Source organism: Blautia sp. AF34-10 (assembly GCF_003477865.1).
In the GTDB taxonomy this organism is placed as follows: Bacteria; Bacillota; Clostridia; order Lachnospirales; family Lachnospiraceae; genus Fusicatenibacter; species Fusicatenibacter saccharivorans.
In genome coordinates, this window is record NZ_QUED01000014.1 from 57,672 (window position 1) to 99,861 (window position 42,190).

General features: G+C 50.3%; 29 protein-coding genes and 8 pseudogenes (1 of these 37 running past the window's edge). 26 read left to right on the plus strand and 11 right to left on the minus strand.

What is annotated here, in order from left to right; genetic code table 11:
• The 4 genes and pseudogenes from DWZ60_RS10175 to DWZ60_RS10190 all read left to right on the plus strand — a co-directional run.
• Positions 1-570, plus strand: the 3' portion of a protein-coding gene (locus DWZ60_RS10175) for a phosphatase PAP2 family protein (RefSeq protein WP_242991174.1). It extends 105 nt beyond the left edge of the window; 570 of the gene's 675 nt are visible here — the last part of the coding sequence; the start codon falls outside the window, past its left edge; its stop codon occupies positions 568-570.
• Positions 560-1,621 (plus strand): lysylphosphatidylglycerol synthase transmembrane domain-containing protein, encoded by a 1,062-nt coding sequence (locus DWZ60_RS10180; protein ID WP_117510195.1) that lies wholly within the window; start codon positions 560-562, stop codon positions 1,619-1,621. The genes DWZ60_RS10175 and DWZ60_RS10180 overlap by 11 nt, the downstream gene beginning before the upstream one ends.
• Positions 1,605-2,240 (plus strand): CDP-alcohol phosphatidyltransferase family protein, encoded by a 636-nt coding sequence (locus DWZ60_RS10185; RefSeq protein WP_117510194.1) that lies wholly within the window; start codon positions 1,605-1,607, stop codon positions 2,238-2,240. The genes DWZ60_RS10180 and DWZ60_RS10185 overlap by 17 nt, the downstream gene beginning before the upstream one ends.
• A gap of 367 nt (positions 2,241-2,607) precedes the next feature.
• Positions 2,608-3,147 (plus strand): annotated as a pseudogene (locus DWZ60_RS10190) (phosphatidylserine decarboxylase); the annotation flags it as partial.
• 61 nt (positions 3,148-3,208) lie between these two features.
• Here the strand turns inward: DWZ60_RS10190 and aroA are convergent.
• Both aroA and DWZ60_RS10200 read right to left on the minus strand, forming a co-directional pair.
• Complete coding sequence (gene aroA, locus DWZ60_RS10195; RefSeq protein ID WP_119221613.1) at positions 3,209-4,492, minus strand: 3-phosphoshikimate 1-carboxyvinyltransferase; 1,284 nt, start codon at positions 4,490-4,492, stop codon at positions 3,209-3,211.
• A 34-nt stretch (positions 4,493-4,526) separates the two neighbouring features.
• Entirely contained in the window at positions 4,527-5,639 is a 1,113-nt protein-coding gene (locus DWZ60_RS10200; RefSeq protein ID WP_055228240.1) for a prephenate dehydrogenase, read from the minus strand.
• Positions 5,640-6,037: 398 nt separating this feature from the next.
• Here DWZ60_RS10200 and DWZ60_RS10205 point away from each other — a divergent pair.
• The 3 genes and pseudogenes from DWZ60_RS10205 (at position 6,038) to DWZ60_RS10215 (ending at position 11,422) form a co-directional block, all read left to right on the plus strand.
• Positions 6,038-8,127, plus strand: a pseudogene (locus DWZ60_RS10205) (elongation factor G).
• Positions 8,128-8,360: 233 nt separating this feature from the next.
• Positions 8,361-10,764 (plus strand): annotated as a pseudogene (gene leuS, locus DWZ60_RS20800) (leucine--tRNA ligase).
• 94 nt (positions 10,765-10,858) lie between these two features.
• Positions 10,859-11,422: a TIGR01440 family protein gene (locus tag DWZ60_RS10215; protein WP_117812816.1), complete on the plus strand. Its 564-nt coding sequence runs from the start codon at positions 10,859-10,861 to the stop codon at positions 11,420-11,422.
• Between the two features lie 89 nt (positions 11,423-11,511).
• Here the strand turns inward: DWZ60_RS10215 and DWZ60_RS20805 are convergent.
• Positions 11,512-13,979, minus strand: a pseudogene (locus DWZ60_RS20805) (cation-translocating P-type ATPase).
• A gap of 215 nt (positions 13,980-14,194) precedes the next feature.
• A pseudogene (locus DWZ60_RS20810) lies at positions 14,195-15,935 on the minus strand (Rqc2 family fibronectin-binding protein).
• A gap of 151 nt (positions 15,936-16,086) precedes the next feature.
• Between DWZ60_RS20810 and DWZ60_RS10230 the strand changes: the two are divergent.
• The 5 genes and pseudogenes from DWZ60_RS10230 (at position 16,087) to pgsA (ending at position 19,125) form a co-directional block, all read left to right on the plus strand.
• Complete coding sequence (locus tag DWZ60_RS10230; RefSeq protein ID WP_055218332.1) at positions 16,087-16,365, plus strand: DUF370 domain-containing protein; 279 nt, start codon at positions 16,087-16,089, stop codon at positions 16,363-16,365.
• Complete coding sequence (gene gmk / locus DWZ60_RS10235) at positions 16,358-16,972, plus strand: guanylate kinase (RefSeq protein ID WP_022461423.1); 615 nt, start codon at positions 16,358-16,360, stop codon at positions 16,970-16,972. The genes DWZ60_RS10230 and gmk overlap by 8 nt, the downstream gene beginning before the upstream one ends.
• A gap of 15 nt (positions 16,973-16,987) precedes the next feature.
• Positions 16,988-17,266, plus strand: coding sequence for a DNA-directed RNA polymerase subunit omega (gene rpoZ, locus DWZ60_RS10240; protein ID WP_022461424.1), 279 nt, complete (start codon positions 16,988-16,990; stop codon positions 17,264-17,266).
• 1 nt (position 17,267) lies between these two features.
• Positions 17,268-18,592, plus strand: a pseudogene (gene rimO, locus DWZ60_RS10245) (30S ribosomal protein S12 methylthiotransferase RimO).
• Positions 18,589-19,125, plus strand: a complete 537-nt coding sequence (gene pgsA, locus DWZ60_RS10250; protein ID WP_055228244.1) for a CDP-diacylglycerol--glycerol-3-phosphate 3-phosphatidyltransferase — start codon at positions 18,589-18,591, stop codon at positions 19,123-19,125. Before rimO ends, pgsA begins: the two are co-directional and overlap by 4 nt.
• Positions 19,126-19,201: 76 nt before the next feature.
• Here pgsA and DWZ60_RS10255 read toward each other — a convergent pair whose 3' ends face one another.
• The 7 genes and pseudogenes from DWZ60_RS10255 to purF form a co-directional block, all read right to left on the minus strand.
• Positions 19,202-19,501, minus strand: a complete 300-nt coding sequence (locus DWZ60_RS10255) for a hypothetical protein (protein WP_022461427.1) — start codon at positions 19,499-19,501, stop codon at positions 19,202-19,204.
• Positions 19,498-19,860 carry a hypothetical protein gene (locus tag DWZ60_RS10260; RefSeq protein WP_055217741.1) on the minus strand — a complete coding sequence of 121 codons (363 nt, stop codon included), beginning with the start codon at positions 19,858-19,860 and terminating at the stop codon, positions 19,498-19,500. Before DWZ60_RS10260 ends, DWZ60_RS10255 begins: the two co-directional genes overlap by 4 nt.
• 54 nt (positions 19,861-19,914) lie before the next feature.
• Complete coding sequence (locus DWZ60_RS17290; protein WP_158576382.1) at positions 19,915-20,277, minus strand: hypothetical protein; 363 nt, start codon at positions 20,275-20,277, stop codon at positions 19,915-19,917.
• Positions 20,237-20,521 carry a hypothetical protein gene (locus DWZ60_RS10270; RefSeq protein WP_055228247.1) on the minus strand — a complete coding sequence of 95 codons (285 nt, stop codon included), beginning with the start codon at positions 20,519-20,521 and terminating at the stop codon, positions 20,237-20,239. Before DWZ60_RS10270 ends, DWZ60_RS17290 begins: the two co-directional genes overlap by 41 nt.
• 92 nt (positions 20,522-20,613) lie before the next feature.
• On the minus strand, positions 20,614-20,856 hold the full coding sequence (locus DWZ60_RS10275) for a helix-turn-helix transcriptional regulator (RefSeq protein WP_022462361.1): 243 nt from the start codon (positions 20,854-20,856) through the stop codon (positions 20,614-20,616).
• A 146-nt stretch (positions 20,857-21,002) separates the two neighbouring features.
• Positions 21,003-22,703 (minus strand): S8 family peptidase, encoded by a 1,701-nt coding sequence (locus tag DWZ60_RS10280; RefSeq protein ID WP_118640094.1) that lies wholly within the window; start codon positions 22,701-22,703, stop codon positions 21,003-21,005.
• Between the two features lie 118 nt (positions 22,704-22,821).
• Positions 22,822-24,257: pseudogene (gene purF, locus DWZ60_RS10285) on the minus strand (amidophosphoribosyltransferase).
• A 461-nt stretch (positions 24,258-24,718) separates the two neighbouring features.
• Here purF and DWZ60_RS10290 point away from each other — a divergent pair.
• From DWZ60_RS10290 to tnpA, 14 genes and pseudogenes are all read left to right on the plus strand, one after another.
• The gene (locus tag DWZ60_RS10290; protein WP_119221614.1) at positions 24,719-26,329 is read left to right on the plus strand and encodes a CTP synthase; all 1,611 of its coding nucleotides are present in this window, start codon (positions 24,719-24,721) and stop codon (positions 26,327-26,329) included.
• Positions 26,330-26,558: 229 nt separating this feature from the next.
• Positions 26,559-31,094, plus strand: a pseudogene (gene gltB / locus DWZ60_RS10295) (glutamate synthase large subunit).
• A gap of 14 nt (positions 31,095-31,108) precedes the next feature.
• Complete coding sequence (locus tag DWZ60_RS10300) at positions 31,109-32,593, plus strand: glutamate synthase subunit beta (RefSeq protein ID WP_022462356.1); 1,485 nt, start codon at positions 31,109-31,111, stop codon at positions 32,591-32,593.
• Positions 32,594-32,732: 139 nt separating this feature from the next.
• Entirely contained in the window at positions 32,733-34,064 is a 1,332-nt protein-coding gene (gene glnA, locus DWZ60_RS10305) for a type I glutamate--ammonia ligase (RefSeq protein WP_117761554.1), read from the plus strand.
• Between the two features lie 23 nt (positions 34,065-34,087).
• Positions 34,088-34,636, plus strand: coding sequence for an ANTAR domain-containing response regulator (locus DWZ60_RS10310; protein WP_022462354.1), 549 nt, complete (start codon positions 34,088-34,090; stop codon positions 34,634-34,636).
• A gap of 27 nt (positions 34,637-34,663) precedes the next feature.
• Positions 34,664-35,878: an LL-diaminopimelate aminotransferase gene (locus DWZ60_RS10315; RefSeq protein ID WP_022462353.1), complete on the plus strand. Its 1,215-nt coding sequence runs from the start codon at positions 34,664-34,666 to the stop codon at positions 35,876-35,878.
• A gap of 166 nt (positions 35,879-36,044) precedes the next feature.
• Positions 36,045-36,194 (plus strand): hypothetical protein, encoded by a 150-nt coding sequence (locus DWZ60_RS17295; protein WP_158555021.1) that lies wholly within the window; start codon positions 36,045-36,047, stop codon positions 36,192-36,194.
• A 196-nt stretch (positions 36,195-36,390) separates the two neighbouring features.
• Positions 36,391-37,719 (plus strand): aspartate--tRNA(Asn) ligase, encoded by a 1,329-nt coding sequence (gene aspS, locus DWZ60_RS10320; RefSeq protein WP_117802399.1) that lies wholly within the window; start codon positions 36,391-36,393, stop codon positions 37,717-37,719.
• A 39-nt stretch (positions 37,720-37,758) separates the two neighbouring features.
• Positions 37,759-38,052 carry an Asp-tRNA(Asn)/Glu-tRNA(Gln) amidotransferase subunit GatC gene (gene gatC / locus DWZ60_RS10325; RefSeq protein WP_022462350.1) on the plus strand — a complete coding sequence of 98 codons (294 nt, stop codon included), beginning with the start codon at positions 37,759-37,761 and terminating at the stop codon, positions 38,050-38,052.
• Between the two features lie 15 nt (positions 38,053-38,067).
• Positions 38,068-39,528: an Asp-tRNA(Asn)/Glu-tRNA(Gln) amidotransferase subunit GatA gene (gene gatA, locus DWZ60_RS10330; RefSeq protein WP_117510182.1), complete on the plus strand. Its 1,461-nt coding sequence runs from the start codon at positions 38,068-38,070 to the stop codon at positions 39,526-39,528.
• 15 nt (positions 39,529-39,543) lie between these two features.
• Positions 39,544-40,980 (plus strand): Asp-tRNA(Asn)/Glu-tRNA(Gln) amidotransferase subunit GatB, encoded by a 1,437-nt coding sequence (gene gatB, locus DWZ60_RS10335; protein WP_055217758.1) that lies wholly within the window; start codon positions 39,544-39,546, stop codon positions 40,978-40,980.
• Between the two features lie 163 nt (positions 40,981-41,143).
• Positions 41,144-41,356: a DUF378 domain-containing protein gene (locus tag DWZ60_RS10340; protein WP_118750547.1), complete on the plus strand. Its 213-nt coding sequence runs from the start codon at positions 41,144-41,146 to the stop codon at positions 41,354-41,356.
• A gap of 114 nt (positions 41,357-41,470) precedes the next feature.
• Complete coding sequence (locus DWZ60_RS17300) at positions 41,471-41,620, plus strand: hypothetical protein (RefSeq protein WP_158576384.1); 150 nt, start codon at positions 41,471-41,473, stop codon at positions 41,618-41,620.
• A gap of 174 nt (positions 41,621-41,794) precedes the next feature.
• On the plus strand, positions 41,795-42,190 hold a 396-nt coding region (tnpA, locus tag DWZ60_RS10345), incomplete at its 3' end, for an IS200/IS605 family transposase (protein WP_119221617.1).

Consider the following 42,190-nt stretch of genomic DNA (forward strand, 5'->3'; position numbering starts at 1 on the left):
AGTTCGTGGAAACATTACAATATAGAAACGGTGCTGGACCAGCAGATCCCGGTGATCCCGTGGACGATCGTGATTTATTTTGGCTGTTATCTGGTCTGGATTGTAAATTATCTGATTGCCGCAAGCAGAGAGAAAGAGTTTGTCTGGCGGTTCTTTGCAGCAGATGTTCTGGCGCGGCTTGTCTGTATGGCATTTTATCTGCTGCTGCCGACAACGAACGTAAGGCCGTCGATCCCGGAACAGGGATTCTGGAATCAGATGCTTGCCTTGCTCTACCAGATGGATGCGGCGGACAATTTGTTCCCATCGATTCACTGCCTGAACAGCTGGTTCTGCTATATCGCAGTCCGCAGCAGACGGGAGATTCCGCGCTGGTATCAGCGGTTCTCTTTCTGGGCGGCACTTGCCGTGTTTGTCTCTACGCTGACAACAAAGCAGCATGTGATTGCAGATGTGATTGGCGGAGCGCTTCTGGCAGAAGTGACGTGGCAGATCGCGGGACGCACGCATCTTGGTGCATGGTATGGCATGATATTGGAACGAAGGAGGTGGAAACGCCGTGCAGAGTAAGAAAAAAATGATCGTGAATACTGTTTTTCTCGTTGTGATTTTTGCGTTGACGATATACGGTGTTTTCCACGGCGAAGACCTTGGCGCAATGATGGAAGCAATGCGGCGGGCAGATGTGCGGTGGCTGCTGCCGGGACTGCTCTGTGTCGTGTTTTTTATCTGGGGAGAATCGATCATCATCTGGTACATGATGCATTCCTTCCAGATTCCGGTGAAGAGGCGGACATGTTTTCTGTTTTCTTCCGTCGGATTCTTTTTCAGCTGTATCACACCGTCCGCAAGCGGCGGCCAGCCGATGCAGCTCTACTATATGAAAAAGGAGAAAATATCTCTTCCGGTATCAACGGTGATTCTGATGATCGTCACGATCACCTACAAAGCGGTGCTGGTCGTGGTGGGACTTGGGCTTGTTCTGTTCGGACAGGGCTTCCTGCACCGGTATCTGACGGAAATCCTTCCGGTTTTCTATCTTGGAATCGGTCTGAATGTCTTCTGTGTCACAGCCATGCTTATTCTGGTTTTTCATCCGGCGCTTGCGCGGACAATTCTGGTTTTGGGACTGAAAATCGTGGAAAAACTGCATTTGATGAAACGAAAAGAAAGCCGCCTGAAAAAACTGGAAGCTTCCATGGAAGTCTACCAGAATACGGCAGCGTATCTTGGCACCCACAAAATGGTGCTGGTCAATGTCCTTGCGATTACATTTGTACAGAGGTTTGCTTTATTTGCAGCAACATGGTTTGTATACCGCGCCTTCCATTTATCAGGCATTTCCTTTATTGCCATTGTGCTGCTGCAGGCGGTCATTTCCGTATCGGTTGACATGCTGCCGCTTCCGGGAGGAATGGGAATCAGCGAGACACTGTTCCTGAAAATTTTCCCGCCGGTCTTTGGAAGCACGCTGCTTCTTCCGGCAATGGTGCTTTCCAGAGGGCTCGGCTACTACGGGGAACTGCTGGTGAGTGCAGTCTTTACCATCGTCGCACAGCTTACGATCGGGAATACGAAAAGAGAAAAAAGAGGGGGAACTACATATGATAGGGTTCTATGATTATACCGTAATATTAACATATATCAGCTTTGCATCGTCCATCAGCGGCATTTTTCTTGCAACGCGGGGACACTTTAACTGGGCGATTTTTTGTCTTGCTTTTTCCGGACTGTGCGATATGTTCGATGGAAAAATTGCGCGGACGAAGAAAAACAGGACCGAAGATGAAAAGCGGTTCGGCATTCAGATCGATTCGCTCTGCGATGTGGTTTGTTTCGGCGTCTTTCCGATCGTGCTCTGCTATGAGCTTGGCATGACACATTTTTACAGCATTCCGATTCTTATTTTCTACGGTCTTGCGGGCGTGATCCGTCTGGGATATTTTAACGTGATGGAAGAGAAGCGTCAGAATGAAACTTCGGAGAACCGGAAATATTACCAGGGACTGCCGATTACCTCGATGTCAGTAGCTTTGCCGCTGCTGTTCGTCTTTGCACCGCTCTGCCGCGGATACTTTCTGATCTGGCTGCATCTGCTGGTGCTGGCGGTCGGCGTTCTGTTTATCACGGATTTCCGCTTCCGCAAGCCGACGAATAAAGAGCTTGCTGTGCTGGTAGCGGTCGTTGGAGTGGCTGTGCTCCGCGGACTTCTGATCTGGAAGGGAGGAAGAACGGTTTGAGACTCTGCGCTTATCCTTACCGAAAACAGGGGAAAAATTATCCAAAGCTTGATCTGATCCGCGAGGAAAATGATCTGCAGGACCGTTTTCTACACATGATGTACAGCCATGCCGCCGGAAGAGCCGCGATGCAGCCGCTGGTTCAGTCATTTGTATCTCGTGCGGCAGGCTGCTTTCTGGACAGCCGCTTATCGGTGCCGCTGATTGCACCGTTTGTAAAGAAAAATCATATTTCACTGAAGGAATGTACCGCAAAGCAGTTTATCTCGTTCAATGATTTCTTTGTGCGGAAGCTGAAAATGGATGCACGTCCGTTTTCCAATGCGCCGCAGGATTTTATCAGCCGTGTGATGCGCGGCTTACGGTTTATCCGATTCATGAGAATGGGAAGTTTGAGATCAAGAACACAGAATATACGCTGGAACAGCTTCTGCGCGACCGGAAGCTGGCAAAACGGTATGAGGGCGGAACGTTATTTCTGTTTCGGCTTTCCGTGGACGATTATCACCGGTATCTCTTTGTTGATGACGGCGTCTGCTCGACGGAACGGCGGATTGAGGGTGTGCTCCACACGGTCAATCCGGCGGCGAATGATTTTTGCCCGATCTATAAAGAAAATACGAGAACCTACACGCTGTTGCAGTCCGCAAATTTCGGCACACTGCTGCAGATGGAGGTCGGCGCGATGATGGTCGGAAAGATTGTCAATGAAAATGCCGGAGCGGCGAGAAGTGTACAGCGCGGCGAAGAGAAAGGCTATTTTGCCTTCGGTGGTTCGACAGTGATCGTTCTGGCACAGAAGGGAAGCGCAGTGCCGGAAAAACGGATCTGGAATTATTCGCGGCTTGGAATCGAAACGCGGGTACGGCAGGGAGAAACGGTTGGAACGGCCGGAAGAACAGGGTAAAAGCAAAAAAATGGATTGTGAGGAAATGATCTTCACAATCCATTTTTTGTTTAAACGTTTTTTATGCCTGCAGCCGTGCCAGATCCTGGTAGAATGTCGGATACGAGATATCCACACAGCCGGCGCGCAGGATTTCCGTCGGTGTCTCTGCGGCAAGCGAAGCGATTGCAAACGACATCGCAATGCGGTGGTCGAGGCGGCTGTCGATTTGGGCGCCGTGGAACGGTTTTCCGCCCTCAATGATCATGCCGTCGTCCGTGCCTTCCAGGGAAACACCCATCGCGGTGAGTTCGTTTACCATGATATCAAGACGGTTCGATTCTTTGACTTTCAGCTCCTCCGCATTCCGGATCACGGTTGTACCGTTCGCTGTGGCGGCAAGAACCGCGATGATCGGGATTTCATCGATCAGGGTCGGGATCAGTTCGCCCTCGATGACGGTGCCGGAAAGAGACGGCGTATAGCGCACGAGAAGGTCTGCAACCGGTTCTCCGCCGGAGTTCTGCTCATTCAGAAGTGTGATGTCAGCACCCATGGCGCGGCAGACGCGGAGCATACCGTCGCGGGTCGGGTTGATGCCGACATTTTTCAAGAGCACCTCAGAGCCTGGAACTATCAGCGCGGCGGCGATGAAGTAGGCGGCGGAGGAAATATCTCCCGGCACACGGACGAGATTTCCATGGAGATCCGGGTCCGGCAGAACCGATGCGGTCAGCCCTTCGGAGGCAACGTCGGCGCCGAAGAATTTCAGCATCAGCTCCGTATGGTTTCTGGAAAGAGCCGGTTCGGTAACGCTTGTTTTTCCGTCAGCATACAGTCCGGCAAGCAGGACACACGATTTGACCTGTGCGGATGCGACCGGCGAAAGATAGGAGATGGCGTGGAGCGGATGGCCGTTGATCGCAAGCGGCGCACAGCCGTTTTCCGGAATACTGCGGATGGAAGCGCCCATCTGGGTCAGCGGATTGATGATGCGTCCCATCGGCCGTTTCTGAATGGAGGCGTCACCGGTCAGTGTACTGGAAAAGTTCTGGCCGGCAAGAATGCCGGAGATCAGGCGTGTCGTTGTTCCGCTGTTTCCGCAGTCGAGAACGGCGGACGGAGCCGAAAGCCCGTGCAGACCTTTTCCATGAATGAGGATGCGCTCCGGCGTGTTCTCGATCTCAATGCCCATACTGCGGAAGCAGGAGATGGTGGAGAGACAGTCGGCACCCTGTAAAAAGTTTGTGACTTCTGTGGTTCCCTCTGAAATGGCACCGAACATGACGGCGCGGTGGGAAATGGATTTATCGCCCGGCACGGAGATTTCTCCGCGCAGAGGACGTACTGCTTTCTGGAACTGCATAACGTAACTTCCTCCTGTCAAGATATACGCGCTTTTAATTGCGGATATGAATGGTATAGCCATGGTCTTTTAAGACCTTCCGGGCAAGAATGCCTGCCTGCTCTTCATAAAATTCAATGCGGAGAGCACCCTCTTCGAACTCGCGGTTATGCGTAATGCCGATATTTTTAATACTGATCTGGTTGATGGCAAGAATTGTTGTAACGGCTGCGATTCCGCCGGCTTCATCGAGCAGGTCGCAGTAAACGACGTATTCTTTCTTTGTCGGTCCATAGGAAGAATCTTCCATGGAATTCCGGTATTCGCGGGAACTCTCAAACATATTGTAGAGCTCGTGGCCTTTTTTGTTGTCAACCAGGTATTTTGCCTGGACGAGAAGGCGGATATAGGAATCCAGCACATTCGAGAGCTGCTTCTGGTTTGAGAGACAGATCTGCTGCCATACCTCCGGGGAGGAGGAAGCGATGCGGGTGATGTCCTTGAAGCCGCCTGCAGCAACGGTTTTCATCTGCTCTTCCGGTGTGTCCAGGGATGCGAGTGCATTGACCAGGGTAGCGGCAACGATATGCGGCAGATGACTGACACCTGCGGTGATGTAGTCGTGCTCTTCGTATGTTAAAACCATCGGGATCGCCTTTAAGGACTGGACAAGATCAACGAAAGCGGAAACTGTCGCGATCTCAACATCTGGTCCGGGTGTAATCATATAGTAAGCATTTTCCAGCAGGTAATCGGTGGCGCTGGAATATCCCGTCTTTTCGGAGCCTGCCATCGGATGGCCGCCGATAAACTGGTGCGTCATGCCGAGGGTCTCAACCGCCTGATGGATTTCTCCTTTTACACTTCCGACGTCTGTGATGATACAGCCCGGTTTTGCGATGCCTTTCACGAACGGAAGATAGGAGATGTTGGTGCTGACAGGAGCACATAAGAAGATATAGTCACAGTCGGCAAAGCGGTCGTCCCGTTCTTCCAGCGCGATATCAATCACGCCTTCCTGAATTGCCTCTTCGATTGTCGCTTTGGTGCGGCAGTAGGCCATCAGTTTATACTCCGGGTGAACCTTTCTGAGGGTTTTTGCAATGGAGCCGCCGATGAGGCCAAGGCCGATAAAGCCGATACAGATTCTTTCGGATGTATCACACATAATTCAAGTAGTCCTTTCTGACAATTTTCGTAGGTAAATCGTATAAAAGACATTGTAAAGCATCTGAAATCAAATGTCAAAGATTTCTTGCTTTAAAGTGACAAAGCATTTTTGAAAGGCAGCAATTTTGCTTGTTTTGCAAAATCCGGCAGATTCCACAGAAAAGCCAGACAGAAAAGCGGAAGAAAGGCAGAATAACCAGCTAAAATACATATAAAATTTAAAAATTCAGAAATATATTGTGAAATATGAATAATATACTTGCAAAAAAGCAAAAACTTTAGTAGAATAGTGACTATGATAAGAGGAACGGAAGACGTGAATCTTGATAAAAAGCAGAAAGGCGAATAAGAGCGGCCTTGCAATCTGCAAATTTACTTACATGGGAGGTATTACATATGGACGTTTTTAGAACTGACCGAATCAGAAATGTGGTGCTGCTGGGGCACAGCGGCTCCGGAAAGACAAGTCTGACCGAAGCTATGGCTTATCTTTCCGGTATGACAAACCGTCTCGGAAAAGTGACAGACGGAAATACCGTCAGCGATTTTGACAAAGAAGAAATCAAGCGCAAATGCTCTATTTCCACAACGCTTGTCCCGGTCGTATGGGGAAAAAATAAGATCAATGTTCTGGATACTCCTGGAATGTTTGATTTCGTAGGAGAAGCACAGGAAGCCGCTTCCGCAGCAGATGCCGCTGTAATCGTGGTATCCGGAAAGGCCGGCGTGCAGGTCGGAACCCAGAAAGCATGGGAACTCTGCGAGAAATACAATCTTCCGCGTATGATCTTCGTAACGGAAATGGATCAGGACGATGTCAGCTACCGAGAAGTCGTTGAGCAGCTCACCGAACTGTACGGAAAACGAATCGCACCGCTTCATATGCCTCTGCGTGAAAACGGTAAATTTGTAGGATATATCAATATTGTAAAGAACAAAGGCCGCAGATATATCGAAAAAGATAAAAAAGAAGAATGCCCGATTCCGGATTACTCCGTAGAATATCTGGAGAAGTACCGTGAAACCCTGATGGAATCTGTGGCAGAAACAAGTGAAGAGTTTATGGACCGCTACTTTGGCGGAGAAGAGTTCTCGGTAGCAGAGATTTCCGCAGCGCTTGCCATGAACGTAGGAGACGGCACCATCGTTCCGGTATGCATGGGCTCCCCGGTCAATCTGCAGGGCGTATCGAACCTTCTGGATGATATCTGCGGATACTTCCCGGATCCGTCCACCCGTCCGTGTGCCGGCATCAATCTCAATACGAACGAAATTTTCGAGGCAAATTACGACTTCGCGAAACCGAAGAGCGCGACCATTTTCAAGACGATCGTGGATCCGTTCCTTGGAAAATATTCAATGATTAAGGTTTGCTCCGGCGTTATTAAAAGCGATGATGTGCTCTATAATGTAGATCAGGAATCCGAAGAAAAACTGAGCAAGCTGTACGTGCTCGAAGGCTCCAAGCCGATCGAAGTACCGGAGCTTCATGCAGGAGATATCGGTGCCATCGCAAAACTCGGCGATGCAAGAACCGGCGATTCCCTTGCGACAAAGAACAATCAGGTCCGCTACGGAAAACCGGATGTTTCGACTCCGTACACCGCAAAACGATATAAACCGAAGAACAAAGCCGATGTAGATAAGATCTCCCAGGCCTTTGCCAAGATGATGCAGGAAGACCTGACTATGAAGGCAGTCAATGATTCTGCAAACCATCAGACATTGCTGTACGGCATGGGCGATCAGCACATCGATATTATCGTCAGCAAGCTGCTGGAGCGCTACAAAGTAGAAGTAGAGCTGTCCCGTCCGAGGTAGCCTTCCGCGAGACGATCCGCAAAAATTCGGATGTAGAAGCAAAATACAAAAAACAGTCCGGCGGCCACGGCCAGTACGGTCATGTAAAAATGCGCTTCTCCGCTTCCGGAGATCTCGAGAAACCATACGTTTTCGAGCAGGAAGTTGTCGGCGGCGCCGTTCCGAAGAACTACTTCCCGGCTGTTGAAAAAGGTATCCAGGAAGCCGTACAGAAAGGCCCTCTGGCTGCTTATCCGGTAGTCGGCGTCAAAGCCGTTCTGTATGATGGTTCTTATCATCCGGTAGACTCCTCCGAGATGGCATTCAAGACCGCAGCGATCCAGGCGTTCAAGAAAGGCTTTATGGAAGCATCCCCGGTTCTCCTTGAGCCGATCGTTTCGATGAAGATCACGGTAGACGATAAATACACCGGCGATATCATGGGCGATCTCAACAAACGCCGTGGCCGTGTGCTCGGCATGAACCCGGATCACAAGGGTCATACGATTATCGAGGCTGATGTTCCGGAACTTGAGATCTACGGATACGGCACAACACTCCGCTCCATGACAGGCGGAAGCGGTGATTTCTCCTATGAGTTTGCGAGATATGAGCAGGCTCCGTCCGATATCCAGGCAAAAGAGATTGAGGCAAGAGCTTCGAAGGTTGAAAAAGCAGAAGAATAAAGCTTTATAAAATAGTGTGATAAAACAGAGAAAATCCGGTTTCGGGAGCAGAATTCGCCCGGAAACCGGATTTTTCTGCGGTTTTTGAAGAAAAACGGAGGATATAGGAAAAAATAAATTGTAAAAACAGGGAAAGAGTGATAGAATACAGCTATATGTTCAAATGCGCATGCTGTCCTATGCGGCGGTGTGAGAAAAAAGAACTTTGAACTTGAACATGCAGGAGGTTACCTATGAGTAAAAGATATGAGCCACAGGACATTGAAAAAAAGTGGCAGAAGATCTGGCAGGATGAAAAAGCCTTTGCCGCCACAGATGATTATACAAAACCGAAATACTACGCACTCGTTGAGTTTCCGTATCCGTCAGGACAGGGACTTCACGTAGGCCATCCGCGTCCGTACACTGCACTGGACATCGTAGCCAGAAAGCGCAGAATGCAGGGTTACAACGTTCTGTATCCGATGGGATGGGATGCATTTGGTCTTCCGACTGAGAACTATGCGATCAAGAACCACATCCATCCGAAGATCGTTACCAAAAACAACGTACATCACTTCAAAGACCAGCTTCAGTCTCTTGGATATTCCTTCGACTGGGACAGAGAGATCAACACGACGGATCCGGAATACTATCACTGGACCCAGTGGATTTTCCTGAAACTTTTCAAAGCCGGACTGGCATATAAAAAAGAGATGCCGATCAACTGGTGTACTTCCTGTAAGGTAGGTCTTGCAAACGAGGAAGTTGTAAACGGCGTGTGCGAGCGCTGCGGAAGCCCGGTTGTCCGCAAAGTAAAGAGCGAGTGGATGCTGAAGATCACCGAGTATGCAGACAAGCTGATCGACGGTCTGGACGGCGTTGACTATATTGAGCGTGTCAAAACTTCCCAGAAAAACTGGATCGGACGTTCCCACGGAGCAGAGGTTGATTTCTCTCTGAAAGATAAACCGGAGAAGCTGACCATCTACACCACACGCCCGGATACCCTGTTCGGTGTTACGTACATGGTACTCTCCCCGGAGCATCCGTACATCGACCAGTACAAAGATGAGATCAAGAACTGGGATGAGGTCTGCGCATACCGTGAGATGGCAGCCAGAAAATCCGATTTCGAGCGTTCCGAGCTTGCAAAAGACAAGACCGGTGTCATGATCGACGGACTTTCCGCAGTCAACCCGGTTAATGGAAAGGAGATCCCGATCTGGATTTCCGATTATGTACTGATGAGCTACGGCACCGGCGCCATCATGGCAGTACCGGCACACGATGAGCGTGACTGGGAGTTCGCAAAGAAATTCAACATGCCGATCATCGAGGTTGTTGCAGGCGGCGACGTACAGAACGAAGTTTACACCGACGTTGCAGAGGGAACTCTTGTCAACTCCGGTTCCTGAACGGACTTTCCGTTGCGGAAGCAAAAAAGAAAATTCTTGAGTGGCTCGAAGAGAACCACGTTGGAAAAGCAAAAACAAACTATAAGCTGCGTGACTGGGTATTCTCCCGTCAGCGTTACTGGGGTGAGCCGATTCCGATCGTACACTGCGACAAATGCGGTTACGTTCCGGTTCCGGAAGAATCTCTTCCGCTGGAGCTGCCGGATGTAGAGAGCTACATGCCGACCGATAACGGCGAGTCTCCGCTGGCTGCCATGACAGACTGGGTCAACACCACCTGCCCGTGCTGCGGAGGACCTGCAAAACGTGAGACCGATACCATGCCGCAGTGGGCTGGTTCTTCCTGGTATTACATCCGCTATACCGATCCGAAGAACAAAGAGGCTCTGGCAAGCAAAGAAGCTATGAAATACTGGCTGCCGGTTGACTGGTACAACGGAGGAATGGAGCACACCACCCTTCACCTTCTGTATTCCCGTTTCTGGCATAAATTCCTGTACGATCAGGGCGTAGTTACCTGCCCGGAACCGTATCAGAAACGTACTTCCCACGGAATGATCCTCGGCGAGAACGGCGAGAAGATGAGTAAATCCCGTGGAAACGTTGTCAACCCGGATGATATCGTAGCTGAGTTCGGTGCAGATACCCTGCGTACGTACGAGATGTTCATCGGTGCCTTCGACTTAAGTGCATCCTGGTCTCAGGAAGGCGTAAAAGGATGCCGTCGTTTCCTCGAACGTGTATGGAAACTGCAGGACAGCCTGGTAGACGGAGATCCTACTCCAAAGAGCTGGAGTCCAAAATGCACCAGACCATCAAGAAAGTATCCAGCGACTATGAGTCCCTGAAATACAACACAGCGATCGCAGCCATGATGACCCTGGTCAACGAGTTCTACAAAGCCGGAAAAGTAACGAGAAAAGAGTTCGAAACCCTTCTGATCCTGCTGAATCCGGTTGCACCGCATATGACCGAGGAGCTGTGGGCAGACCTTGGATACGAAGGCCGTTTGTATCAGACCGCATGGCCGGAGTTTGACGAGGAGAAGACCGTAGAGGCAGTAGCCGAGATCGCTGTTCAGATCAACGGCAAAATGCGCGGAACGATCAAAATCGCCAAAGACGCAGATAAAGAGACCGCAATCGCCGCTGCAAAAGAGGCAGTTGCAGACAAACTGACCGGAAACATCGTAAAAGAAATTTACGTACCGGGAAGAATTGTGAATATCGTTCAGAAATAATAATTATGTAAGCTGAAGAAAGGAGGCTGATTCTTGGAAAAAGAGTCAGTCTCCTTTTGCACAAATATTGCTGTTTAGCAAGGAGGGATACAAAATGGATCTTGAAACAATCAGACAGGAAGCGCGTGCCGTCGCAGAGGAGCTGATTACGACAGCGCAGATGAAACCGGGACAGATTCTGGTAGTGGGATGTTCTTCGAGTGAAATTCACAACAGTAAGCTCGGAACGGATTCCAGCCAGGAGATCGGGCAGGCGGTGTTTGAGGCGCTGTGTGCGTGTACGAAGGAGCACGGGCTGTATCTGGCGGCGCAGTGCTGTGAGCATCTGAACCGTGCGGTTGTTCTGGAGCGTGCGGCGGCAGAAAAATATGGTTACGAGCCGGTCTGCGCGGTACCGTGGCTGCATGGCGGCGGATCGTTTGCGATGGCGGCATACTATGGATTGGAGGACGCTGTCACCGTAGAGCGTGTGCAGGCGCATGCAGGTATTGATATCGGTGATGTGCTGATCGGCATGCAGCTGAAGGCAGTAGCCGTTCCGGTCCGGGTATCGCAGAAAATGATCGGAGATGCGCACGTTGTCTGCGCGCGGACAAGACCGAAATACATCGGCGGCGAGCGGACGCATTACGCGGAAGATCCGGAGATGAGAAAGTAAGAAACTGTGATTGGTAAATCAAAAAATGCCGTACAGGCGGAGAAAAATTTCCAACGCTGTACGGCATTTTTGATGTTTGGTTTTACGTTTTATTTCGCTTTTCTCGCTTCCCGTTTTCGCAGGAAGAAAATTTTCTGCTTCCGGTAAAAAGAGGAAATGGAATCCACGAGGATGCTCAAATATCGCAGAACCGGCTCTGTTGCGACAGAGAATACGACCAGCAGCATGATACATTTTCTGGACATATCAGAAATGGCGAACAGCTGGTTCAGATAGGTACTGCAGAAAATGAAGGCAATAATCGAGCCGATCAGGATCGTCCAGCGCATCCAGTTGAGCGGCTTGCTGATCCGGTAGAGAATCATAAAACCGACAATGGCGAGCAGTACGGTGGCAGCGGTCGAAATATCTTCCGAGCCGACCGCAAATTCCTGGCCGAAGACGACGAGTGTTGCGACCATCAAAAAGTCGGTCAGCGCCGCAGGCAGGGCCCGTGTCAGAATGTTCGTGATAAAGTGGCCCTCGATCCGGTTTTTGTTCGGCATTAGCGAGAGCAGGAAGCCTGGAATACCGATCGTAAACATACTGATCAGCGAGATCTGGGACGGCTCCAGCGGATACGTCACCATCGAGATCAGTGAGAAGATGGACAGCAGGAACGAGAAAATGTTCTTTACCAGGAACAGCGTTCCCGAGCGCTGCAGGTTGTTGACAACGCGGCGGCCTTCCAGTACGACAGAAGGCATCTTCGAAAAGTCGTTGTCCAGCAGAACGAGCTGTGCAGCCTGTGCGGCAGCGTCACTTCCGGATGCCATCGCAACGGAGCAGTCGGCATCCTTTAATGCGAGCACATCGTTGACACCATCGCCGGTCATCGCAACGGTCTTGCCGTTTTTCTTTAAAGCCTGGACAAACTGGCGTTTTTGGTCTGGTGTGACACGGCCGAACACGGTGTATTTCAGGATTGCTTCTTCGAGCTCTTCCGGTGTCTTTAGAGTGGAAGCATCAATATAATCCTCTGCGTGTGCAATCCCTGCCTGGCGGGCAACCTCAGATACCGTTACCGGAGTATCACCGGAGATGACCTTGACATGGACACCCTGATCTTCAAAGTAGCGGAACGTTTCCGGTGCTTCTTTTCGGATCGGATTGGAGAGAAGCACGTAGCCAAGCGGCGTGACACGGCTGGAGAGTGCTTTTCCATCCGGTACAGTTTCGGATGTGCCGAAGACGAGGAGACGGAATCCCTTTGAGGTATACGCTTCAATTTCACTCTGATAGCGTGCAAAATCATCGCGGAGAACGAACTCCGGGGCACCGAGCACGTAGGAGACATCCGAAAATGTCACACTGGAATACTTGAATTCCGAGGAGAACGAAGTCATCGAACGGCAGTTCTGCCGTTGTTGTCTTTAAAATATTCTTTCAGTGCCGCCATAGTAATGTTGTCGTTTGACATGGCAGATGCGAAATCACCGACCGCAAGGGAAAGCTCTTCTTTCTGCGGTGCGGGAGCATTTTCGCCGGATTCTGTATCAGGGACTGAACTGGAGCCGACCAGAATCAGGTCATGTACTTTCATATTTGTCTCGGTGATGGTTCCCGTCTTATCGACACAGAGCACGTTGACGCGAGCCAGCGTCTCGATACATTTCATATCATGCACGAGAACCTTCTGCGAAGCCAGACGCATAACGCTGACGGCAAGGGCAACGCTCGCAAGCAGGTAAAGACCTTCTGGGATCATGCCGAGCACGGCGGCCACCATCGAGGTAATGCTCTCACGGAACGCTTCGTGGGAGACGAAAAACTGCTGGCCGAAGAGCAGAAGACCGATCGGAATGATCAGAATGCCGACAACCTTTACCAGCTTGTTGAGGGAGCGGATCATCTCGGACTGTTCGCCCTCTTTCATGGCCTTTGCCTCGAGGGTCAGACGGGAAATGTAGGAATCTTCACCGACCTGGGTCAGACGGCTCTTGCAGCTTCCGGAGACGATAAAACTTCCGGACATTAGCTCGTCGCCCGGGCGCTTGGTAATCTCATCGGATTCACCGGTAAGCAGCGATTCGTTGACCTGTACCTCACCTTCAAGCACGACAGCATCAGCGCAGATCTGTTTTCCTGCGGTAAATACAACAATATCATCGAGTACGAGATCCTCCGCGGCGAGTGTTACCTCAGCACCGTCACGGATCGCAGTAGCCTTCGGCGCGTTTAAAACAGACAGCTTTTCCAGCGTCTTTTTCGCCTTGATTTCCTGTACAATGCCGATCAGCGTGTTCGCGATGATGACCGGCAGAAACGTAAGATCCCGGAACGAACCGGCAAGGATCAGAAAGATGGCAATAATCAGAAAAATCAGGTTGAAATACGTACAGACATTGCTCTTTACGATCTCGGCCGTTGTCTTGGACGGAGGTTCCACCGCGCAGTTGGTCCAGCCGTTCTCGCGGTACTCGGCAACCTGCTCGGCGGAAAGGCCTTTGGAAGGGTCTGCCTCATAGCGCGTCGTTGGAACACGGCGGTGAATGATTTCGGGAATTGTTTTGTTCATAACAGTTATATTCCTCTCCGGCTGTCCTGATAAAGAAGAGACAGCCTCACTGTGGTTTGGTTGAAAAAGATCACGTCTGGAATCTTTTTCCATACTAAGAAGTATACCATAGAGCATCGAAAAAGAAATGAAGGAAGTATTAAATTTTACGAAAAAAAGACTTTTCGCAAAGAGGAACAGATAGGAATGTGCGAAAAGTCTTTTGTATTCTGAATTCAGTCCTGTATTTCCTGAAGATTGCGGATGTTCGGCTCCGCCATCATGGAGTAATTGGTGTAATAAACAACGAAACCCGGTTTGCTTCCGTTTGGTTTGCGCAGGTTTTTCTTTAAGGTGTAGTCGATTTCCACCTTCGGTGCCTGTCTGCCTTTCGAGTAATAGGCGGCGAGAGCAGCGGCCTCTTCGTAGACGGAATCCGGCAGCTCTTTACCGTTCGTCTTTACGATGACATGGCTGCCCGGCTGGCCTTTCGCGTGGAACCACCAGTCGTTGCCGGAGGCGAATTTAAACGAAAGTTCCTCGTTCTGGAAGTTGTTCTTGCCGACATAAATGTCAAAGCCCTCGGAAGAGCGGTAGTGGAACGGATGGGAGGTGATTTTCTGCTTTTTCCCTGTCGGTCCCTTGCGGCGGATGTAGCCGTACTCGATCAGCTCTTCTTTTAACTGCACCAGATCCGCCTCATCGAGCGCAATATCAAGCGCCGTGCTGATGGATTCGAGATGGTCGATTTCCTCTTTCGTCTCGACAAGAAGTTCTTCGAGTGCCTCACGGGTCCGCTTCAGCTTTCCGTAGCGGTCGAAGTATTTTTCGCATTTTCGCCGGCAGAGAGCGTTCCGTCGAGCGGAATCGTGATTTCCTCGCCGTTATAGTAATTGACGGCTTTCAGCGAAGTATCGCCCGGCTGGCAGCTGTAGCCGTACGTATTTAAAAGCTCACCGTAAATCCGGTATTTTTCCCGCTTGTCGGTGTCTTTTAACTGTTTCTGCTGCAGGTCGTATTTTTTGACATTCCGTTCGAGTGCGGTATTGACGACACGGCGCAGATCGGAAGATTTCTGACGGATGCGGGTGATGCGGTTTTTCATGGCATAGTATGTTTCCAGTACACCGGAGATCGAATCGTATGTTTCCTCCCGCAAATCCTGATACTGCGTCAGTTTCAGTGCGGAAAATTCTTTCGGCTCATCGCCTGGTATACGATGTTCGGCGTAAATGCGCCGTTTTTGATATCCTCAATCAGATAAGAGAAGGTGCGGAACAGATGAAGCTTCGCATTTTCTTCGAGTGCATTGACCGCAAATCCGCCGTCGATGCCGGCGCGGCAGCAGACTTCCTCCGCCATCAGCGGGCTGAAGCCGGTAAGGGAAGTGTAGATTGCCTTTGCGGCAGCCATCGGTTTCGTGCAGACGAAATCGAAAAATTCTTCTTCTGTGATCGTGAGCGGATCTTTCTTATCCTGCGTGTGCGGAATGAACCAGGTGCGGCCCGGAAGAACCTCACGGACAGAACTCATGTTGGCGGAAATATGTTTGATACTGTCAAGGATCGTATTGTCCTCCTGACAGAAGATCAGGTTGCTGTGTTTTCCCATGATCTCCACAATCAGCTTCTTGCGGCAGATATCGCCGAGTTCGTTCAAATGCTCGAGCTCAAAAATAAGAATACGCTCGAGTCCCGGCTGGGTAACGGAGAGAATGCGGGCGCTGCCGATGTGTTTGCGGAGCAGCATACAGAAATTCGGTGCGGTCATCGGGCCGGGCTTATTGTTGTCCGTCAGGTAGATCAGCGGAAGCGAAGCACTTGCCGAGAGGAGAAGACGGTAAACGGTACGGTTGTTTTTTATTGTAATCATCAGCTCGTCGTTTTCCGGCTGTGCGATCTTGTTGATCTTTCCGCCGACGATGGTCTGATTCAGTTCCTGTGCAATATTTGCAATGGTAATTCCATCAAAAGCCATAGAAAATATCTCCTTTGTTTGAAATTCTGGTATTTTCATTATAATACAGAAAAAAAGATTTGACTAGGCTTTCTGAATGAATTATAATAAATCTGTATGGGTAGATGTATTTTCTGAAAAAGACTTCAGAAGGTACAGGAAAGGACGGATTGTGGCAAAACTGATCAACATCGGATTCGGCAATGTCGTAAATTCGGATAAAATAATAGCAGTGGTGAGTCCCGAGGCGGCACCCGTCAAGCGTATGGTGCAGCGTGCAAAGGAAAGCAACCGCATCATCGATGCGACGCAGGGAAGACGCACGAAAGCAGTGCTCATCACCGGAGAAGAATTTATCATCCTTTCGGCTTTGCAGCCGGAAACGATCAGCCGCAGATTCAACGGCGGCTGGGAAACAGAAAAAGAGCGAGGGGAATCTGAAAATGAGTAGAGGAATACTTACTGTAGTATCCGGTTTTTCCGGAGCAGGAAAAGGAACACTGATGAAACGCCTGATGGAGGAGTACGACAACTATGCGCTGTCCATCTCCGTCACCACAAGAGACCCGCGTCCGGGCGAGGAAGACGGCGTATCGTACTTTTTCCGTACAGAAGAAGAGTTTGACCGCATGGTAGAAGAGGATGCCTTCCTCGAGTATGCGCGTTACGTAAAACATTCCTACGGAACGCCGAAGGCATACGTAGAGGAGCAGCTGGATGCCGGAAAAGATGTTCTGCTTGAGATTGAAATCCAGGGAGCACTTCAGGTCAAGGAAAAACGTCCGGACACCCTTCTTGTGTTCATCACACCGCCGACCGCCGAGGAGCTGGAACGACGCCTCCGGGGACGCGGAACGGAAACAGAAGAAGTCATCAAAGGCAGAATGGAGCGTGCAAAAGAGGAAGCACAGGGCATGGACCAGTACGATTATGTCCTGATCAACGACGACCTCGAAACCTGCGTAAAACAGATGCATGAGACCATTCAGAGCCAGCATTTCATGAGCAGCAACCAGAAAGACTTTATCGAACAGATGAAAAAAAGTCTGGAAAAATAGAAAGGAGCATTTATTATGATTCATCCATCTTATCAGGAACTGATTGCAACTATTAACGAGGGCCAGGATCTGGACGAGGCACCGGTTGTCAGCAGCCGTTACTCTCTGGTACTTGCAACAAGCAAACGTGCAAGACAGATCATCGGCGGAGCTGAACCGCTTGTAAAAGTGAAAAAAGGCATGAAACCGCTTTCCATCGCCGTAGAGGAGATGTACAAAGGAGAGGTTACAATCCTTCCGGAATCTGAAGTTGAAGCGGAAGAGGAAACAAAAGAGGAGCCAGTAATTGAATAATATGAAAATTCTGTTTATTTCCCTTGGATGCGATAAAAACCTGGTAGATTCCGAGCATATGCTGGGTCTTCTGGTAGAGCATGGCTTCGAGATCACCGATTCCGAGGAAGATGCAGAGGTTATCGTGATAAACACATGCTGCTTTATCCACGACGCCAAAGAAGAAAGCATTCAAAATATTCTTGAAATGGCGAAGTACCGTACAGCGGGAAGCTGTAAGGTTCTTCTGGTAACGGGCTGTATGGCAGAGCGCTACCGCGATGAAATCATTGAGGAGATTCCGGAGGTTGACGCCGTACTTGGAACGAACAGCTATGACAAAATCCTGGATGCCATTCAGGATGTCCTCGGCGGCGACCGCTTCCAGGAGTATGCCGATCTGAAAGGACTGCCGAAAATTGACGCACAGCGCGTTGTAACGACAGGCGGCCATTACGAATATCTGAAAATTGCAGAGGGCTGTGACAAGCACTGTACCTACTGCATCATTCCGAAGCTGCGCGGACCGTACCGCTCCGTTCCGATGGAGGAACTGATAGCAGAAGCGAAGACGATGGCAGAACAGGGTGTCAAAGAGCTCGTTCTCGTTGCGCAGGAGACAACCATTTATGGTATCGATCTGTACGGAAAGCCGTCTCTCCACCTTCTGTTAAAAGAGCTCTGCAAAATTCAGGAGCTCTACTGGATTCGGATTCTGTACTGCTATCCGGAGGACATCTATCCGGAACTCGTTCAGACGATGAAGGAAGAGCCGAAAGTCTGTCACTACCTGGATCTGCCGATTCAGCATGCCAACGATGAGATCCTGCGCCGCATGGGTCGCAGAACATCCAAACAGGAGCTGATCGACAAAATTGATTTCCTGAGAAGCGAGATGCCGGATATCACACTGCGCACCACGCTGATCACAGGATTCCCGGGAGAGACAAAAGAGCAGCACAAAGAACTCCTCGAGTTTATCAACGACATGGAGTTCGACCGTCTCGGCGTATTCACCTACTCTCCGGAGGAGGGAACACCGGCTGCTGCGATGGAGCATCAGATCGACGAGGAGGTAAAACTGGACCGTCAGGCAGAACTGATGGAGCTGCAGCAGGATATCTCTGCAGAACTCGGCGAGCGCAGGATCGGCCAGGAGCTTCTTGTTATGATCGAGGGCAAAGTGGCGGATGAGGATGCCTATGTGGCAGAAGCCAGGCGGACGCACCGGGTGTAGACGGCTATGTATTTGTCAATACACCGGAAACACTCGTATCCGGCGACTTCGTAAGAGTGAAAATTACCGGTGCTCTGGAATATGATCTGATAGGAGAGATAAGCCAATGAATTTACCAAACAAATTAACGATTCTGCGGGTAATTATGATTCCGTTTTTCGTGTTCTTCCTGCTGTCTGGCGTGGGCGGAAGCGCGTCCAAATGGATTGCACTGGTAATCTTTGCCGCTGCCAGCATCACGGATACTCTGGACGGCTACATTGCAAGACGTGACAATCTGATTACCGATTTCGGAAAGTTTATGGATCCGCTGGCAGATAAGCTGCTGGTATGCTCTGCACTGATCTGCTTTGTAGAGCTGGACAAGCTTCCGGCGTGGATGGTTATTATTATCATCGCAAGAGAATTTATCATCAGCGGTTTCCGCCTGGTTGCTTCGGACAATGGAATTGTCATCGCAGCAAGCTGGTGGGGAAAATCGAAAACAATCAGCCAGATGATTATGATCATTCTTCTGATCGCCGACATTCCGGCACTTTCCGTGCTGAATACCGTGCTGATCTGGGTTGCATTGATTCTGACCGTTGTTTCTCTGATTGATTACCTGGTAAAAAATAAAAACGTGCTTTCCATGCAGAACTAGGCAGGAAAAAGCACAGAATAAAAACGCTGACCGGTTTGGGATTCCAGACCGGCAGCGTTTTTTGGTTTGTAGTTTTTCAGCGTTTTTTCCCGGAAGCAGCGGAGCGGAAGAGGCGTACCATCTGGTCAATTTTTGCCGCTTCCTGTTTGGATTTTCCGGCTTTGATGGCAGAGATGATCAGGTCCGCCTCGGAGGCGGAAAACTGTGCGCCGCCCTGATTTCCCTGCATCAGGGAGAGAAGAAACGGCATCATTTCCGCCTGGGATTTTCCGCGGCTCTGAGAGGCCATCTGCTGCAGTGCCTGAAGCCGGGCGAAGTCAATTCCGGAAAGAGAGGGGTCCTGCGACCAGTCGTTTTGCTTATCATCTGAACTCATAGCAGATCCTCCTCATTTCCGGGATTTATATTCTGAAGCATCTGGACCATCTGCATGGTCTGAAACATCTGGGAGAGAAGATCCCGCTGCGGACCGGCGGCAAAACGGGAAATATCCTGCAGCATCTCAAGCGGAGAGACGTGCGGGGCATCAACAGACATCATGGAAAGGTCGGCCGGACGGGAAAAAAGCTGAATGGTCCGCTGGAGCTCGAGCCATTTGCTCAAAATCGCAAGGGAGGGCTGCAGGCCGAAGGAGGCGTAGGGAATGGCAGCCTTCAGCATCTGAAGCTGATCCTGTGCGATCATCTGGTCCAGCGGTGTCATCTGTTCCACATTTTGTTCCTGTTCCTGATTCAAATTAAGATCCTTCCTGGCAGCATTCCTGCATTTGTCTTTTTATTTCTCTTTATCTTATGTTCCAGGCCGGAAAAAATGACAGAAGGCGGGAAAAAACATATGATAAGAGGAAGAAAGAAAAAGGAGACCGCCGGAAAATGGATGGAAAAGAAACAGCAAAAAGAAAACAGGTACTCGAAGGGAATGCCTTTTATGAAATAGATCTGGAATGTATGAGAAAAAAAGAAAAAAGAGAAGAGATGGAAAAGCGGGAAAGAGAAGCACGGAAACCGAAACGGTTTCGCTGAAAGAGAATTCTGGTGAAAAAAAGCCCCGGGGCGGTTGATCCGCACCCGGGGCTTTTTCTGCCCGAACATCTGGGAAGACTGAAAAAAGGTCAGCAGCCGCATCCACAGTTATTGCTGTTGCCGCATCCACAGCCGTTGTTGTTCCATCCGCCGCAGCAGAACAGAAGAATCAGAACGAGCCAGCAGTCGGAATTGCAGCCATTGTTGTTGTTTCCACATCCACATCCGCCGCAGCAGGAGAGGAGAAGCAGAATCCAGATAATACTGCAGCCATTGTTTCCGAACAGGTTGTTGTTGGAAACACCGCATCCATTATCGCAGCCACAGCCGTTGTCACATCCGCATCCACAGTTTGTAGCAGCTAAATCACTCATGTTTGTTCCTCCAAAGGAATCATTTTGCTTACAATTCATGATATGAAAAACTGCCGGGCGGGGTTACTCTTAAAGAGAAAAATTCAAAGACCCTACAGACTGCGTCCCTGAAAATCAAAAAGCTCTTTCACCGGAATGTCAAGTGCCTCAGCGATATCGAACAGAAGATTCAACGAAATAGAGGTTTTTGTATTTGGCGCTTCGATGTTGCTCATATGGGTACGACTGATATGTACCGCCTCGGCAAGTTCGGCCTGCGTCATTCCTTTTGCTCTTCGGTAGTAGGCAATCGTAAGTCCAAGAAGGCGAAGATCGTTCAAGCGTTCGTAATTCATAGTCAGGAATCCCCCTTTTAGTTTTATAAATATAATGATAATACGTAATGATACAACGGAAAACAATCAAAAACAAGGCACTTGCACATTAAAAGTTTGCATCAACAAACGGATATACCATAGAAGCAAACCTGTGAGCGGGAAAATCAGTTTGTCATAAGGCTTGTGAAGCTTTGATATAACTGTAATCGGCCATATCCCCATTCTCTGCTCGGATACGTAATAGTATCAGTTCGGTCTGCACCGCGGATCAGGTAGTTTTTTACCTCCTGTGCCGTGAAATAGCGGGCGGGAGTGCGCTGGATGCCCCATTGCAGAAAAAGAGCAGCGGCGCCGGATGTAATGGCGGCGGACGCACTCGAACCGCTGAAGCTTACATAGGAGCCGGCCGGTCCCGGTCCGGTAACGGAGACGCCGGGAGCGGCAAAGTCGGGCTTGATTTCACCAAGCCGGGTAAAGCCGCGGCCGGATTCCGGGGAAAAACTGTTGTTTGCTGCCTGATACGTGGAGGGAGAAAGAACAGGAACCGTGGCAGAAGGTGTCGTCAGTGTCGTGTACGGATCCGGTTCCAGAAATGTCACATCGGAGGTGGAAAATCCGGTGATCGGGAGCCAGATGTGGAAATCCGGCGGCGATGGAAAAGCGCGGTAAACCTGAAGCGTCCAGATACCGGGGGTCGGATCCAGCATGCGGATCAGAATGAGCTGGCTGCCGGTCGTGGCCTGGACCACTTCGTAGTTGACGTAGATCACGGTGCGCTCCAGAACGAAGGTGATCCGCTGTTCCTGATTCAAAGAGACGGGAATCCGCGGAATCGTCTCGCCGCCGGGAGAGCGGAAACCGACAGAAAAAAGCTGTGGAGCCTGTCCCCAGAGTTCCAGGGTGAAACCGCGGTTTCCTTCAGAAACGAGAAACTCTACATTTTTCGGGGTGTAAGTTTCGGATACAGAGCCATAATAATGGTGTGCTGCATTTCCTTCGTTGCCGGTCGCGCAGACGGGGATCACACCAGGCGTGTTGCCGTAGCGCGCCAAGGTCAGAGAAACGGGGAGCGTGCCGGAGTGGCTGCCCTGATTCGTCCCGAGTGCCAGACAGAGGACGAGCGGTTTTCCTTCCGCAGCTGCGGTTTCATTCAGAAAGTGCATGGCGGAGAGCAGGTCATCTTCCTCGAAGACGGGAGCATTGGAGGACACAAGATAAAAATCTTTCAGATTCTGTTTGGCGGGTTTTAATTTAACAACGGCAAAATCTGCCTCCGGTGCGGCGCCGAGAAATCCGGCGGAGGCATCCGGAGTACCGCCGGCCACGCCTGCGACATACGTGCCGTGCCCGTCGGGATCGGTGACGGGAACAAGGGAGAGTGGATTGCCGCTTTCAAGTGCCGCGTCGAGATTGGACTTGGTATAGAGACTGCCGTAAGGAAACTGCGCCGGCGGCGTTCCCGTCCGGTCCGTCTGATCCCAGACGGCGAGAATCCGGCTCTGTCCGTTGGCATGCAGAAATGCGGGGTGGCGGTAATCAATGCCGGTGTCCAGAAAACCGAAGATTACATTTTTGCCTGTATATCCGCCACCGTAGAGATTCTGCGTCTGGACAATCCCGGAGACTTCCAGTGAGAGCGTGGAGAGCGGCGTAAAAAGTTTTGGAAGCCCGGTAAAGGGAACTGCGCCGAAGAGATTTTCCGGCAGCAGACTCCGCTCGAGAAAGAGAACGGAATACTGTGGGTTCAGCGTAAGAAGAGCACTTGACTCCGGAAACAGCATCTGGTACCGCTCGGACTGTGCCACGTAATTCTGGATCAGAATGTTGATGTAATCGTTGGAATAAATGATGTCTGTAAGATCCATAAAGAGATCCTTTGTTTTTGATGCTATTGTATGCAAACATTACGTCAAAGTATGCATGAAACAAAAAAGCCCCCCTTACCTGACGCAGTGTCTGCGCGGTAAAGGGGACGAAATAGAATCAGCTTTCGAGAAGAGCGCTGATATCCTGTTTCGGTACTTCCATTGGGTAATGGCTGTCGAAGCATGCACGGCAGATCGGCAGATCGCCGACCATGTTCTGGAGTTCATCGATCGGCATGTAGCCAAGAGAGTCGGCTCCGATCTGCTGACGGATCTCCTCCGTGGAGTGAGAGCTTGCGATCAGCTGTTTGTTCGAAGGAACATCGGTGCCGAAATAGCACGGATACAGGAACGGCGGAGAGCTGATACGGACATGGACTTCGGTCGCGCCGGCTTTGCGAAGCATCGTGATCAGGTTGGAAATCGTTGTTCCACGGACAATGGAGTCGTCGACGAGCACGATCCGTTTTCCTTTTACAACAGATTCGAGAACGCTCAGCTTGATTTTGACGCTGGATTCCCGTTCCTTCTGGGTCGGCTTGATGAAGGTACGGCCGACATAGCTGTTTTTGTGGAACGCAAGACCGAACGGGATGCCGGATTCTTCGGAATAGCCCTTTGCGGAGGCAAGTCCGGAGTCCGGGACACCACAGACGAGGTCTGCATCAACCGGGTAGGTCTTTGCGAGAGTTGCACCGCCGCGGATTCTGGCTTCGTAGACACTGATATTGTCTATTTTGCTGTCGAGGCGGGCAAAATAAATATATTCAAAAATACAATGCGCTTTTTTTACGTCAACCGGCATAAATTCGGATTTCAGATTTCCGGTTTTGTCAAACGTTACAATTTCTCCCGGAGCGACATCGCGGACGAATTCGGCGCCGATCGAAGTGAGGGCGCAGCTTTCCGAGGCGAGAACCCAGGCGTTGTCCCGCTTTCCGATGCAGAGCGGTTTTAAGCCATATGGGTCGCGCACGCCGATGAGTTTTCTCGGGCTCATGATGACAAGGGCATAGGCGCCGCGGATTTCTTTTACCGTGCGCAGAATCGCTTCTTCTACCGTTTTGGAATGAACGCGTTCCCGCGCAATACCGTAGGCGATGATTTCAGAGTCAATCGAAGTGTGAAAAATTGCGCCGGTGTTTTCCATCTGCTCGCGCAGTTCCATAGCGTTGACCAGATTTCCGTTGTGCGAAAGGGAAAGGGAGCCTTTCAGATAATTCAGAACGAGCGGCTGTGCATTCTCTACGGTAGTGGAACCGGTGGTAGAGTACCGGACATGGCCGATGCCGATATTGCCGGACAGCTCTTCTAATTTGGATTCTTTGAAACTTCGTTGACAAGGCCAAGGCCTTTGTAGGATTTCACATGGCCCTTTGGACCGCTGGTGTCAGAGACGGCAATTCCGCAGGACTCCTGTCCTCTGTGCTGCAGGGCGGAAAGGCCATAGTAGATCGAAGGACTGACGTCGGCACCATCCAGATCGTAAATGCCGAAAACACCACATTCCTCCCGGAGACCGGTATCATAACAATTGTTTGACGATGGCTGCATAGGTATTCTCCTTTTTTCAGTTGTAGACCTGCATGTTTTAAAAACATTGATTATCATACTCATTTTTGCGGATGATGTCAAGAAAATCGTGATATGTATAAAATATGGTGCAGAAATTTAGGATTTCGTGGAAAATGTCGAAAATAATAAAAAATAGTAAAAAAAAGTTGCAGGAAATTCGAGATGTGTTATAATCGTTTTTGATTTTGAATGAAAGCCCCGGATAGCAGCTATGGATGAGCCATGCTTGCATGAGCGAATTCATAGATATTGGCCGGGCAAGACGACATGAGTAAGTAGGCGATAGCCCGGATTACGAATGTTGTCAGCAGTTACGGAAGCGACGCAGGCGCGGAGTAACTGGCTTCATCATAGAGATGTCGCCGGCAGGCGACATTTCCTTTTAGAGAAACTTGTGACGGAAAAGAAAATATCAGAAGAGAAAACAGGAGGAAATCAATATGGCAGTAAAATATGTCTTTGTGACAGGCGGAGTAGTCTCCGGCCTTGGAAAGGGAATCACGGCGGCGTCCCTTGGACGGCTTTTAAAAGCCAGAGGCTATCAGGTGACGATGCAGAAGTTTGACCCGTACATCAACGTTGACCCGGGCACCATGAACCCGATTCAGCACGGCGAGGTTTTCGTTACTGACGACGGCACAGAAACGGACCTGGATCTTGGCCACTACGAGCGTTTTATTGATGAGAGCCTGGATAAAAATTCCAATGTGACGACTGGAAAGGTATACTGGTCCGTGCTGCAGAAAGAGCGCCACGGTGATTTCGGCGGAGGCACGGTGCAGGTGATCCCACATATCACAAACGAAATCAAGAGCCGTTTCTACCGCGGAAAAGAAGTGGATGAGGACCGTATTGCCATCATTGAGGTCGGCGGAACCGTCGGCGATATCGAGAGCCAGCCGTTTTTGGAGGCAATCCGCCAGTTCCAGCACGATGTCGGACATGAGAACGCTATCCTGATCCACGTTACCCTGATTCCATATTTGAAAGCTTCCGGCGAAATGAAGACGAAACCGACGCAGGCGAGCGTAAAAGAGCTGCAGGGAATCGGTATTCAGCCGGATGTCATTGTATGTCGGTCCGAGCATCCGCTGACCACCGAGATCAAAGATAAAATTGCTCTGTTCTGCAACGTTCCGTCAAGCCATGTTCTGCAGAACCTGGACGTGGAGTATCTGTATGAAGCTCCGCTTGCCATGGAGAAAGAGAACCTGGCGCAGGTTGTCTGCGAGAGCCTTCACCTTCCATGCCCGGAACCGGATCTGTCCGACTGGACCCATATGGTAGAAGCACTCCGCCATCCGAACAAAGAGGTGACGATTGCGCTCGTCGGAAAGTATATCCAGCTGCATGATGCATACCTGAGCGTTGTTGAGGCATTAAAACACGGCGGAATTGCAAGCCATGCAAACGTACACCTGAAATGGGTGGATTCCGAGCTGGTAACCGAGGAGAACGTGGCAGAGTATCTGAGCGATGTGGACGGTGTTCTGGTACCGGGCGGATTCGGAAACCGCGGTATCGAAGGCATGATCACAGCGATTCGATATGCAAGAGAGAACAAGATTCCGTTCCTCGGCCTCTGCCTCGGCATGCAGCTGACGATTGTTGAATATGCAAGAAACGTTCTCGGTTACCACGACGCACACAGCATCGAGATGAACCCGAACACCATGCACCCGGTGATCGCACTGATGCCGGATCAGGATGGAATCGAGGATATCGGCGGTACGTTACGTCTCGGCGCATATCCATGCGTCCTGGCAGACGGATCGAAGGCACAGGAGCTGTACGGCAAGAAAGAGATCTCTGAGCGGCATCGTCACCGCTATGAGGTCAACAACGATTTCCGGAAAGCACTGACCGAAAACGGCATGGTTCTCTCCGGTGTATCACCAGATGGAAGAATTGTCGAGATGGTCGAGCTTTCGGATCATCCGTTCTACATTGCAACCCAGGCGCATCCGGAATTCAAATCCCGTCCGAACCGTCCGCATCCGCTGTTCCGCGGCCTGATTGCAGCAGCAGCCGAGTACCATGCAGCGAAATAATGGATCGAAAGTGTAGAAAATTATGTAAAATGCAGCAATAACCTAAGAAAGTAAAGAAAAATTGTAAAAAATTATATAAAAATTAAATTTGCTCTTTACAGGATGAAAAAAATAGAGTATAGTAAGGGCAATCCAAAAAGAACGGCGGGGAATGAAATGTTCCCCTCCATTCTTTTCTGGAAAACAAAAGAGAACCGAAAATAAGAAAAGGTAAAGGAAGGGAAGCCGTATGACACAGAGTAAAGAGCGTGTCATGGGAGAAGAAGGGCTGTACCGTTCTTCCTTTGAACACGACAACTGCGGTATCGGAGCAGTCGTGAACATCAAAGGTGAAAAATCCCATGCGACCGTAGAAAACGCATTAAAAATCGTAGAAAATCTTGAACATAGAGCCGGCAAAGACGCCGAGGGTAAAACAGGAGACGGAGTAGGAATCTTGTTGCAGATATCGCACAAATTCTTTTCCAAAGCCTGTTTGACCCTCGGTTTTTCATTAGGCGGAGAACGGGAATACGGCGTCGGCGTATTCTTCTTCCCACAAAATGAGCTGAAACGGAACCAGGCAAAAAAGATGTTTGAGATCATCGTGGAAAAAGAGGGACTGGAACTCCTTGGATGGAGAACCGTGCCGACCGTTCCGGAAGTTCTCGGCCATAAGGCAAGAGAGTGTATGCCTTACATCATGCAGGCATTCATCAAAAAACCGGAGGATGTGGAAAAGGGAATCGCTTTCGACCGTCGTCTGTACGTCGTACGCCGTGTTTTCGAACAGAGCAACGACAACACCTATGTGCCATCCCTTTCCAGCCGTACCATCGTATACAAAGGTATGTTCCTCGTAGGACAGCTCCGCACTTTCTTCCGTGATCTGCAGGATACAGATTATGAATCTGCCATCGCCATGGTGCATTCACGGTTCAGTACAAACACCAACCCGAGCTGGGAAAGAGCACATCCGAACCGTTTCATCGTACACAACGGTGAGATCAACACCATCCGCGGAAATGCTGACAAGATGCTGGCCCGTGAGGAGACGATGTCTTCCCCGATGCTGCAGGATGAACTTCATAAAGTGCTGCCGGTTGTCAACACACAGGGTTCTGACTCCGCGATGCTCGACAATACACTCGAGTTCCTGACCATGAGCGGTATGGATCTTCCGCTGGCTGTCATGATCACGATCCCGGAGCCATGGGCAAACAACGATACGATTTCCCAGGAGAAACGTGATTTCTATCAGTATTATGCAACGATGATGGAGCCGTGGGACGGACCGGCATCGATCCTGTTCTCCGACGGAGATGTGATGGGAGCAGTGCTCGACCGCAACGGTCTTCGTCCTTCCCGTTACTACATCACTAACGATGGATTTCTGATCCTCTCCTCTGAGGTCGGTGTTCTGGAAGTTCCGGAAGAAAAAATCGTCTTAAAAGAGCGTCTCCATCCGGGCAAGATGCTTCTCGTCAACACCGTACAGGGAAAAGTCTTAAACGATGAGGAAGTCAAAGAATATTACGCAAAGAAACAGCCGTACGGCGAATGGCTCGACAGTTATCTGGTACAGTTAAAGGATATCAAAATCCCGAATCTGCCGGTCGAAGAGTACACGAAAGAAGAGCGGATGCGCCTGCAGAAAGCGTTCGGCTACACCTACGAGGAGTACCGTTCCTCCATCGGAAAGATGGCATTAAACGGTGTCGAGGCAACCGCTTCGATGGGTATCGATACCCCGCTTGCCGTTCTCTCCCATGAGCATCAGCCGCTGTTCAACTATTTCAAACAGCTCTTCGCACAGGTAACGAACCCGCCGATCGACTGCATCCGTGAGGAGATCGTAACTTCCACAAGCGTTTACGTCGGACGTGACGGAAACCTGCTTGAGGAGGAGCCGAAGAACTGCCAGGTATTAAAGATCAACAATCCGATCCTGACCAATACCGATATGCTGAAGATCAAGAACATGAAAGTCGAAGGCTTCAAGGCAGTGACCGTTCCGATCACCTACTACAAGAGCGCACCGCTTGACCGTGCGATGGACCGCCTTTTCGTCGAGGTTGACCGTGCACACCGGGCAGGAGCCAACATCCTGATTCTCTCTGACCGCGGTGTCGATGAGAACCATGTGGCGATTCCATCCCTCCTGGCTGTATCTGCGGTTCATCAGCATCTGGTAAAAACGAAAAAGAGAACTTCTCTTGCGATTATTCTGGAGTCCGGCGAGCCGCGCGAGGTGCACCATTTCGCAACACTGCTCGGCTACGGTGCCTGCGCAATCAACCCGTATCTGGCACTCGACACGATCCATGAGCTGATCGAAGAGGGCATGATTAAGAAAGATTACTATGCAGCCGTTGAAGATTACAACCATGCTGTCATTTCCGGCATCGTAAAAATCGCGGCGAAGATGGGTATCTCGACGATTCAGTCGTATCAGGGTTCCCAGATCTTCGAAGCTATCGGTATCTCTGAGGATGTAATCGACAAATACTTCACTGGTACGGTCAGCCGTGTCGGCGGTATTACACTGGAAGACATTGCAAAAGACGTTGATGAGCGTCATTCTCAGGCATTTGATCCGCTGGAACTGACGACGGATCTGACGCTGGACAGTCTCGGACGTCATAAAGCAAGAAGTCAGGGTGAGGAGCACCGCTACAATCCCCGTACCATCCATACCCTGCAGGAGTCTACAAGACGCGGTGTCTACAGGATGTTCAAAGAGTACACTGCCATGGTTGACAGCGAGGAGAGCGGTTATCTGCGAAGTCTGATGGACTTCGATTACCCGGAACAGGGCGTTCCGCTCGAAGAGGTTGAGAGTGTAGATTCCATTGTAAAGCGGTTCAAAACCGGTGCGATGTCCTACGGTTCCATTTCCCAGGAGGCACATGAGACACTGGCGGTTGCCATGAACCGTCTGCACGGAAAATCCAACACCGGTGAGGGCGGCGAGAGTGATGACCGCCTGGAGTCTCCGGAGAGATGTTCCGCAATCAAACAGGTAGCATCTGGCCGGTTCGGTGTTACCAGCAAATATCTGGTCAGCGCAAAAGAGATTCAGATCAAGATGGCGCAGGGTGCAAAACCGGGCGAGGGCGGCCACTTACCGGCCGGAAAGGTTTACCCGTGGATTGCGAAAACACGTCACTCCACACCGGGTGTATCCCTGATTTCCCCGCCGCCGCATCACGACATCTATTCCATCGAGGACCTTGCACAGCTGATTTATGATCTGAAAAACTCGAATGTGAATGCAAGAATCTCTGTCAAACTCGTATCGGAGGCCGGCGTTGGTACCGTTGCAGCTGGTGTTGCAAAAGCCGGAGCACAGGTCATCCTAATTTCCGGGTACGATGGAGGAACCGGAGCAGCACCGAGAAGTTCCATCCACAATGCAGGACTTCCATGGGAGTTAGGCCTTGCCGAGACCCATCAGACGCTGATTAAGAACGGCCTCCGCAACCGTGTCATGATTGAGACGGACGGAAAGCTGATGAGCGGCCGCGACGTTGTGATCGCAGCACTTCTTGGCGCCGAGGAATTTGGTTTTGCGACGGCGCCGCTTGTAACCATGGGATGTGTCATGATGCGTGTCTGCAACCTGGATACCTGCCCGATGGGTATCGCAACGCAGAACCCGGAGCTGCGCAAACGTTTCCGCGGCAAACCGGAGTACGTCATCAACTTCATGCGCTTCATCGCAGAGAGATGCGGGAATACATGGCAAAACTTGGCTTCCGCACCGTTGACGAGATGGTCGGCCGTTCCGACTCTTAAAGAGAAATGATAAAGTGACGAACGAGCACGCAGACCGCGTAGACTTAAGCCAGATCCTGAACAATCCGTTTGCAAAAGCAGGCGAGAAGGTAACGTTCGATCCGAAAGATGTTTACGACTTCAAACTTGGCGCAACCCTGGATGAGAAGGTACTCTTAAAGAAATTCGGTCCGGCAATGGATAAGAAAGAGAAGAAGACCGTCAAAGTCGAGATCACCAACACCGATCGTACCGTGGGAACGATTCTTGGTGCCGAGATCACCAGAAAATTCGGCACCTCTCTGGAGCCGGATACGTACACCGTACAGTGCAAGGGTGCCGGCGGACAGAGCTTCGGAGCATTTATTCCAAAAGGACTGACCCTGGAACTTGAGGGCGATTCGAACGATTACTTCGGAAAAGGCCTCTCCGGCGGAAAACTGGTTGTCTACCCGCCGAAAGCAAGAAAGTATAAACCGGAAGAAAACATCATCGTCGGAAACGTTGCCCTCTACGGCGCAACGAGCGGTGAGGCGTACATCAACGGTATCGCAGGAGAGCGTTTCTGTGTCAGAAACTCCGGTGCTTACGCCGTTGTCGAGGGTGTCGGTGAGCATGGATGCGAGTATATGACCGGCGGCCGTGTCGTTGTCCTCGGCGCAACCGGAAAGAACTTTGCAGCCGGCATGAGCGGCGGTATCGCTTATGTCCTGGATGAAAAGAGCAACCTGTACCGCAATTTGAACAAGGAAATGATTTCGATTGAACTGGTAGAAAGCAAATACGATATTGCAGAGCTGAAAAACATGATTGAAAAACACGTCGCACACACCGGCTCTGAAAAAGGTAAAGAAATTCTCACACACTTTGACGAATATCTGCCGAAATTCAAGAAGATCATTCCGAATGACTATAAGCGCATGATGATGCTGAGTGCCAGATGGAAGACAAGGGCCTTAGCAGCGAACAGGCACAGATTGAAGCATTTTATGAAAGCATGCGTAAGTAGGAGGAAGAAGAATTATGGGTAAGCCAACTGGATTTATGGAATATCAGCGCAAGACGGGAAACACCGTTGCCCCGCTTGAGCGTATCAAAAACTTTAAGGAATTTCATCTGCAGCTCCCGAAAAAGGAACAGCAGATGCAGGCTGCCCGCTGTATGGCATGCGGTGTACCGTTCTGCCAGGCGGGAACCATGATTGCGGGAATGGCCTCCGGCTGTCCGCTGCAGAACCTCGTTCCGGAGTGGAATGACCTTGTGTATCTTGGAAACTATGAGCAGGCATACCGCCGCCTCACCAAGACAAACTGTTTTCCGGAATTTACCTCCCGTGTCTGCCCGGCACTCTGCGAAGCAGCCTGTACATGCAACGTAAACGGAGACCCGGTCTGCACGAAGGAAAATGAACGCGCGATCATCGAAAACGCATGGGCAACCGGCCTGATTACGCCGCAGCCGCCGAAAGTGCGCACCGGAAAACGCGTTGCCGTTGTAGGAAGCGGTCCTTCCGGCCTTGCAGCAGCGATGCAGCTCAACCGCCGCGGCCATTCTGTTACGGTCTTTGAACGCCGCGACCGCGTGGGCGGACTTTTACGCTACGGTATTCCGAACATGAAACTCGATAAGAGCGTCATCGACCGCCGTGTGGATCTGATGAAGGCCGAGGGCATCGAGTTTGTGACGAATGCTGATATCGGAAAAGATGTAAAAGCTGACAAACTCTTAAAAGAATTTGACCGTGTCCTGCTCTGCTGCGGTGCGGCAAATCCAAGAGATATCAAGGCAGAGGGAAGAGATGCAAAGGGCATCTACTTTGCTGTCGATTTCCTGACTTCCGTAACGAAGAGTCTTCTGGATTCCAATTTTGAGGATCATGCCTACATCGATGCCAAGGGCAAACACGTTGTTGTCATCGGAGGCGGCGACACCGGTAATGACTGTGTCGGAACTTCCATCCGTCTCGGTGCCAAATCTGTGACACAGCTTGAGATGATGCCGAAAGCACCGGATCAGCGTGCCGAGAACAATCCGTGGCCGGAGTGGCCGAAGATCTGCAAGACGGATTACGGCCAGGAAGAGGCAATCGCCGTATTCGGCCATGATCCGCGGATTTACCAGACAACCGTAACGGAATTTATCAAAAACAAAAAAGGTGAAGTCTGCCAGATCAAGACCGTAAAACTGACACCGAAAAAAGATGAGAAATCCGGCCGCATGATGATGGTTCCGGTTGAGGGAACCGAAGAGATTCTCCCGGCAGATCTCGTTCTTATTGCAGCAGGCTTTTTAGGATCCCAGAAATATGTGACCGATGCATTTAAAGTGGAAGTCAACCAGCGCACCAACGTGAAGACAGATGACGGAAAATACCAGACAACAAAAGAAAATGTCTTCACCGCAGGCGATATGCACCGCGGCCAGTCCCTGGTCGTATGGGCGATCCGCGAGGGACGCGAGGCAGCAAAGGCAGTCGATGAATCCCTGATGGGATACACGAATCTCTAAGTTTTTCTTGACAAAACACGCGAAAAACTGCTATAATATGCCCAAAACAAGGGTGTTTTTACGCAAGGTGTCTTTCTGCCCTGCCGCGTGAAAACACCCTTTTCGTTTAGAATCGTCTTTGATAAAGGAGAGAATCGATATGGCAAAGTATACGAAGGAAGCGATCCTTCAGATGGCGGAGGAAGAAGATGTTGAATTTATCCGCCTGCAGTTTACCGATATGTTTGGAATGATGAAAAATATGGCCATCACCGCCGGACAGCTGGAAAAAGCCCTGAATAATCAGTGCGTTTTCGATGGCTCTTCGTTCGAAGGATTTGTCACCATCGAGGAAGCAGACATGTTTCTGCACCCGGATCTCGACACCTTTGCAATACTTCCGTGGCGTCCGCAGCAAGGAAAGGTTGCAAGATTGATCTGTGATGTGTATGATAGAGAGGGGAATCTTTATGCAAAGAGTTCCCGAACCATCCTTCAGAAGGTAATTTCCGAAGCGAAAGCGATGGGTTATGAGTTTGAAATCTCACCGGAGTGTGAATTTTTCCTGTTCCACACCGATGAGGACGGCGGAGCAACGAGTGTAACGCACGACAAAGGCGGTTATCTGGATCTTGGACCGCTGGACCTGGGAGAAAACGCGCGGCGCGATATGGTGCTGACTCTCGAAGAAATGGGAATCGACGTTGAGTCTTCCTTCCACGAGGTAGCGGCAGGCCAGCACGAACTGGATTTCTGTCCGGCTGCAGCACTTCGGACGGCAGATCAGCTGATGACTGCCAAATTTGCTATCCGTACGATTGCAAAACGTCATGGTCTTCACGCAACCTTTATGCCAAAACCAAAAACCGGAGTTCACGGATCGGGTCTTCATCTTTCCTTCTCCCTGTTTCAGGAGGGAAAAGATGTGTTTGCCGACAAATCCGATGAATACGGGCTCAGCAAAGAGGCATATTACTTTATGGGCGGACTGATGAAACACATCAGCGGAATCGCAGCGATTACCAATCCGCTTGTAAACTCCTACAAACGTCTGACACCGGGATACGGTGCACCGATCTACGTGGCATGGTCTGCAAAGAACAGAAGCCCGCTGATCCGCATTCCGCTGACGGGAGACGGTATCATGGCCATTGAGCTTCGATGCCCGGATTCGGCAGCCAATCCGTACCTGGCACTTGCTGTCTGCATGGCAGCAGGACTTGACGGTATCAAACAGAAAATCGTTCCGCCGTCCCCGGTGGACCGCAATATTTCCGATCTGACAGAAGAAGAACGAAACGCGATGCAGATCACCCTTCTCCCGGGAAGCCTTGGAGAAGCGGTCGCAGAGTTAAAGAAAGACGATTTTCTGTGTCAGGTACTCGGCCAGGAATTTGTGGATGGATATATCAATGCCAAAGAAGAAGAGTGGCATGAGTATCTCCGCCAGGTATCCGACTGGGAGACCGAGAAATATCTGTACCGTATTTAGACGACGAAGGGGCCTGAAAATGCATGAGCAGCATAGTGATAGTACTTCCCAAAATAGAAGATGGAAAGCGCATCCGGGATATTCTGGCAAAAAGAGGATATGAAATCGATGCTGTCTGTTCGACAGCGGCAGCGGCGCTCGGAGAGATGAACAACTTAAACGGCGGTATCGTCATCTGCGGCTACAAGCTCCCGGATATGTTTTTTACGGATCTGAATGAGTGTATGCCGTCCGGCTTCCAGATGCTTCTGATTGCATCGAGCCGCGCATTAAGTGCGGTGGAGGGAACCGGAATCATGGCGGTTACGATGCCGCTTTCCGTGTACGAGCTGGTCAATACACTGGAGATGATGCTGCAGAGTGCGGCACGGCGCAGAAAGAAAGAGCGTGCAAAGCCCAAGGTGCGCAGCGCCGAGGAACAGCACATCATCGATCGTGCAAAAAGCCTTCTGATCGAACGAAATCACATGACCGAGTCGGAGGCCCATCGCTACATGCAGAAATGCAGCATGGACAGCGGCACCAATCTGGTTGAAACGGCACAGATGGTGCTGACGCTTTTGACAGAGTAAGAAAAAGTGAAAAGGAGCGACATAATAATGTTCAAAATCAATGACAATTATCTGAAATTGCCGGGAAGCTATCTGTTTTCCACCATTGCAAAAAAAGTTGCAGCTTACACCGAGGCAAATCCGGACGCGAAAATCATCCGTCTTGGAATCGGCGACGTAACCCAGCCGATCGCACCGGCGATCATTGAAAAGCTGCACGGAGCAGTGGATGAGATGGGACACGCAGAGACCTTCCACGGATATGCACCAGATCTTGGATATGCTTTCCTTCGCGATACCATCGCAAAAAATGATTATCAGGACAGAGGATGCGATATCTCATCTGATGAAATTTTTGTATCGGACGGCGCAAAATGCGACTGCAGCAACATTCAGGAGATCTTCAGCCTGGACAACAAGATCGCTGTATGCGACCCGGTTTATCCGGTTTATGTAGACTCCAACGTAATGGCAGGCCGTGCCGGTGACTACGACGCAGCAACCGAGCGTTTCACGAATGTGATTTACATGCCGTGTACCGCAGAAAACAACTTCACCCCGGAGCTCCCGAAAGAAACCCCGGATCTGATTTATCTGTGCTTCCCGAACAACCCGACCGGCGCTATGGTTTCCAAAGCCGAGCTGCAGAAATGGGTTGATTATGCAAATAAAGTAGGAGCCATCATCCTGTATGATGCTGCATACGAGGCATATATCTCAGAAAAAGATATTCCGCATTCCATCTATGAGTGCGAGGGTGCAAGAACATGTGCCATCGAAATGCGCAGCTTCTCCAAGAACGCAGGCTTTACTGGTATGCGTCTTGGATTCACCGTTATCCCGAAAGACATCAAATCCGGCGATGTGACTCTGCACAGCCTGTGGGCACGCCGTCACGGAACGAAATACAACGGAGCTCCGTACATCATCCAGAGAGCCGGCGAGGCTGTTTACTCTCCGGAAGGAAAAGCACAGTTAAAAGAGCAGGTTGCTTACTACATGAAGAACGCAAAAGTCATCTACGACGGATTAAAGGGCGCAGGCTACACCGTATCCGGCGGCGTCAACGCTCCGTATATCTGGCTGAAAACACCGGGAAATATGACTTCCTGGGAGTTCTTTGATCACCTGCTTGCAGACGCAAACGTAGTCGGAACACCAGGATCAGGCTTCGGCCCGAGCGGAGAAGGCTACTTCCGTCTGACTGCATTCGGTACGTATGAGAATACAGTGGAGGCAGTGGAGAGAATCAAAAAACTGTAAATTGTGTGAGAAATACCAATAAAACGGAATTTCTGCGCAATTTTATAAACACGCGAAAAAATAATTTTGTATAGATAAAATTCACGAAAAATGCATTAGAATTTATATGAAATCCGTAAAAATTAGGTGTTTACAAATGTAAAACTGCTGTGCTATAATGCACAGTATGAAAAAGGCAGTGAAGGAAACTCCGTATGCGGAATCTGACAGGAAGCCGATGTCACCGACTGAGAGCATCAGCATGGAGGAAACATACAATGGGGAACATTCCGGAGCCGGTCTGCTGAACATGAGATCCGAACAGGAAATCAAGTAGGCAGATCCGTGATACGCGTTAAGTATAAATGAGTGGGCGTTTTCCCCCGGAAAACCGGAGAGAAAAACGCAATGCGGGTGGTACCGCGGGAACATAAAATATCCCGTCCCGGAACAGTAGTTAAAAAACTGTTCCGGGACTTTTTTTATTTGAAAAAAACAATCCGGGACAGGCGAGAAAGAGAGGAGAACAAGACATGGAATTTATGACAGGCGTAAAGAAAAAAGAAGACATCTCCGTAAAAACTCTGCTGGAGACACCGGAAGGCACAGAAGTAAAACTCGAAGGAGCCGTACACATCATCCGTGACATGGGCGAGGTTGCCTTTGTCATCTTAAGAAAGAGCGAGGGACTCGTTCAGTGTGTGTACGAAGAAGGAAGCGTTGACTTCCCGCTGAAAGATCTGAAAGAGGAATCGGCAGTTGCCGTAACCGGAACGGTCAAAAAAGAGGACCGCGCACCGGGCGGCGTCGAAGTCAGGCTGCAGACCATCACCGTTCTTTCCGAGCCGACCGAGCCAATGCCGCTCGCAGTCAACAAATGGAAAATGAACACCTCCCTTGAAGCAATGCTGAACATGCGGCCGATCGCTCTTCGAAACGTCAGAGAGCGTGCAAAATTCCGCATCCAGGAAGGCGTGGTACGGGCGTTCCGTGATTTCCTTCATTCCCAGGGATTCACCGAAATCCATACACCGAAGATCGGCGCGAAAGGCGCTGAGGGCGGCGCAAACATCTTCAAGCTGGAATATTTCCACCGCCCGGCTGTCCTGGCACAGAGCCCGCAGTTCTACAAACAGATGCTCGTCGGCGTGTTTGACCGTGTCTTTGAAGTCGGACCGGTTTTCCGTGCAGAGAAACACAACACGAAACGTCATCTGAACGAGTATACCAGCCTTGACTTTGAGATGGGCTACATCGAGGATTACACCGACATCATGGCAATGGAAACCGGATTTTTACAGTACATGGTGGAGCTTCTTAAAGAGGATTACGCAAAAGAGCTGGAGATCCTGAAAGTTATGCTTCCAAAGACAGAAGAAATCCCAACTGTACCGTTCACGAAAGCGAAAGAGCTGGTAGCCGAGAAATACAACCGAAAGATCCGCAACCCGTTCGACCTTGAGCCAGAGGAGGAGCTTCTGATCGGCCAGTATTTCAAAGAGGAGTACGACGCAGACTTTGTATTCGTCACCGAATATCCGTCGAAAAAGAGACCGTTCTATGCGATGGATGACCCGGAGGATAAGAGATACACAAAGAGCTTCGACCTGCTGTTCCACGGTCTGGAGATTACAACCGGAGGCCAGCGTATCCACGATTACAAGATGCTTTCTGAAAAGATCGCAGCCCGCGGCATGACAGAAGAGGGCATGGAGCAGTACTTGAGTGCTTTCAAACACGGTATGCCGCCGCACGGAGGTCTTGGCATCGGTCTGGAGCGTCTGACCATGAAGCTGATCGGTGAGGACAACGTCCGCGAGACAACGCTGTTCCCGCGTGATCTTACAAGACTGGAGCCGTAAGCAGATCCTGCTGGAAAATAAAAAAGGAGAATGAGTGAAATGGCAAATGTGATTTCAGATGAAACGATGGAATATGTCGGCATCCTGGCAAAGCTGGAATTAAAGGATGAGGAAAAAGAATCCGCACGGCAGGATATGCAGAAAATGCTGGATTATGTAGATAAATTAAACGAGCTCGACACCAGCAAGGTCGAGCCGATGACCCACATTTTCGAGATGGGAAATGTATTCCGCGAGGATGAAGTAACCAATGGCGACGACCGCGATGCAATGCTTGCCAATGCACCGGAAGTCAAAGAGGGCCAGTACAAGGTTCCGAAAACGGTAGAATAGCAGGAGGAGATTGATATGGAAATCAAAGATATGACAGCAGTACAGCTTTCTGCCGCAATCAAAGAAGGAAAGATCACTGTAGCGGACGCTGTAGAAGCGTCTCTTGCGGCAGTCAAAGCATCGGAAGAATCAATTCACGCATTCCTTCTTGTGGATGAAGAGGGTGCAAGAGCACGCGCGGCAGAAGTGCAGAAGAAAATTGACGCAGGAGAGCTCACCGGTCCGCTGGCCGGCGTTCCGATTGCGGTCAAGGACAACATCTGTACGAAAGGTCTTGCGACGACGTGTGCGTCAAAGATCCTGCAGAACTTTGTTCCGACGTACGATGCAGAGGTTATCACACGGCTCGAAGAGGCGGGAGCCGTTATCATCGGAAAGACAAACATGGATGAGTTTGCGATGGGAAGTACGACAGAGACTTCCGCGTACGGCGTGACGAAAAATCCATGGAACACCGAACACGTTCCAGGCGGTTCCTCCGGCGGTTCCTGCGCAGCCGTTGCAGCAGGAGAAGTACCGATGGCACTTGGCTCCGATACCGGCGGATCGATCCGTCAGCCGAGTTCCTTCTGCGGCGTAACCGGCATGAAACCGACGTACGGCACCGTTTCCCGTTACGGACTGATCGCTTATGGTTCCTCCCTCGACCAGATCGGACCGGTCGCAAAGGATGTGACAGACTGTGCAGCACTGCTGCAGACGGTCGCTTCGTATGATGCAAAAGATGCGACATCGATGAAACGCGACGATTACGATTTCATGAGCGCTTTAAAAGAAGATGTCTCCGATCTGAAAATCGGTATTCCGAACAGCTGCTTCGGCGAAGGCCTGGATCCGCAGGTGAAGGAATCCATTTTAAAAGCTGCCGATGTCCTGAAGGCACGCGGAGCAGAAGTAGAGTATTTCGATCTCGACCTCATTGATTATGCCATTCCGGCTTACTACGTTATTGCATCCGCTGAGGCAAGCTCCAACCTGGAACGCTTCGACGGCGTGAAATACGGCTTCCGTGCCAAAGAGTACGAAGGACTCCACGATATGTATAAGAAGAGCCGTTCTGAGGGCTTCGGTCCGGAGGTGAAACGACGGATTATGCTGGGAAGCTTCGTCTTAAGCTCCGGTTACTACGATGCGTATTATCTGAAAGCACTGCGCACGAAAGCCCTGATTAAAAAAGAGTTTGACCGCGCATTTGAAAAATACGATATGATTTTAAGCCCGGCAGCACCATCGACCGCACCGCGTCTCGGGGAATCGCTTTCCGATCCGCTGCAGATGTATCTGGGCGATATTTACACCGTATCCGTCAACCTCGCCGGCCTTCCGGGCATCACCGTTCCGTGCGGCATGGATGACAAGGGGCTTCCGATCGGCATGCAGCTTATCGGAGACTGTTTCTCAGAGAAAAAACTGTTCCGTGCAGCATACACCTATGAGCAGGTACGCGGTGCATTCGGGCAGCCAGAAAAATGGTAAGGAGGAAGCAAAACAATGTCAAAACAGTATGAAACCGTCATCGGACTTGAAGTACATGTGGAGCTTGCGACGAGAACAAAAATTTTCTGCGGCTGCTCTACCGCATTCGGCGGTGCGCCGAACACCCACACCTGCCCGGTCTGCACTGGTATGCCGGGATCCCTTCCGGTATTAAATAAGAAGGTTGTCGATTACGCCCTGCGCGTCGGACTGGCTGCAAACTGCAAAATCAACCAGCTCTGCAAATTCGACCGGAAGAACTATTTCTACCCGGACAACCCGCAGAACTATCAGATTTCCCAGCTGTATCTGCCGATCTGCCACGATGGATATGTCGAGATTGACACCGCAGCGGGAAAGAAGAAAATCGGCATTCATGAGATCCACATGGAGGAGGATGCCGGAAAGCTGATCCACGATGAGTGGGAGGATTGCTCGCTCGTCGACTACAACCGAAGCGGCGTTCCGCTGATCGAGATTGTATCCGAGCCGGATATGCGCTCTGCGGAAGAGGTTATCGCTTATCTGGAAAAACTGCGTATGATGATTCAGTATCTCGGCGCATCCGACTGCAAACTGCAGGAGGGCTCGATGCGTGCCGATGTCAACCTTTCGGTCCGTGAGGTTGGAAGTGAGAAATTCGGAACACGTACCGAGATGAAGAACCTGAACTCCTTTAAGGCAATCGGAAGAGCGATCGAGGGAGAGCGTGCAAGACAGATCGAGCTGATCGAGGAAGGAAAAGCCGTTGTCCAGGAGACCCGCCGCTGGGACGACAACAAAGAGTATTCCTACGCGATGCGTTCGAAAGAGGATGCGAAGGATTACCGCTACTTCCCGGACCCGGATCTGCCGCCGGTGCACATTTCCGACGAGTGGATCGACCGCATTGTGAAATCCATGCCGGAATTCCAGCCGGAAAAACAGGCACGCTACGTGGAGCAGTACGGACTGCCGCAGTACGATGCGGGCATTCTGACCGGTTCCAAGAAGCTGTCCGATCTCTTTGAGGAGACGACGGCGCTCTGCGGCAAACCGAAAAAAGTGGCAAACTGGCTGATGGGCGAGACCTTACGTCTCTTAAAGGAGAACGGCCAGGAGCCGGAGGATCTGCAGTTTTCACCGAAGCATCTGGCATCCCTGATCGAACTGGCAGAAGCCGGATCGGTCAACAACCAGGTGGCAAAAGAGGTATTTGAGCAGATCTTTGCAGAGGATGTCGATCCGGAAGCATACGTCGAGGAGCACGGACTGAAAACCGTAAACGACACCGGCCTTCTGGAAGAAACTGCGAGAAAAGTTCTGGAAAACAACCCTGGCCCGGTAGAGCAGTACAAATCCGGAAAGACAAAAGTCCTCGGATTTCTGGTCGGGCAGGTCATGAAAGAAATGAAAGGCAAAGCCAACCCGGCAGCAGCAGGAGAGCTGCTGCAGAAGCTGCTGTCTGAATAAAGAAAACAGAATTGCACGAATGGAGGCCTGGAAATGGTCTCCATTTTTCAGCCCGAAAAATCAAAGAAAATGCATAATCTGCCTCCTTTTGGGAAATTCTTTATAAAGAAACCGGAAGAGATAAAAAGACGATACAAAATCCGGAAAAAGGAGGTTTCTTTACATGAAAGGACTGGATTACACCGCACTCACCGTTACAATCATCGGAGCCGTCAACTGGGGCTTGATCGGATTCTTCCGCCTCGACCTCGTCGCCCTGATCTTCGGAAACATGACGTGGCTGAGCCGCATCATCTACGCGGTTGTCGGCATCTGCGGCCTCTACCTGATCTCCGTCTACGGAAGAATTTCCGACCACGTACTGGGACAGGCGTAAGAACAGGAACCCTCTCATATACGCAGAGAAAGGCGGTATGAGAGGGTTTTCTTTTGCTGTTTTAGGAAGGACAAAACAAATATTGCGGCCCTCTGTATGGTTTTGAGCAGGGATATGGATCAGAAAAAGAAAAAATACCGGATGCTTCTGGTGCAGCTTTCCTGTGCCGTTCTTCTGGCGAGTGATGCCGCAGCGTGGGCATTCCGCGGAGGTCCGGGGAGTCTGGAAAGAGGTATTGTGTATGTGAGTAACTATCTGGTTTGAATGTGATAGATCTTGCTGAATGGATTGCCCTTGCAGCAATTTTTATCCAATGCGTCGTAAAACCCCTTGCTTCAGCTATGGGGATATAAGACGCGTCCATCGAATTTACGCAAGTAATTGAAGATGGACAAAATAACAATTGTGTTAATTGATAAAATATTGTATCATACAAACATGAACACAACATATAAATCAAACAATAATGTCGTCTATTCCTGTAAATACCATGTAGTATGGTGTCCCAAATATAGACGAAAAGTATTAACGAACGGTGTAGATGTCCGGCTGAAGGAGCTGCTCACAGAGTATGCTGCAAATCTTTCTGTAGACATTCTGGAAATGGAGATCATGCCAGACCATGTTCATATGCTGCTGGAAGTAGATCCTCAGTTTGGAATCCACAAAGCTGTAAAATCGTTCAAAGGCTATACGTCCAGAATTTTAAGACAGGAATTTCCCTGTCTCAAAACGAAAATGCCGACGCTCTGGACAAACAGCTATTTTGTATCTACCGTTGGCGGTGCCCCGCTGGAAGCAGTAAAACAGTATATCGAAAACCAGAAAACATCG

Bases quoted from the DNA above. Each gene is read 5' to 3' on its own strand.
- DWZ60_RS10185 (WP_117510194.1), top strand. From the start codon at position 1,605: ATGATAGGGTTCTATGATTATACCGTAATATTAACATATATCAGCTTT.
- aroA (WP_119221613.1), bottom strand. From the start codon at position 4,492: ATGCAGTTCCAGAAAGCAGTACGTCCTCTGCGCGGAGAAATCTCCGTG.
- DWZ60_RS10200 (WP_055228240.1), bottom strand. From the start codon at position 5,639: ATGTGTGATACATCCGAAAGAATCTGTATCGGCTTTATCGGCCTTGGC.
- DWZ60_RS10215 (WP_117812816.1), top strand. From the start codon at position 10,859: ATGGATCTTGAAACAATCAGACAGGAAGCGCGTGCCGTCGCAGAGGAG.
- gmk (WP_022461423.1), top strand. From the start codon at position 16,358: ATGAGTAGAGGAATACTTACTGTAGTATCCGGTTTTTCCGGAGCAGGA.
- rpoZ (WP_022461424.1), top strand. From the start codon at position 16,988: ATGATTCATCCATCTTATCAGGAACTGATTGCAACTATTAACGAGGGC.
- pgsA (WP_055228244.1), top strand. From the start codon at position 18,589: ATGAATTTACCAAACAAATTAACGATTCTGCGGGTAATTATGATTCCG.
- DWZ60_RS10255 (WP_022461427.1), bottom strand. From the start codon at position 19,501: ATGAGTTCAGATGATAAGCAAAACGACTGGTCGCAGGACCCCTCTCTT.
- DWZ60_RS10270 (WP_055228247.1), bottom strand. From the start codon at position 20,521: ATGAGTGATTTAGCTGCTACAAACTGTGGATGCGGATGTGACAACGGC.
- DWZ60_RS10275 (WP_022462361.1), bottom strand. From the start codon at position 20,856: ATGAATTACGAACGCTTGAACGATCTTCGCCTTCTTGGACTTACGATT.
- DWZ60_RS10280 (WP_118640094.1), bottom strand. From the start codon at position 22,703: ATGGATCTTACAGACATCATTTATTCCAACGATTACATCAACATTCTG.
- DWZ60_RS10290 (WP_119221614.1), top strand. From the start codon at position 24,719: ATGGCAGTAAAATATGTCTTTGTGACAGGCGGAGTAGTCTCCGGCCTT.
- DWZ60_RS10300 (WP_022462356.1), top strand. From the start codon at position 31,109: ATGGGTAAGCCAACTGGATTTATGGAATATCAGCGCAAGACGGGAAAC.
- glnA (WP_117761554.1), top strand. From the start codon at position 32,733: ATGGCAAAGTATACGAAGGAAGCGATCCTTCAGATGGCGGAGGAAGAA.
- DWZ60_RS10310 (WP_022462354.1), top strand. From the start codon at position 34,088: ATGAGCAGCATAGTGATAGTACTTCCCAAAATAGAAGATGGAAAGCGC.
- DWZ60_RS10315 (WP_022462353.1), top strand. From the start codon at position 34,664: ATGTTCAAAATCAATGACAATTATCTGAAATTGCCGGGAAGCTATCTG.
- DWZ60_RS17295 (WP_158555021.1), top strand. From the start codon at position 36,045: ATGAAAAAGGCAGTGAAGGAAACTCCGTATGCGGAATCTGACAGGAAG.
- aspS (WP_117802399.1), top strand. From the start codon at position 36,391: ATGGAATTTATGACAGGCGTAAAGAAAAAAGAAGACATCTCCGTAAAA.
- gatC (WP_022462350.1), top strand. From the start codon at position 37,759: ATGGCAAATGTGATTTCAGATGAAACGATGGAATATGTCGGCATCCTG.
- gatA (WP_117510182.1), top strand. From the start codon at position 38,068: ATGGAAATCAAAGATATGACAGCAGTACAGCTTTCTGCCGCAATCAAA.
- gatB (WP_055217758.1), top strand. From the start codon at position 39,544: ATGTCAAAACAGTATGAAACCGTCATCGGACTTGAAGTACATGTGGAG.
- DWZ60_RS10340 (WP_118750547.1), top strand. From the start codon at position 41,144: ATGAAAGGACTGGATTACACCGCACTCACCGTTACAATCATCGGAGCC.
- DWZ60_RS17300 (WP_158576384.1), top strand. From the start codon at position 41,471: ATGGATCAGAAAAAGAAAAAATACCGGATGCTTCTGGTGCAGCTTTCC.